The following is a 41,766-nucleotide window of genomic DNA, read 5'->3' on the forward strand; positions in this document are numbered from 1 at the left end:
TTTTGTTCGTGGTCTGTTATGGGGGTGGGTGCTCTTGCTTCCCCTCCCCCCCCCCCCCCCCCCCCCCCCCCCCCCCCCCCCCCCCGGGCCCGGACGCGCCCTAGGCGCCTTCCTTGCGCAGCCGGAACCAGTAGAAGCCGTGCCCCGCGAGGGTCAGCAGGTACGGCAGCTCACCGACCGCCGGAAAGCGCACCCCGCCGAACAGCTCCACCGGGTGCCGTCCGTTGAAGGCACTCAGATCCAGTTCCGTCGGCTGCGCGAACCGGGAGAAGTTGTGCACGCACAGGACCAGGTCGTCCTCGTACTCCCTCAGGAACGCGAGCACCGCCGGATTGGAGGACGGCAGCTCGGTGAAGGACCCGAGCCCGAAGGCCGGGTTCTGCTTGCGGATCTCGATCATCCGGCGGGTCCAGTGCAGCAACGACGAGGGCGACGCCATCGACGCCTCGACGTTGGTGACCTGGTAACCGTAGACCGGGTCCATGATGGTCGGCAGGGACAGCCGCCCGGGGTCACAGGACGAAAAACCCGCGTTACGGTCAGGTGTCCACTGCATCGGGGTGCGTACGGCGTCGCGGTCGCCGAGCCAGATGTTGTCGCCCATGCCGATCTCGTCGCCGTAGTAGAGGATCGGCGAGCCCGGCAGGGAGAGCAGGAGCGCGGTGAAGAGCTCGATCTGGTTGCGGTCGTTGTCCAGGAGCGGGGCGAGCCGCCGCCTGATGCCGATGTTGGCGCGCATACGCGGGTCCTTGGCGTATTCGGCCCACATGTAGTCGCGTTCCTCGTCGGTGACCATTTCGAGGGTGAGCTCGTCGTGGTTGCGCAGGAAGATGCCCCACTGGCAGTTGGAGGGGATCGCCGGTGTCTTGGCGAGGATCTCCGAGACGGGGTAGCGCGATTCGCGGCGCACGGCCATGAAGATGCGGGGCATGACCGGGAAGTGGAAGGCCATGTGGCATTCGTCGCCGCCGGACTCGTAGTCGCCGAAGTAGTCGACGACGTCCTCCGGCCACTGGTTCGCCTCCGCCAGGACCACCGTGTCCGGATAGGAGGCGTCGATCTCCTTGCGGACCCGCTTGAGGAACTCGTGGGTTGCCGGAAGGTTTTCGCAGTTGGTGCCTTCCTCCTGGTACAGGTACGGCACCGCGTCCAGGCGGAAACCGTCGATACCCAGGTCCAGCCAGAAGCGCAGGGCCGAGATCATCTCCTCCTGCACGGCCGGGTTCTCGTAGTTGAGGTCCGGCTGGTGGGAGAAGAAGCGGTGCCAGTAGTACTGCTTGCGGACCGGGTCGAAGGTCCAGTTGGAGGCCTCGGTGTCGACGAAGATGATCCGCGCGTCCGGGAACTGCTTGTCGTCGTCGGCCCACGTGTAGTAGTCGCCGTAGGGGCCGTCGGGGTTGGCGCGGGACTCCTGGAACCACGGGTGCTGGTCGCTGGTGTGGTTCATGACGAAGTCGATGATCACGCGCATGCCGCGCTGGTGGGCGGCGTCGACGAACTCCACGAAGTCGGCGAGGTCACCGAATTCCGGCAGCACGGCGGTGTAGTCCGAGACGTCGTAGCCGCCGTCGCGCAGCGGTGACTTGAAGAACGGCGGCAGCCACAGGCAGTCGATGCCCAGCCACTGCAGGTAGTCGAGCTTGGCGGTGATGCCCTTGAGGTCGCCGATGCCGTCGCCGTTGCTGTCCTGGAAGGAACGGACCAGGACCTCGTAGAAGACGGCTCGTTTGAACCAGTCGGGGTCGCGGTCCTTGGCGGGGGTGTCCTCGAAGGTGTCGTGGACGGGCTCGTTGACGATCATGGAGTGGGTGACCCTCCGATCTGCGGGGTGGACGGTCGCAGGACGGTGAGGATGTGCGCGGGACGAGTGCCCGGTTCGAGACGCACGTAATTCGCCCTGCCCCAGTGATAGTTCTCACCAGTGAGCTCGTCGCGCACCGGTACCGACTCGTGCCAGTCCAGGCCGAGTTGCGGCATGTCCAACGAGACCGTCGCCTCCTGGGTGTGGTGCGGGTCGAGGTTCACGACCACCAGAACCGTGTTCGAGCCGCTCCGCTTCGAGTACGCGATCACCTCGTCCTTGTCCGTGTGGTGGAAGTGGAGATCACGCAGCTGCCGCAGTGCCGGACTGTCCCGCCTGATGGTGTTGAGCCGGGTGATGAGGGGCGCGAGGGAGTCCTCGCTGTCCCAGTTGCGGGCCTTGAGCTGGTACTTCTCCGAGTCGAGGTATTCCTCGCCGCCCGCGCGCAGCGGGGTGTTCTCGGCGAGTTCGTAGCCGGAGTAGATGCCCCAGGTCGGCGAGAGGGTCGCGGCCAGGACCGCGCGCAGGGCGAACGCGGGACGGCCGCCGTGCTGGAGGTGTTCGGGCAGGATGTCGGGGGTGTTGGCGAAGAAATTCGGCCGCATGTAGGAGGCCGCCTCACCCGACAGCTCACTCAGGTACTCGGTGAGTTCTTCCTTGGTGGTGCGCCAGGTGAAGTAGGTGTAGGACTGCTGGAAGCCGATCTGCGCCAGCGTGTGCATCATCGCCGGCCGCGTGAACGCCTCCGCCAGGAAGATCACATCCGGGTCGCCGGCGTTGATCTCGCCGATCACGCGTTCCCAGAAGACGACCGGCTTGGTGTGCGGGTTGTCCACCCGGAAGATCCGCACCCCGTAGTCCATCCAGTACCGCAGCACCCGCACCGTCTCGGCGATCAGCCCGTCCAGATCGGCGTCGAAGGCGATCGGATAGATGTCCTGGTACTTCTTCGGCGGGTTCTCCGCGTACGCGATGGTGCCGTCGGCGCGGTGATGGAACCACTCCGGATGCTTGTGCACCCAGGGATGGTCGGGAGAGCACTGCAGGGCGAAGTCCAGCGCGATCTCCAGACCCTGCTCCCGCGCCTGCCGGACGAACCAGTCGAAGTCCTCGATCGTGCCCAGATCCGGGTGGACCGCGTCATGCCCGCCCTCCGGCGAACCGATCGCCCACGGCACCCCCACATCCTCCGGACCGGCGGACAGGGTGTTGTTGCGGCCCTTGCGGAAGGTGCTGCCGATCGGGTGGATCGGCGGCAGATAGACCACGTCGAAACCCATCGCGGCGATCGCCGGCAGCCTCCTGGCCGCCGTACGGAACGTGCCGTGCGGCCGCTCCGGGGTGCCCTCGGAGCGGGGAAAGAACTCGTACCACGAGCCGAACAACGCCCGCTCCCGCTCCACCAAAAGCGGCAACGTCTCCGACGCCGTGATCAACTCCCGCAGCGGATACCGGGCCAGGATCTCGTCCACTTCGGGCGTCAACGCGGCGGCGAGGCGGGCGGCGGCGGGCCGGGTGTCGTCCCGCAGGGCGCTGATGGCCGCGAGGATCACGGTGTTCCGGCCGTCGTCGGGGACGCCGGCCGCGGCTCGTTCGTAGAGCCGGGCGCCGTCCTCCAGGACCAGGTCGGTGTCCATGCCCGCAGGGATCTTGATCTGGGCGTGATGCCGCCAGGTGGTGACCGGGTCACCCCAGGCCTCGACCGCGAAGGTCCACAGGCCGGGTGCGCCGGCGCTGACGGTGGCACCCCAGCGGTCGGTGCCCGGGGCGAGCTCCCGCATCGGGGTCCACGGCCCGGGGCGGCCTTCGGGGTCCTTCAGTACGACATTGGCGGCTACCGCGTCATGGCCCTCACGGAACACGGTGGCCGAGATCTCGAACGTCTCGCCGGTGACCGCCTTGGCCGGCCGGCGTCCGCGCTGGACGACCGGGCGGACGTCGAGGACGGGTATGCGCCCGACGGCCGGAGTCCGGTCCGCTTCCGTGGAGGATCGCTCCCGGGGTGGTGGACGGGTGTCGACGAGGCGCGTGGGGGGTGCTTCGGTGCTGGACGTCGGGGGTGCCGACGGGTGGTGCTTGGCGGGCATGACCGCTCCTGTCCGCGTCATCTTCGGGTGGGCGGATGGCTGTGGGGAGGGGGTCCCTGCGGGGCGTACCGGTGAAACTACCCGAGCCGTGTACCGCAGGAGCCTTCCCACCCTATTCGGGTGGGCAATCCGGCACTTTGTTAACTACTCACGCGTATGTTTTACGCAAAGGACCGGCCCCGTTCGGACGAACGGGGCCGGAATACGGAAACTCTCACCGCGAGCCCGGAACCTGGAGAAGTTTGTCCGGTGATCCGGGGCCGCGGCCGGACACCTTCCCGGATGCGGCCAGATTCACCAGGGCCTTGCCCACCTGTGCGGGAGTGGCCCTCGGGTGGTCGGCCAGATAGAGCGCGGCCGCCCCCGCGGCATGCGGGGCCGCCATCGACGTACCGGAGTAGGTCGCGTCGGCGGTGTCGCTCGTGATCCCCGCCGAGGTGATCGAGACGCCGGGCGCGAACAGGTCGACGGCCGGGCCGTGGTTGGAGAAGCCGGCCCGTGCGTCCTTCGTGTCGGTCGCGCCTACCGTGACCGCCTGCTTCACGTCGGCGGGCGAGTAGAGCCCGGCCGGCTGTCCGCCGTTGCCCGCCGCGACCGTGTAGGTCACCCCGGACGCGATCGAGTTGCGTACGGCGGCGTCCAGCTGGTCGTTGTGGCGGCCGCCCAGGCTGAGGTTGGCGACCGCCGGTTTCCGCGCGTTCCTCGTCACCCAGTCGATTCCGGCGATGACCTGCGCGGTCGTGCCCGACCCTGCGTCGTCGAGGACGCGTACGGCGACCACCTCGGCCTGCTTGGCGACGCCGTACCGGGTACCGACGGCGGTGGCCGCCACATGGGTGCCGTGGCCGTTGCCGTCGCCCGCGGATCTGTCGTTCCCGACGAAGTCCCAGCCGTAACTCGCCCGGCCCCCGAAGTCACGGTGCGAGATCCGGATGCCGGTGTCGATGACGTACACCGTCGATCCGGCGCCCGCGGACCGCGGGCCGGTGTACGACCTGTCCAGGGGCAGCTTCGGCTGGTCGAGACGGTCCAGACCCCAGGACGGCGGGTTCCTCTGGGTGCGCTCCAGCGTCACCCGGGTGTCCTGGACTACCGAGGCGACCCGTGGGTCCGCCGCGAGCCGCCGGGCCTGTCTCTCGTCGGCCCTGACCGCGTAGCCGTTGAGTACCGTGCCGTAGGTATGGCTGATTTTCGCCCCGTACTTCTCGGCGAGGCCCTTTCCGGTCGCCGAGGGAGCCCTTGTTCCCCCCTTGAGTGTCACCAGGTAACTTCCGCTGACGGAACCGGGCTCTCCGGCGCCGGATATCCGCCCCTCCGGTGCGGCGTGCGCGGGCAGGGTGGTGGCCGAAAGCACGGCGGCACAGCTCACCGCGGTCAACCCCCCCAGCCAGCGCAGACGCCGATCTCGCGTCCGTGCCATGGCTTGACTTCCCCTCCTCGGATCGGCGTACGGCAGCCGTGGACCGCCGGATGCACCCGACGTCGGCCGCAACGCCATGGGGCAGCCTCTCGTGAGGTGTGAAGTACCACAAGGACGCCTACGGGGATGGAATCGGCCATATCGGCCATGGGGGATGTGTCGGGGTTGTGGCGCATTCCGGTCTGTGCGATACGGAGCGGCGCCGTGGTGGCGAGACCCTTCCCCCGGATACCGTCGGGGGTGACGACGGGACCCACACCGCCGTGTGTCCCCCTCCGCACGCCTGACGAGGTGGCAAGTGAAGGCTATCCGTCGATTCACCGTCCGACCTGTACTCCCCGAGGTCCTGCGGCCGTTGAGCGATCTGGCGCGCAACCTGCGCTGGTCCTGGCACGCGGAGACCCGCGACCTCTTCCAGTCCGTCGATCCCGAACACTGGGCCGCCTCCGGCGGTGATCCCGTACGGCTGCTCGGCAGTGTCGGCCCCGCACGGCTCGCCGAACTCGCCGGGGACGAACGCTTCCTGCGTCGGCTCACCGCGGTCGCCGACGACCTCGACGACTACGTCACCGGCGAGCGCTGGTACCAGACCCACCCCGGTGAACTACCGGCCGCCGTCGCCTACTTCTCACCGGAGTTCGGCGTCACGGCCGCCCTGCCGCAGTACTCGGGCGGCCTGGGAATTCTGGCGGGTGACCACCTGAAAGCGGCCAGTGACCTGGGCGTACCGCTGATCGGGGTCGGCCTGCTGTACCGCCACGGGTACTTCCGCCAGTCGCTGTCCCGGGACGGCTGGCAGCAGGAGCACTACCCCGTCCTGGACCCCAACGAGCTGCCGGTGGCCCTGCTGAACGAGGCCGACGGCACCCCGGCACAGGTGTCGCTGGCCCTCCCCGGCGGCAGGCAGCTGCACGCCCGGATCTGGCTCGCCCAGGTCGGCCGGGTGCCCCTGCTGATGCTGGACTCCGACGTCGAGGAGAACGACCTCGGTGAACGCGGGGTGACCGACCGGCTCTACGGCGGCGGCAGCGAACACCGGCTGCTCCAGGAGATGCTGCTCGGGATAGGGGGCGTCCGCGCCGTACGGACGTACTGCCGGCTGACCGGCCACGCCGAGCCCGAGGTCTTCCACACCAACGAGGGGCACGCCGGCTTCCTCGGCCTGGAGCGGATCGCCGAACTCTGCGACCAGGGGCTCGACTTCGACGCGGGCCTGGAGGCCGTCCGGGCCGGGACCGTCTTCACCACGCACACCCCCGTCCCGGCCGGCATCGACCGCTTCGACCGGGAGCTGGTCGCCCGGCACTTCGGCCCCGACGCCGAACTCCCGCGCATGGACGTGGGCCGGATTCTGGCGCTGGGCATGGAGACCTACCCGGGCGGTGAACCCAACCTCTTCAACATGGCCGTCATGGGCCTGCGGCTCGCCCAGCGCGCCAACGGGGTCTCCCTGTTGCACGGGCAGGTCAGCCGGGAGATGTTCTCGGGGCTCTGGCCGGGGTTCGACCCCGAGGAGGTGCCGATCACCTCCGTCACCAACGGGGTGCACGCCCCGACCTGGGTCGCTCCCGAGGTGTTCCGGCTCGGTGCCCGGCAGATCGGCGCCCAGCGCACCGAGGACGCGCTGACCGTCGGCGGCTCGGACCGCTGGGACGCCGTCGCCGACATCCCGGACCAGGACATCTGGGAACTGCGCCGGGTGCTGCGCGAGCAGCTGGTGACGGAGGTGCGGGAGCGGCTGCGGGCGTCGTGGCGGCAACGCGGTGCCGGTACGGCGGAGCTGGGCTGGATCGACGGCGTGCTGGACCCCGACGTCCTCACGATCGGATTCGCGCGCCGCGTCCCGTCGTACAAGCGTCTGACCCTGATGCTGCGGGACCGCGACCGTCTGATGGACCTGCTCCTGCACCCCGAACGCCCGATCCAGATCGTGGTGGCGGGCAAGGCGCACCCGGCGGACGACGGCGGAAAACGCCTGGTCCAGGAACTGGTCCGGTTCGCCGACGACCCGCGGGTCCGGCACCGGATCGTGTTCCTGCCCGACTACGGCATGGCGATGGCGCAGAAGCTGTACCCGGGCTGCGACATCTGGCTCAACAACCCGCTGCGGCCGTTGGAGGCGTGCGGGACGAGCGGCATGAAGGCGGCTCTGAACGGCTGCCTGAACCTCTCCGTCCTGGACGGCTGGTGGGACGAATGGTTCCAGCCGGACTTCGGCTGGTCGATCCCCACGGCGGACGGCGCGGGGACCGACCCCGACCGACGTGACGACATCGAGGCCGACGCCCTCTACGACCTGCTCGAACAGCGGGTGACGCCGCGCTTCTACGAGCACGGCCGGGCGGGCCTGCCCGACCGCTGGATCGAGATGGTCCGGCAGACGCTGACCCTGCTGGGCCCGAAGGTCCTGGCGGGCCGCATGGTCCGTGAGTACGTCGAACGCCTCTACGCCCCCGCCGCCCACGCCCACCGCACGATGGCCCCGGACACGGCGCGCGCGTTGGCGCAGTGGAAGGACAGGGTGCGCACGCAGTGGCACGGCGTCACCGTCGACCACGTCGAGACGACCGTCACGACGGCCACGGCCGAACTCGGCACCACGCTCGGACTCCGGGTCCGCGTGGGTCTGGGCGCCCTCAGCCCGGACGACGTGGAGATCCAGGCGGTGTCCGGCCGGGTGGACGAGCAGGACCGCATCGCGGACGCGGCGACGGTCCCGCTGAAGTCGGTGGGCGGCCCGGACCAGGAGGGCCGCTGGGTCTACGAGGGCCCGCTGTCCCTCGACCGCACGGGCCCCTTCGGCTACACGGTCCGCATCCTGCCCGCACACCGCCTGCTGGCGTCGGGCGCGGAACTGGGACTGGTGGCGGTGCCTTCGGAGGACGTGGTGGAGGGGGCCGGGGTGCTCATGCGGTGAGCGCCGGGGACGCGGGCCGGGCCTCCGCGCTCAGCCCGCGTCCTCCCCGCCGCACAGCCTCCGCAGCACCGTCCCGCACTTTCGCGCGTACGCGTGCTGCAGGCCTCGGGTCGCCGGGCCGCCCGCCCTGGAGTACCACTTGGCGCCCTTGCTGAACGCGGACACCGTCAGCCAGACGGTGCCGTCGCCCGTGCGGTCGACGACGAAGGACTCCTCACCGCATTCGGGGTGGCCGGAAAGGGTGCCATAGGCCCAGCCCGCCCGGCGGGGTTCCTCCACCGTCCAGACCACTCGGCAGGGGGCCTTGATGAGGCCGGCCAGGGTGACCGTCACGTCCACGTCGGGGGCCGCGCGGTCCGCCGTCGCGTCGATGCCGACGCCCATCTCGCGGTGCATCTCCCAGGTCAGGACCGCCTCGGAGGCCTTGCGGAAGACATCGTGGCCCTCACCTATGCGGGCGCGCACATGCAGGGGGTGGAAGCCGGGCGGGCAGAAACCGTTGTGCCGGGTCGCGCCGACGTCGTCGTACGTGAAGGACATGGGACCCAAGAGTAAGGCGGTACCCGGAAATGCCTTCGTTCCGGGTACCGCCCGTCAGTCCCTCGAGACCACTAGCCCACTAGCTCACTAGCTCACGTTGACCGCGGACCAGGCCGCCGCCACCGCCTTGTACTCGGTGCTGGTGGAGCCGTACAGGGCGGACGCCGCGGAGAGCGTGCCCGTGCGCGCCGACTTGTAGTTGGTCGTCGACGTGAAGTACGTCGTCAGCGCCTTGTACCAGATCTGCAGCGCCTTGGCGCGGCCGATGCCGGTGACCGTGGTGCCGTTGGACGTCGGCGAGTTGTAGGAGACGCCGTTGATGGTCTTCGCGCCGCTGCCCTCGGACAGCAGGTAGAAGAAGTGGTTCGCGACGCCCGACGAGTAGTGGACGTCCAGGTTGCCGACGGAGGAGGACCAGGAGTCCGCCGAGCCGCCGTCCTTGCTGGGCTTGTCCATGTAGCGCAGCGGGGTGCCGTCGCCGTTGATGTCGATCTCCTCGCCGATGAGGTAGTCACCGACGTCGTTGGAGTTGGCCGCGTAGAACTCCACACCCGTGCCGAAGATGTCCGAGGTCGCCTCGTTGAGGCCGCCGGACTCGCCCGAGTAGTTCAGGCCCGCCGTGTTCGAGGTGACGCCGTGGCTCATCTCGTGGCCGGCCACGTCCAGCGAGGTCAGCGGGCTGACGTTGCCCTCGCCGTCGCCGTACGTCATGCAGAAGCAGCTGTCGTCCCAGAACGCGTTCACGTACTGGTTGCCGTAGTGGACGCGCGAGTAGGCGCCGACGCCGTTGTTCTTGATGCCGCTGCGGCCGAAGGTGGACTTGTAGAAGTCCCACGTCTCCTGCGCGCCGTAGGTGGCGTCCACGGCCGCGGTCTGGTCGGTGGTGGAGCTGGAGGCCGCGCCGGTGCCCCACGTGTTGTCGGCGTCCGTGAACAGGGTGCCCGCGGAGGAGCTGGTGCCGTGGGACTTGTTGTACGTCTTGTGGCTGCCGCGCGTGGCGTCGGTGAGGTTGTACGTCGAGCCCGACAGGGTGGTCTCCAGGCTGACCGTGCCCGAGTACAGGCTCTTGCCGGTGCCGGTGGCGTTCTCGATGCCCTGGTACTCGAAGAGCTTCTTGCCGGTCGCGGCGTCGGTGATGACGTGCAGCTGGTTCGGGGTGCCGTCGTCCTGGAAGCCGCCGACGATCGTCTCGTAGGCGAGGACGGGGGTGCCCGAGCCGGCCCAGACGACCTTGCGGGCGCCGTCGGCGGCGGTCTTCTCCGAGCCCGCGGCCTTGGCGGCGGTCAGCGCCTGGGCCTCGGCCTTGGCGACGGTGAGCTTCGGGGTCAGGGAGGCGACCTTGATGGTCTTGTTCGTCGCCTTCACGACGCCCTCGGTCGCACCGGACTTCGACTCGTGGACGACGAGGTCGCCACCGAGGACGGGCAGGCCGTCGTAGGTGCGCTCGTAGCGGGTGTGGACCGTGCCGTCGGCGTCCTTCACGACGTCCTTGACGACCAGCTTCTCCTTGGAGCCGAGGCCTATCTCCTGCGCCGTGGCGCCGGCGCCGGCCTGCTGCTCCTTGATGAGGGAGGTGCGCGCGGCTGCGGAGAGCTGGACCGGGGCGCCCGCGAGGGTGGCCTTGCCCGTGCCTTCCGCCGGGGTCACGGCGGCGGCGCTGCCGGTGCTCAGACCGGCGGTGAGAAGAGCTCCGGCCGCGACAGCGGTGGCGATGGCCAGAGTGGTGTGCTTGTGACGCGCGTAGAGGGGGGTCACACAAGCTCCTTCGTGGGGAACCCGGACGGCGTGGGGTGCCTGCCGGGGCGGTTGTGAAGTTGTGCGGCGGTTGTGAGGAAGCGTGGCATCAAGGCGCGTACATGTCATGACCCCGAAGTGATGTTGGCCGAAAGTCGACGGCTGAATGAACATTGCAGGCATGTAAAACGAGTTGACCTGGGCAAAGCCCCAACAAGCCATCGGTCATGGAGAGGCAAAAAGAGGGCGCCGCCCCGGGGATTCGAACCTCCGGGACGGCGCCCTGACTTGGTGGCGGCGGGCCTACGGGAAGGTCAGCTTCCAGCCGTTGATGTAGCCGGTGTCCTGGGCCGCGTTGTCCTGGACCCGCAACTGCCAGGTCCCGTTGGCGACCTCGGAGGACGCGTCCACCGTGTACGTGGTGTTGAGGTTGTCGGTGCTGCCGCCGGTGCCGTACGCCTTCAGCGTGTACGCCGTGCCGTCGGGGGCGATCAACTGCACCCGGAGGTCGCCGATGTAGGTGTGCACGATGTCGACCGAGACCGCGAGGTTCGAGGGCGCGTTGCCCGTACGCCCTGAGACGGTGATAGGCGAATTGACCGCCGCCCCGTTGTCCGGAATCGATACGTCGGTGGTCGACTCGAACGAGGTGCCGCCACCGCCCCCGCCACCGGGACGCGAGCCGACCGCCACGCCCGCCCAGGCGTTCGCCACGGCGGTGTACTCGGCGCTCGTGGTGCCGTACAGCTCGCCCGCCGCCGCGAGGGTGCCGGTGCGCGCCGCCGCGTAGTTGGTCGTCGAGGTGAACTTCGTGGCCAGTGCGCGGAACCAGATCTTCTCCGCCTTGTCCCGGCCGATGCCGGTCACCGGAAGACCGTCCGAGGTGGCGGAGTTGTAGGTGACACCGTTGATGGTCTTGGTGCCGCTGCCCTCCGACAGGAGGTAGAAGAAGTGGTTCGCGGGACCGGACGAGTAGTGGACGTCCACCGACCCGATGCCCGAGTACCAACTGTCCTTGGACGCGCCGTCCTTGCTCGGCTTGTCCATGTACCGCAGCGGCGTGCCGTCGCCGTTGATGTTGATCTTCTCGCCGATGAGGTAGTCACCGACGTCGGAGGAGTTGTTGGCGTAGAACTCCACGGCCGTGCCGAAGATGTCGGAGGTCGCCTCGTTCAGACCGCCGGACTCGCCCGAGTAGTTGAGCCCCGCGGTGTTCGACGTGACGCCGTGGGTCATCTCGTGACCGGCCACGTCGATCGACGTCAGCGGGTGGGTGTTGCCCGAGCCGTCGCCGTACGTCATGCAGAAGCAGCTGTCGTCCCAGAACGCGTTGACGTACGCGTTGCCGTAGTGGACCCGGGAGTACGCCCCGACCCCGTCACCGCGGATACCCGAACGCCCCTGCACGTTCTTGTAGTAGTCCCAGGTGAGCGCGGCACCGTAGTGCGCGTCGGCGCCCGCGGTCTCCGCATTGGACGCGGCTCCGTTGCCCCAGATGTCGTCCGGGCCGGAGAAGAGGGTGCCGGTGCCGGAGGTGCCGCGGTTCAGGTTGTACGTCTTGTGGTTGCCGCGCGCCCCGTCGGTCAGGTTGTACGTCGACCCGGACTGGGTGGTGCCGAGGGTGACCGTGCCGCTGTACATGGTGTTGCCGGTGCCGGTCTCGATGCCCTGGTACTCGTAGAGCTTCTTGCCGGTCGCGGCGTCGGTGACGACGTGCAGCTGGTTCGGGGTGCCGTCCTCCTGGAGGCCGCCGACGACCGTCTCGTAGGCGAGGACGGGTGTGCCGTTGCCGGCCCAGATCACCTTGCGGGCGCCGTCCGCGGTGGTCTTGTCCGAGCCCGCGGCCTTCGCCAGCGACAGCGCCTGCTGCTCGGCCTTGGCCGCGGCCACCTTCGGGGTCACGGACGCGACCTTGATGGTGGCCTTAGTGGCCTTGGTGACACCCTCGGTCGCGCCCGCCTTCGTGGTGTCGACGACGAGGTCGCCGCCGAGGACGGGCAGGCCGTCGTAGGTGCGCTCGTAGCGGGTGTGGAGCGTGCCGTCGCCGTCCTTGACGACGTCACGGACGACCAGCTTCTCCTTGGCCCCGAGGCCGAGGTCCTTGGCGGTGTCCGCCTTGCCGGCGTTCGCCTGGCGTATCAGCTCGGCCCGCTGCGCGGGGGTGAGCTTGAGGGACTCGGAGCCCGGGATCACCTTGCCCGCGGCCGACGGTGCCTTCTCCGGGGCTGCGGTGGCGGCGCCGGACTGGACGGCGGCGGCGATCAGGGCCGAGACACCGACGAGGGCCACGGCGGCGGCCTTGCGGTGCAGGGTGTGGGGGGTGCGTCTGTGGGAGGAACTGTCTCTCAACACTGACTCCTTCTGCGCGGCCACGGATCACGCGGCCAGGGGAGACCGGACGGTGGGTCGACCGTCCGGGCGGTACGCGGAACGAGGTGCAGGCGGCCGCGGAACGAGAACACGGCAAGATATCTGTGAGGTTGCTGTGAAGCGGCCGTGGGAAGCCTGGCACCGGAAAGCCCGTACTGTCAGGACCGCGTCAGGAAGTTGGCCGGAAATCGTTCGTTGTCCGGGAGTTCATGTTCGTTATGCGGACTTTCCACCCTGGTCGGACACCGGCCGGCCCCCGTGCCACGACCCCCACAGCGCCGCGTACGCCCCCTGCGCCGTCACCAGCTCCTCATGTGTGCCGAGCTCGGTCAGCAGGCCGTCCTCCATCACCGCCACCCGGTCGGCGTCGTGCGCGGTGTGCAGCCGGTGCGCGATCGCGATGACCGTGCGTCCTTCGAGCACGGCGGCCAGGGCCCGCTCGGTGTGCCGCGCGGTCGTGGGATCCAGCAGCGCGGTCGCCTCGTCGAGGATCAGCGTGTGCGGGTCCGCCAACACCACCCGGGCCAGGGCGAGTTGCTGCGCCTGCGAACCGTCCGTACGGCACCCTCCCTCACCCAGTGCGGTGTCCAGCCCCTCGGGCAGCTCCCGCACCCACCCCTCCGCTCCCACGGCGGTCAGCGCGTCCCACAACTCCTCGTCCCCGGCGCCGGGTTCGGCGATCAGCAGGTTGTCGCGGACCGAGCCCAGGAAGACATGGTGCTCCTGGGTGACCAGGACGACCTGGCGGCGCAGCTGCTCGGGGCCGAGGCCGACCACCGGGACCCCGCCGACGGTCACCGTCCCCGACGTGGGCGCGTCGACGCCCGCGAGCAGCCTGCTCAGCGTGGTCTTCCCGGCACCGGACGGGCCCACCACCGCGAGCCGCTCACCGGGACGCACGGTCAGGTCGACACCGCGCAGGACCTCGACGCCACGGCCGTAGGAGTAGCGCACGCCGGTCACGTCGATACGGTCGTCGACGGGAGCGGGGGAGCCCCCTTCGGTGGAGCGCGGAGCCTGCGCGAGGCCCTCCACGCGGGCGAACGAGGCGCCACCGGACTGGAGTTGCTCGACCCGCACCAGGATCTGGTCGAGTGGATTGACCAGTTGCTGCAGATACAGGGCGGCCGCCACGACCGAGCCCAGACTCATCACGCCCCGCGCGTGCAGCATCCCCCCGACCAGCAGCACGCCCGCCACGGGCAGGATGTACGCCACCTCCACCACGGGGAAGAACACACTGCGCAGGTAGAGGGTGTACAGGCGGGTGCGCCGGGCCGTGTCGAGGGCGTCCCGGCTCGCCCCGACGCGCCGCTCCTGCAGCCGCAGCGCCTCCACCGTGCGGGCACCGGACGCGGTGGCCGCGAGGATCTCGGCGACGTCGGAGGTGGCCGCGCCCTCGGCCAGGTAGCCGTCCCTCGCCCGCCGCAGATACCAGCGCAGGACGAACCAGATCGGCAGCAGACCGAACACGCCCACCGCGCCCAGCAGCGGGTCCAGGACGAAGACCGCGGCCAGCAGGAACAGGAACTGCACGCTGTTGATGAGCAGTTCGGGTCCCGCGTCGCGGAGTGTGGTGCCGACGGTGGCCACGTCGGCGGTGCCCCGGGCGGTGAGGTCGCCGGTACCGGCGCGCTCCACGACGGAGGCGGGCAGGGCGAGGGCGCGGTCCACGAACTCCTCGCGGACCCGGGCGAGGGTGCGTTCGCCGAAGCGGTGGCCGACGTAGCGGGCCCAGCGGGCGAGGAGGAGCTGTGCGCTCGCGCATATCACGAGGACCACCGAGAGCCGGTCCACCGCGGCCACGCCCTCACCGGCGCGCACCTCGTCGATGATCCGGCCGAGCAGCCACGGGCCGGCCAGGCCGGTGAGGGCGGCGAGCGAGTTCAGGGCCAGTACGGCGGTGAAGGCACGGGTGTCCTTGCGTACCAGCCGGCCGGCGGCCCGCCGTACGGTGGTCTGATCGGCGACCGGCAGGTGGCCCTTGCTCACTTCACGACCTCCACGTCTCGTGCGACCAGGTCGCGGTATCCCGGTTCCTCGGCGAGGAGTTGCTGGTGGGTTCCGGTCGCCGCGACTTTGCCGTCGACCAGGTAGTGGATGGTGTCGGCGTGGTCCAGTACGAGGGGGGAGGCGGTGGTGACGACTGTGGTGCGGCCGTGGCGGGCCTGTCGCAGGCGTTCGGCCGCGAGGGCTTCCGTGTGCGCGTCCAGAGCGGAAGTGGGTTCCACGGCGAGCAGGACTTCCGGGTCGGCGAGGAGGGCCCTCACGAGCCGGATGCGCTGGCGCTGGCCGCCGGAGAGGTTGCGGGCCTGGGCGTCCATGGCGGAGTCGAGGCCGTCGGGGAGCCCCTGCACGATGTCGTCCGCCACGGCTGCGTGCAGGGCGGCCGCCAGTTCGTCGTGGCTGGTCGCGCCCCGCGGCGGAGCCGCATGTCGATACAGCCCCGCGCCCCTGTGGGGCGTTATCACGTCACGCAGGTTGCCTGCGAACAGGTCGGCCTCGTGGTCCGCCAGCAGGATGTGCTCTCGGATCTGCGGCAACTGGATCTCGTCCAGGGGGACTCCGGCCCAGGTCGCTTGCGAGGGGGTGTACCGCGCAAGACGGTCCAGGACTGCTGCGGTGTCCGCAGGCCGGGCTGATGCCAGCGCCGTCAGACGGCCCGGGAGGACGCGTACGCCCGACTCCGGGTCGTGCAGTGCCGACGGCTGCGCCGGGGCGTCCCGCGTGCCCAGGTCCTCCATCGGCTCCAGGCGCAGGAACCGTACGACCCTGCGCGCCGCCACCACACCGCGGCTCAGCTGGTATCCGCACTCCACCCAGAACGCCACCGGGCCCACCAGGACCGCGACATAGCCGTACACCGCCACCAACTCGCCCACGGTGATGTCCCCCTGGGCGGCCAGGCGGGCCGCGAGCCAGGTCACCACGGCGAGGAACAGGGTGGGCAGGCCGACGCCGAGGGCCTGGACCCAGCTGGTGACCGCGCCGACCCGGTAGCCCTGGGCCCGCAGATGCCGGCTGTCCCGGTGGAAGGCGTCGGCGACCAGGCTCTTGCCGCCGAGGCCGTTGAGCACGCGCAGGCCGCCCGCGAGGTCGGCGATCCGCGAGGTGAGGACGCCCTGACGGTCCCGGTACTCCGTCTCGGCGCCCTGGAGGCGGGACAGGAACGGGCCCACCAGGACGACGATCGCCGGGATGCCGAGCAGCACCACGACCGCGAGGACCGGGGACACCGAGATCAGCACGGCGGCGACCGTCAGATAGGCGACGCACGCCCCGACCCCGGGGCCGACGACGGTCAGGGCGCCGGCGATCGTCTGCACGTCGCCGACGCCGATCGTGACGACCTCCCCGGCGCCGGTCCGGCGCGAGAGCGCGGCGCCGAGACGGACCGCCTGTCCGACGACCACCTTGACCGTGCGGAAGTTGGCGTCCATCCGCACCCGGGTCATGGTGCGGTGCCGCATGATGCTCAGCCACGCGTTGAACGAGCCGACCGCGAACAGCGCGAAGCTCCAGCCGGCGAGCGCCGTCCAGTCACCCGGCTCCAGGCCCTCGTCGATCGCCTTCGCCATCAGATACGGCGTCGCCGCCAGCAGCACCATCCAGGTACTGCCCAGCAGCGCCCCGGCGACGGACCGCCCCGGCTGGCAGCGGACCAGCCACCACAGATACCGCCAGCCGCCGCGGACGTCGGGCGTGCCGGGGTCCTCATGGGCGTCGATCATCGGTCCCCCTGGTTGGGTGCGTCGGTCACGCGAGGCTGTCCCGCCACGCCCGGTGCAGATCCGCGAACCGGCCCGTGCCCGCGACGAGTTCGGCCGGCGTGCCGTCCTCGACGATCCTGCCGTGCTCCATGACCAGGACCCGGTCCGCGATCTCGACGGTCGACAGCCGGTGCGCGATCACCACGGCCGTACGGCCCTTCAGGACCGTCGCCATCGCGCGCTGCACGGCCCGCTCGCCCGGGATGTCGAGCGAACTGGTCGCCTCGTCCAGGATCAGCACCGCCGGGTCGGCGAGCAACGCCCGCGCGAACGCGACGAGTTGGCGCTGACCCGCGGAGATGCGGCCGCCCCGCTTGCGGACGTCCGTGTCGTAGCCGTCGGGCAGGGCGCTGATGAAGTCGTGCGCGCCGATCGCCTTCGCGGCCTGCTCGACCTCAGCCCGGCTCGCGTCCGGGCGGCCGATCGCGATGTTGTCGGCGACCGTGCCGGAGAACAGGAACGCCTCCTGCGTCACCATGACGACCCCGCGCCGCAGTTCGGGCACGGAGAGGTCGCGCAGGTCCGTGCCGTCCAGGAGGACCCGGCCGTCCGAGGGGTCGTAGAAGCGGGCGAGGAGCTTGGCGAGCGTCGACTTCCCGGCGCCGGTCGAGCCGACCACCGCGACCGTCTGCCCGGCGGGCAGCGTCAGATCGAAGCGGGGGAGCACCTCGCCGCCGGTGCGGTAGGCGAACCGCACGCCGTCGAAGACGACCTCGCGGCCCGGGTGCTGCGACTCGAGTGCCGGGAGCTGCCGGGGTGTCACGGGCTCCGGGACGGTCGGGGTCTGGGCCAGCAGGCCCGCGATCTTCTCCAGGGAGGCCGCCGCCGACTGGTAGGAGTTCAGGAACATCCCGAGCCGGTCGATCGGGTCGTACAGCCGCCGCAGGTACAGCACCGCCGCCGCCAGCACGCCCAGCTCCAGCGAGCCCTGCGCCACCCGGTAGGCGCCCCACAGCACGATCCCCGCGACGGCCGTGTTGGCGACCAGCCGGGACCCGACGACATAGCGGGCCATCTCCAGGAGCGCGTCGCCGTTGACCCGCTCGTGCCGCTTGTTCAGTACGGCGAAGTCGGCGTCGTTGGCGGCCTCCCGGCGGAACGCCCGCACCGGCCGGATGCCGTTCATCGTCTCCACGAACTTCACGATCACGGCGGCGATCGCGGTCGACCGCTTCCGGTACACCCGGCCCGCACGGCGCCGGTAGCCCCGCACGAGCAGGTACAGCGGCACGAAGGACGCCACCGCGACCGAACCGAGGGCGAGATCCAGCCAGAGCAGCAGGGCGGAGATGTAGAGGAAGGAGAGGACGACGGTGACGAGCTCCTGGAGGCCCTCGCTGAGCAGTTCGCGCAGCGACTCCACGTCCGTCGTCGAACGGGAGATGAGCCGGCCCGAGGTGTAGCGCTCGTGGAAGTCGATGCTCAGCGCCTGGGCGTGCCGGAAGATCCGGCCGCGCAGGTCGAGCAGCACGTCCTGGTTGACGCGGGCGGAGACCAGGATGAACGCGTACTGGAGCCCGCCGGAGACCAGCGCGCACAGCAGATAGCCGACGCCCACCGCGATCAGCGGACCGTTGTCGTGGTCCCGGAACGCGGGGACGGCGTGGTCGATCGCGTACGCCACCAGCAGCGGGCCCGCCTGGACGGCCGCCTGCTGGAACAGCAGCAGAAGCGTCGTGACGGCGACGCGCGCCCTCATCGGGGTGAGCAGCGAACGCAGCAGGAGGGACGTGGCGCGCGGGGGAGTGGGCAGGACGTCGCGGTCGAAGGCGTCGTCGGTGCCCTTCGGCCCGGACAGGCCGGGTTCCTCGTCCGCGGTGGGCGCGGACGTCGTGGGGGCCGTCATCGGGCGCTCTCCTCTTCCCTGGAGTCCTCGCCGGACATCAGGTGGGCGTACTCGGCGTTGGTGCGCAGGAGTTCGTGGTGGGTGCCCACGGCCGTGATGCGGCCGTCCGACAGCAGGGCGACCCGGTCGGCGAGCTGCACGGTGGAGGGGCGGTGCGCGACGATCAGGGCGGTGGTGTCCGCCAGGACGTCCCGCAGGGCCGCCTCCACCGCGGCCTCCGTGTGGACGTCCAGGGCGGACAGGGGGTCGTCCAGGACGAGGAAACGGGGGGTGCCGACCACGGCTCGTGCGAGGGCGAGGCGCTGGCGCTGGCCGCCGGAGAGGCTGAGGCCCTGTTCGCCGACCTGGGTGTCGGTGCCCTGGGGAAGGGCGTGGGCGAAGTCGGCCTGGGCGACGGAGAGGGCCCGGTCCAGTTCCTGTTCGTCCGCACCCATCAGGACGTTGTCGCCGACGCTGGTGGAGAAGAGGGTGGGTTCCTCGAAGGCCACGGCGACGAGTGCGCGCAGCGTCTCCCTGGGCATGGCGGTGATGTCCTCGCCGTCCAGAGTGATGTGGCCGGAGGTGATCTCGTGGAGGCGGGGGACGAGGGCGGTGAGGGTCGTTTTGCCGCTGCCCGTTGCGCCTACGAGGGCCATGGACTCGCCTGGCCGGATGTGGAGGTCGATCAGGTCGAGGATGGGCGGGGAGTCCTCGGGGGCGTCGGGGTAGCGGAAGCGGACGTTGTGGAACCGGAGGCCATCGCTGTCGGCTGCGGGCCGGTGGGGGCTGGTCGCGCCCCGCGGCGGAGCCGCATATCGATACAGCCCCGCGCCCCTTACGTAGGTCTCCTGATCCGGTACTTCGTCCATTGCCTCGAAATAGCGCTCCGTCGCCGTCGCCGCCTCCTGGCTCATCGCCAGCAGGAAGCCGATCGAGTCCACCGGCCACCTCAGTGCCAGGGCCGTGGACAGGAACGCCACCAGCGTTCCCGCCGACAGGTCCCCGTCCGCCACCTGCACGCACCCCAGCACCAGCGCCGCTCCGATCGCCACCTCCGGGAGGGTCACGATGACGCCCCAGATCGTGGCCAGCAGGCTCGCCTTGCGCAGCTCGGTGCCCCGCAGCTTTCCCGACAGCTCCCGGAACGCCCGCGCCTGTGACCGGTGGCGGCCGAAACCCTTGATGATCCGGATGCCGAGGACGCTCTCCTCGACGACCGTCGTGAGGTCGCCGACCTGGTCCTGGGCGAGGCGTGCCACACCGGCGTAGCGCCTCTCGAAGATCACGCAGGTGATCACCACCGGGATGGCCGGACCGAGGATCACCAGGCCCAGGGCCCAGTCCTGGAGCAGCATGATGATCACGCCGACGGTGATGGTCACGGCGTTGACCAGCAGGAACGTCAGCGGGAAGGCGAGGAACATGCGCAGGAGCATGAGGTCCGTCGTGCCCCGGGACAGGAGCTGACCGGACGCCCAGCGGTCGTGGAAGGCCACCGGGAGGCGCTGGAGGTGCCGGTACAGGCCCGCCCGCATCTCCGCCTCCACGTGGGAGAGCGGTCTCGCCACCAGCCATCGCCGCAGTCCGAACAGCAGTGCCTCCGCGAAGCCGAGCAGCAGCAGGTACAGGGCCCCGCGCCACACGCCCGCCGTGTCGTGGTCGGCGATCGGGCCGTCCACCATCCACTTCAGGACGAGCGGGATCACCAGCCCCGTACAGGAAGCCAGGATCGCGACGGACGCGGCCGTGAACAGCCGCGCGCGGACGGGCCGGACATACGGCCACAGGCGCAGCAGGGTCCTTACGGCCGACCGGTCCTTGGTGGTTGCACGTGTCGTGGACATCAGCAGCGAGCCTACGGACCGGCACTGACAACGCCCACCGAGTTTTGGCCGGACCGCAATTGGCCGCCGGACCTACGACCTGCACGTTCGAGGGGCCGGACAGGAAGATCCGCGGGGAGTCGTAGGGGCCCGTCCGCCGATCGGTTGATGCCGGGTCGAGCGCGACGGGCGATGTGGCGGCGGGCCCCGCACCGGGACGCTGGGGCCATGTCCGTCATCGAAGTCAGCGAACTGACCAAGTCCTACGGCGGCCGGACCGTCGTCGACGGGATCTCCTTCACCGTCGAGGAGGGCGAGATCTTCGGGATCCTCGGCCCGAACGGCGCCGGCAAGACCACCACCGTCGAATGCGTGGAGGGCCTGCGGCTCCCCGACGCGGGCCGGGTCCGGGTCACCGGCCTCGACCCCGTCGCCGACCACGCGCGTGTGGCCCGCGTCCTGGGTGCCCAGCTCCAGGAGAGCGAACTCCAGGCCAAGCTCACCGTCCGCGAGGCCCTGGAGCTGTACACCGCGTTCCACGACAAGCCCCTCGACTGGCGGCCGCTCGCCGAGCGGCTCGGGCTGACCCCGAAGCTCACCACCCGGTTCGGCAAGCTCTCCGGTGGCCAGAAACAGCGCCTGTTCATCGCGCTGGCCCTGGTCGGCAACCCCCGGGTCGTCGTCCTGGACGAGCTGACGACCGGTCTCGACCCGCGCGCCCGCCGCGACACCTGGGAGCTCATCGAGGACGTCCGCGCGAACGGCGTCACCGTCCTGCTCGTCACCCACTTCATGGAGGAGGCACAACGGCTCTGCGACCGGATCGCCGTCATCGACAAGGGCCGCATCGCCGCCCTGGACACCCCGGCCGGCCTCATCCACCGCTCGGCGGGCGCCACCGTCATCAGCTTCACGCCCTCCGCGCCGCTCGACGCGCACGACCTGAACGCGCTGCCCGCGCTCGCCTCGATCGAGGACAGGGACGGCCGCCTCACCCTGTCCGGCACCGACGAGACCGTGAACGCCGTGATCACCCTGCTCGCCCGCCGGCACGTCACCGCCCACCAGCTCCGCGTCGTCGACGCCACCCTCGACGACGCCTTCCTCGACCTGACCCAGGAGGCCACGGCATGAACACCGCCGTACTGAGGACCGAAGTCCGTCTCTTCCGCCGCGAACCCGGCGCCCTCTTCTGGATCCTGCTGTTCCCGACCCTGCTGCTGGTGATCCTCGGCTCGATCCCGTCCTTCCGGCACCACGACGCCGACCTCGGCGGCCTCAGGACCATCGACGTCTACGTCCCCGTGGCGGTGCTCCTCGGCATGATCGTGGGCGGCCTCCAGTCCATGCCGCAGACCCTCACCGGCTACCGCGAGCGCGGCATCCTGCGCCGTATGGCCACGACCCCGGTCCGGCCCTCCGCCCTGCTCTCCGCTCAGATGACCGTCTACGGCGGTGCCGCCCTGGCGTCCGCGCTGCTCGCCCTCGCCGTCGGCCGGTTCGCCTTCGACGTACGACTGCCCGAGCAGTTCTCCGGATACCTGCTCGCCCTGGTCCTCGCCGTCCTGGCCGCCCTCGCGCTCGGCGCGGTGATCTCCGCCCTGTCCCGGACGACGAAGATCGCCGGTGCCATCGGATCCGCCGTGTTCTTCCCGTCGATGTTCTGCGCGGGCGTGTGGGCGCCGGTGCAGACCATGCCGGACCTCCTCGCCCGGATCGTCGGTTACACGCCCTTCGGCGCGGCCGCCGAGGCCCTGAACCGGGCCGCGGCCGGCCACTGGCCCGGCTGGACCCACCTGGGCGTCCTCGTCGCCTGGACGGTGCTGCTGACAGCCGCGGCTTCGCGCTGGTTCCGCTGGGAGTAGGGGAGGGGCCGTGCAGACTGGGGAGATGAACGCGTCGGACGCCAGGATCGACCGCTACTGGGAGCGGCTGCACGTCTGGGGGCCGTACGGGCTCCTGGGCACCGGTGTCGTCCTCGCGGTGGTCTCCGCGGGACTCATGGACGGCCCCGTCGACTGGTACCTCGTCGGGGCCCTGGTCGCCGCCGCGATCGGCCTCCAGATGTGGTGGCACGGCACCCGGTACCGCCGCGTCAGGCGCGGACGCAGCCCCTCCCGGGCCGGGACCGCCTACTACGCGGTCCGCTGGGCGATCGCCTTCGTCCTCACCTGGCTCAACCCGTTCTTCGCGTTCTACGCCGCCGCCGGCTACATGGACGCCGACGAGCTGATCCCCGGCATGTGGCGGCGCCTCGGACTGTTCGCGAGCGCGGTCACCGTGGCGGGCGCGCAGGCCGGCGGACTGATGCCCGGGAGCACGGCCCAGTGGCTCGGGTTCGCCGCGCTGCTGGCCGCCAACTTCGGCCTCCAGACGGTGGTCGCCCACATCACCGAACAGGAGGAGCAGCGCTCCCGGGAACGCACCGAGACCATCGAGGCGCTGCAGCAGGCGCTCGACGAGAACGCCGCCCTCCACGCCCAACTCCTCCTCCAGGCAAGGGAAGCCGGGGTCGCCGACGAGCGCCGCCGGCTCGCCGCCGAGATCCACGACACCCTCGCCCAGGGCCTGACCGGCATCATCGCCCAGCTCCAGGTCGTCGCGAACACGCCCGACGAGGTCCTGGCCCGCGAGCACGCCCACCGGGCCATGGACCTGGCCCGGCACAGCCTGGGCGAGGCCCGCCGCTCGGTCCACAACCTCGCCCCGGTCGCCCTGGACGACGCCGGACTCCCCGAAGCCCTGAAGCAGACGGTCGCCGACTGGGGCGAACGCACCGGCGTACGCGCCGAGTTCACGGTCACCGGCGTCGCGCAGCAACTCCACGACGAGGTCTCCGCGACGCTCCTGCGGATCGCCCAGGAAGCCCTCTCGAACGCCGCCCGGCACGCCCGGGCCGGCCGCGTCGGCGTCACCCTGACCTTCCTGGGCGACGAGGTCATCCTCGACATCCGCGACGACGGCGTCGGCTTCGACCCCCTCGCCCTCGCGCCCCGCACCCGCAGCGGCGGCTTCGGCCTCGACGGCATGCGCGCCCGCGCCGAACGCATCGCGGGCTCCCTCACAGTGGAGACCGAACCGGGACACGGCACCGCCCTGTCGGCTCGCGTACCGTTGGTCCGACATGACCAGTGACGTGCCGATCTCCCTGCTGATCGTCGACGACCATCCCGTCGTACGGGACGGTCTGCGCGGCATGTTCGAATCCGCGCCCGGCTTCACCGTGCTCGGTGAGGCGTCCGACGGCGTCGAGGCGGTCGAACGGGCCGGCGCGCTCGACCCCGACGTGATCCTCATGGACCTGCGCATGCCGGGCGGCGGCGGGGTCGACGCCATCCGGGAACTGACCCGCCGCTCCGCCCGCGCGCAGGTGCTCGTCCTGACCACGTACGACACCGACTCCGACACACTGCCCGCGATCGAGGCGGGCGCCACCGGCTACCTGCTCAAGGACGCCCCGCGCGACGAACTGTTCACCGCGGTACGGGCGGCGGCGGAGGGCCGTACCGTCCTGTCCCCGGCGGTCGCCTCACGACTGGTCTCCGCGGTCCGCGCCCCCAAGTCCCCTCCGGGCGAGCCCCTGTCCGCCCGGGAGCGCGAGGTGCTGGCCCTGGTCGCCAAGGGCACCTCCAACCGCGAGATCGCCCGCGAGCTGTTCATCAGCGAGGCGACCGTGAAGACCCATCTCACCCACCTGTACGCCAAGTTGGGCGTCAAGGACCGCGCGGCGGCCGTCGCGACCGGATACCAGCGGGGGATCCTCGGCTAGGCGGCGACGCAGCGAGTGTTCAGGGACCGGTGACCCCCTCAGCCGACCACCCTCAGCAACAGCACCGCCCGCGCCGGAACCGTGATCGACGCTCCCGCCCGGTGGACCACCCCCGGCGCCTGCGCCTGTTCCTCGCTCGACGTGTCGACGACCACCTCGTACCGTTCCGCCCACGGCGGCCCCGGCAGCAGGAAGGGCGCCGGGCGGTCGCCTGCGTGCAGGACGGCCAGGAAGCTGTCGTCGACGATCGGCTCCCCGCGCTCGTCCCGGCCGGGGATGTCCCGGCCCGACAGATACATGCCGAGGGTGGCGGCGGGCGCGTACCAGTCCCGTTCCGTCATCTCCGTGCCGCGGGCCGTGAACCAGGCGAGGTCGCGGATGCCGTCCACCGAGTCCGCCCGCCCCGAGAAGAAGGCGCGGCGGCGCAGCACCGGGTGCCGGTGGCGCAGTGAGATCAGCCGGGAGGTCAGGTCGAACAGGGCCTTCCAGCCGGGCTGTTCGAGCAGCCCCCAGTCGAGCCAGCTGATCTCGTTGTCCTGGCAGTAGGCGTTGTTGCTGCCGCCCTGGGTGCGGCCGAGTTCGTCACCGGCGACCAGCATCGGCACGCCCGTGGACAGCAGCAGCGTGGTCAGCAGGTTCCGCAACTGCCGCCGCCTGAGCGCCCGTACGCGCTCGTCGTCCGTCTCCCCCTCCGTCCCGCAGTTCCACGCCCGGTTGTCGTCCGTGCCGTCCCGGTTGCCCTCGCCGTTCGCCTCGTTGTGCTTGCGCTCGTAGGACACCAGGTCGCGCAGGGTGAAACCGTCGTGCGCGGTGATGAAGTTGACCGACGCGTACGGCCGCCGCCCGCCCCACGCGTACAGGTCGCTGGAGCCGGAGAGGCGGTAACCGAGGTCTCGTACGTCCGGGAGCGCGCCCCGCCAGAAGTCGCGTACGGCATTGCGGTAGCGGTCGTTCCACTCCGTCCACAGGGGCGGGAAGGCGCCCACCTGGTAGCCCCCGGAGCCCACGTCCCACGGCTCGGCGATCAGCTTCACGCGCCGGAGCACCGGGTCCTGCGCGATGACCGCCAGAAACGGGGACAGCATGTCGACGTCGTGCATCGACCGGGCCAGCGCGGCGGCCAGGTCGAAGCGGAAGCCGTCGACGCCCATCTCCGTCACCCAGTAGCGCAGGGAGTCGGTGATCAGCCGCAGGACGTGGGGCTGGACCACGTGCAGGGTGTTGCCGCAGCCGGTGTAGTCCGCGTATCGGCGGGCGTCCGACTGGAGGCGGTAGTAACCCCGGTTGTCGATGCCCTTCAGCGACAGCGTGGGGCCCAGCTCGCCCGCCTCCGCGGTGTGGTTGTAGACCACGTCGAGGATGACCTCGATCCCGGCGGCGTGCAGCGCGCGGACCATGCGCTTGAACTCGCCGACCTGCTGGCCCGTCGTCCCGGAGGCGGCGTAGGCGGCGTGCGGCGCGAAGTAGCCGATGGAGTTGTAGCCCCAGTAGTTCTTGAGGCCGCGCCGCAGCAGATGGTCCTCGTGCGCGAACTGGTGGACGGGAAGCAGCTCCACGGCCGTGACGCCGAGCTTCACCAGGTGCTCGATCGCGGCCGGGTGCGCCAGCCCGGCGTACGTGCCCCGGAGTTCCTCGGGGATGTCCGGGTGCAGCCGGGTGAAGCCGCGGACGTGCAGCTCGTAGATGACGGAGTCCGCCCACGGCGTCTTCGGGCGGCGGTCGTCGGCCCAGTCGTCGTCATCGTGGACGACCACGCCCTTCGGGACGTACGGCGCCGAGTCGCGGTCGTCGCGCACGGTGTCCGCGACCTGCTGCTGGGGCCAGTCGCGGACATGGCCGTACACCTCGGGCGGCAGGCCGAAGTCGCCGTCCACCGCGCGGGCGTACGGGTCCAGGAGCAGCTTCGCCGGGTTCCAGCGGCCGCCGGTCCACGGGTCCCAGCGGCCGTGCACCCGGTAGCCGTACCGCTGGCCGGGCATCACCCCCGGCACGAAGCCGTGCCAGATCTCGTGCGTGAGCTCACTGAGCCGGGCCCGGGTCTCCTTGCCGTCCGCGTCGAACAGGCACAGCTCGACCGCCTCGGCCCCGCCCGCCCACAGCGCGAAGTTGGTCCCCGCCACGCCGTCCGGGCCGACCCGGAACCGGGCGCCCAGCGGCGTCGGAGCACCGGGCCACACGGGCACGGGGGGCGCGCCCCGCCGCGCGCCGTTCACCAGCGCGGCGGGGCGCTCCTCAGCGGCTTCCGTCACCGCCTCCTGCTCGGCTGCGCTGGACACCCGGCCTCCCACGGCTCGTGGAACGAGGTGGGAAAGGGCACCGCGGTGTCCCGGCCGCGGCACCCTCTCACGTCGTTCTCCCCACTGTTCTGCCCAACCCTTGGCTCGCACTCACGTTTCCCCGTGTGATGCGCGGTACGGGGAGGGTGGGGCTGTTGTCGGGCGGCTGCGGGTGCGTGGGGGCTGGTCGCGCCCCGCGGCGGAGCCGCATATGGACACAGCCCCGCGCCCCCAAAGGGGCGCGTCCCCGTGGTCGTAGGGCCCAAAGGTCACGTTTCTCCCGGGTGGGCGCCGTCGTTGAACGGGCGTGAAGCATCGACATGGGCGCGCTCGGCGCGCGGGGGTTGCTCTGGTGGCCGCAATGGCATGGGCAGGACTACTGGCCGGCTGCTCTTCGGACGGGGGTGGTGGGATCGGCGGGGTCGGGGGCTTCGGGAAACCCCCCGCGCCCGAGGACGTCATCCGGGTGGCCCCCGACGACGGCACCAAGGGCGTGCCGCCCGAGGAGAGACTGCGGGTCCGGGTGCCCAGCGGGCGCCTGGAGTCGGTCAGCGTCGTCAAGTCCCAGGACGCGCAGGACTCCCCGGTGCCGGGGCGCATCTCCGACGACGGCCTGCGCTGGGAACCCGACGAGGCACAGCTCGCGCTGGCCGCCAAGTACACGGTCGACGTCGTCGCCCTCGACGGCCACGGGCGCCGCTCGGCCCGGCACACGACCTTCACCACCTACGTCCCCGACAAGCGCTTCATCGGCTACGTCACCCCGGAGAACCGCTCCACCGTCGGCACCGGAATGATCGTCTCCCTGGAGTTCAACCGGGAGATCGAGGACCGCGCCGCCGTCGAACGCGCCGTACACGTCACCTCGAAGCCGGCCGTCGAGATCCGTCCCCACTGGTTCGGCGACGGCCGCCTCGACTTCCGCCCCGAGCACTACTGGCAGCCCGGCACGCGCGTGACGGTCGCGCTCAGGCTCCGTGACGTCGAAGGGGCGTCCGGGGTCTACGGCCTCCAGTACAGGACCTTCTCCTTCACCGTCGGCCGCAGCCAGGTCTCCCTCGTGGACGCCGCGGAACACACCATGCAGGTCCGGCGGGACGGCGAGCTGCTCGCCACCGTGCCGATCACCGCCGGCGGCCCGAAGACGACCACGTACAACGGCAAGATGGTCGTCAGCGAGATGCTCGAAGTGACCCGCATGAACAGCCGCACGGTCGGATTCGGCGGCGAGTACGACATCCCGGACGTCCCGCACGCCCTGCGCCTGACCGACTCGGGCACCTTCCTGCACGGCAACTACTGGGCGCCGGACGCCCCCGGCAGGGTCAATGTCAGCCACGGCTGTGTGGGTCTCAGGGATGTGAAGGGCGGCAGTTCGGACACGCCCGCGGGCTGGTTCTTCGACCGCAGTCTCATCGGTGACGTCGTCGAGGTCGTCCACAGCAATGACAAACAGGTCGCTCCCGACAATGGCCTCGGGGGCTGGAATATGAGCTGGAAGCAATGGAAGGCGGGCGGTGCGGGAAAGTAACCCGGCAGGGGGGTGGGTGGGTCCAACGTTCCGTTGAAGTTGGGACTGAACGGTGACCTTGGGCTCACACGATGCTCAAATCTCTCCGGTTAATATTCGCCAACGCGTGCGTAGAACGCGCGGGGGAGCGGGCCTGACCAGGCCCTTCGAGGGGAGAACGACTTGAACGTGCGACCGATATCGGGGGCGTCGGTTGACGCGCAAAGGCGCGGTGCCAAGGGGCTGTTGGCGCTGATACTCGGCGTTCTGCTGCTGGCCGTCACCGCATGTGGAGGCGGAAATTCCGGGTCCGGTTCTGGTTCCGGTGACGCCAAGGCGGAGCAGGGTGATTCTTCCGCCGCCGAGACCAAGCAGTCGGAGGCGGTCGTCTCCATCGCCCCGAAGGACGGCGCGAAGTCCGTCGACACCAGCGGCGTGCTGAAGGTCGGTGCCACGAAGGGCAAGCTGACCGAGGTCGAGGTCAAGGACAGCAAGGGTGCCGCGGTCTCGGGGGAGATAGCCGCCGACGGCGCCTCCTGGGCGCCGTCCGTCCACCTCGCCTCCGGCACCAGGTACCTGGTGCACGCGGTCGCGAAGGACTCCAAGGGCCGTACGGCGGCCGAGGACTCCAGCTTCACCACGCTGACCCCGAAGAACACCTTCACCGGCACGTTCACGCCGGAGGACGGCTCGACGGTCGGGGTCGGGATGCCGTTCTCCATCCGCTTCACCCGGGGGATCACCAGCCCCGCGGACGTCGAGAAGGCCATCACGGTCAAGACCTCACCCGCCGTCGACGTCGAGGGCCACTGGTTCGGCAACGACCGCCTGGACTTCCGTCCCGAGCAGTACTGGAAGGAAGGCACCAAGGTCACCGTCGACCTCAACCTCGACGGCGTCGAGGGCCGCTCCGGCGTCTACGGCAAGCAGGACAAGACGGTCTCCTTCACCGTCGGCCGCAACCAGGTCTCCGTCGTGGACGCCAAGAAGCACACGATGAAGGTCACCCAGGACGGCAAGACCATCAAGACCATCAAGGTCACCACCGGCAAGCCCGGCTACGACACCTGGAACGGCCAGATGGTCATCAGCGAGAAGCTCGCCGTGACCCGCATGAACGGTGAGACCGTCGGCTACGGCGGCGAGTACGACATCAAGGACGTCCCGCACGCCGAGCGCCTCACCGACTCCGGCACCTTCATCCACGGCAACTACTGGGGCGGCGACGCCTTCGGCAACTACAACGCCAGCCACGGCTGCGTGGGCCTGCGCGACGTCAAGGGCGGTTACGACGGCGACGCGCCGGCCGCCTGGTTCTTCAACCACTCGATGATCGGCGACGTGGTCGTCGTCAGGAACTCCGACGACGCGACGGTCGCCGCGGACAACGGCCTCAACGGCTGGAACATGTCGTGGGAGAAGTGGAAGGCGTAGTTCTTACGATTACGACGATCGGCGGCCCCGGTGCGAGGTACTGCACCGGGGCCGCCGCCGTTGGTCCCCGTGCTGTGTCTGTCTGGGGGCGGCCCCCGGAGCCCCGGCCGGATGTGAGCGACCGCACCGACCTGTCGCCGTTGGTCCCCGTGCTGTGTCTGTCTGGGGGCAACCCCCAGACCCCCGGCCGGATGTGAGCGACCGCACCGATCCGTCGCCGTTAGTCCCCGTTAACCTGCTGGCATGACCGTGAATCTCGAAGTCGTCGAAGGTGTCGGCACCATCCGTCTCGACCGCCCGCCCATGAACGCGCTGGACGTGGCCACCCAGGACCGGCTGAAGGAGCTCGCCGAGGAGGCGACCCGGCGCGAGGACGTGCGGGCCGTGATCGTGTACGGCGGGGAGAAGGTGTTCGCGGCCGGGGCGGACATCAAGGAGATGCAGAACATGGACCACAGCGCCATGGTCCTGCGCTCCCGTGCGCTTCAGGAGTCGTTCACGGCTGTGGCCCGCATCCCCAAGCCGGTCGTCGCGGCGATCACCGGCTACGCGCTCGGCGGCGGCTGCGAACTCGCGCTGTGCGCCGACTTCCGGATCGCCGCGGACAACGCCAAGCTGGGGCAGCCCGAGATCCTGCTCGGTCTGATCCCCGGCGCGGGAGGCACCCAGCGGCTGGCCCGGCTGGTCGGGCCGTCCAAGGCGAAGGACCTGATCTTCACGGGGCGCATGGTCAAGGCCGACGAGGCGCTGACGCTCGGCCTGGTGGACCGGGTCGTCCCCGCCGACGAGGTGTACACCGAGGCGCACGCCTGGGCGGCGAAGCTCGCGCAGGGACCGGCGATCGCGCTGCGCGCGGCGAAGGAGTCGATCGACACGGGCCTGGAGACCGACATCGAGACGGGTCTCGCGGTGGAACGGAACTGGTTCGCCGGTCTGTTCGCCACGGAGGACCGCGAGCGGGGTATGAAGAGCTTCGTCGACGAGGGCCCCGGTAAGGCGAAATTCCTCTGAACCGCTTGCAATTGACGCGATGTCTGATCCGGGTCCCTCGATGGGGCGGTTTATGGGAGCCTTAAGGAACCCTTAAGTCTGCCTTGTCGAGGGAGTCCGTCGATTGCCTCCGAGTGAGCATCCGCCGCAGGTCAGAGAGGCTGTTGACGGCATCGAAGTGCCGCTGGCATATGCCGATCGGCCTTCTCGGAGCGACGCATTCCGGGGGGCGTATTCGTCAGGAACGGCCCCGGAGGACGCCGCCTGCGGCCATGATGGGGGCATGGCGGGGCTGGAGGACTTCGAACAGCCGCGGGGAGACGGTCGTGCGACGACGGCGCGCTGGTCTCCGGCGGTCGAGGACGAGCACGCACTGAAGGCGCTCGAACTGTTCGGAAACCCCACGGAAGCGGAGGTTCCGCTGCCGTCCAGACCGGAGTCGGCAGCAGCCGCACGGCGGTTGACGCAGGTGATCGTTCTCCGTCAGTGGGGACTGACTCCCAAGATGACCGAGGATGCCGTCTTACTCGTGTCCGAACTCGTCGGGAACGCGGTCCGGCACACCGGGGCACGGGTTTTCGGGCTGCGGATGCGGCGGCGCCGGGGGTGGATCCGGATAGAGGTCCGTGACCCGTCGCGCGGACTGCCCTGTCTGATGCCGGTGCAGGAGATGGACATCAGCGGACGAGGGCTGTTCCTCGTGGACAAGCTCTCCGATCGCTGGGGTGTGGATCTGCTGCCGCGCGGAAAGACCACCTGGTTCGAGATGCGGGTGGCCGACAGGTAGTCGGTCGCCCCCACGCGGTCAACCGGTCAACTAGTCGGTCGCCCCCACGCGGTCAACCGGTCCACCGGTCAACGGGGAGGGGTTCGCGTCCGCGCGGCAGACGGGTACGCGTGCGCGTCCACGCGGCGGAGCCGCACAGGGATACAGACCCGCGCCCCTGAGTGGGTCAATCGGCCGATATCCGGGACGAGAGCCCTTAAATGGGGCGGGTGACCACGACCGACCGCCGCACAGCGCTGCGTGCCGGTGCGGGGCTTGTCGCCGGAGGTGCGTTCGCCGCCGGATGTTCCGCCACCGGCGCCGTCGCGCATCCCGCGCCCTCCAGCCGCCCGTCCGCCGCCCCTGGCCCTCGCCGCTATCCCGGCAGCCCCTCCCAGCTCACCCACGGACCCCGCACCCACCCCCGCGTCGCCCTCACCTTCCACGGCCAGGGCGACCCCGCCATCGCCCGCGCCCTGCTCGCCGAGGCCGAACGGCATCACGCCCGCGTCACCGTCCTCGCCGTCGGGACCTGGCTGGACGAGCACCCCGGCCTCGCCCGCCGCATCCTCGACGGCGGACACGACCTCGGCAACCACACCCTCCACCACGTCGACATCAACTCCCTGCCCGAAGCCGGGGCCCGGCAGGAGATCACCGGCTGCGCCGAACGGCTGCGGCGGCTCACCGGGTCGATCGGGACCTGGTTCCGGCCCTCCCGCACACCCACCGCCTCCCCCCTCGTCACGCGGGTGGCCCGGGAGGCCGGCTATCCGCACGTCCTCTCCTACGACGTCGACTCCCTCGACTTCACCTCGCCCGGCGCCGACGCCGTCGCCCGCAAGGTCCTCGCCGAGATCCGCGGAGGATCCGTGGTGAGCCTGCACTTCGGCTACGACGACACGGTCGCCGCCCTCCCCGTCGTACTGGAAGAACTCGACCGGCGCGGCCTGGCCGCGGTGACCACCACGGAGCTGTTCAGCTGATGCCCCCCACTCCGATGAAGCGCGACCTCGTGCAGCGCGACCTCGTGCAGCGCCACCTCGTGCAGCGCCACCTCATGCGGCGCAACCTCGTGAAGAGCGCCCTGATCGCGGGCGCCGCGTTCGTCGCCCTCGCCGCCTGCGGTACCGAGACCAGGCACGGGGCGAACGAGGACCACGGCACCAAGGCGGCCGCCCCCGCCCCGGTGAAACAGGTGAAACCCGTGAGACCGGTGAGGAAGCCGGTCCAGGGGCTGCCGGGGATGCCACCCGTGCTCGACCCGCACGACGTGTACGCGGCCGACCGCCCGAACAGGCTGTCACCGGTGGTCAAGGACTTCCCGTCCCGGGTGTACGTGCCCAACACCGAGTCCGACACGGTCTCCGTGATCGACCCGAAGACGTACGAGGTCATCGAGACGATCCGGGTTGGCCGCCAGCCCCAACACGTCGTGCCCTCCTGGGACATGAAGACGCTGTGGGTCAACAACGACCGCGGCCACACCCTCACCCCCATCGACCCGAGCACCGGGAGGGCGGGCAGACCGGTCGAGGTGCACGACCCGTACAACCTCTACTTCACGCCCAACGGCAAGTACGCCGTCGTGATGGCCTCCCTCGACCGTGAACTCGTCTTCCGCGACCCGCACACCATGAAGGCGATCAAGACCGAACCGGTCAGCTGCTACGGCGTCAACCACGCCGACTTCTCCCTGGACGGGAGGTACTTCATCGTGTCCTGCGAGTTCAGCGGCGAGCTGCTGAAGGTCGACACCGAGAAGATGAAGGTCATCGGGCAGCTGAAACTGCCCTTCCGCGGGGCCATGCCGCAGGACGTCAAGATCTCGCCGGACGGGAAGCGGTTCTACATCGCGGACATGATGGCCGACGGCATGTGGGTCCTGGACGGCGACAGGTTCACCGAGCCGACCCTGCTGCCCACAGGGAAGGGCACGCACGGCCTCTACATCAGCCGTGACTCCCGCGAGATGTACGTCTCCAACCGGGGTGAAGGGACCGTCTCCGTCTTCGACTTCACCCGGAACAGGCTCACCAAGAAGTGGCACCTGCCCGACGGCGGCAGCCCCGACATGGGCGGCGTCTCGGCCGACGGCAAGGTCCTGTGGCTGTCGGGCCGTTACAACTCCGAGGTGTACGCCATCGACACCCGCACCGGCGCCCAGCTGGCCCGCGTCAAGGTCGGCCGCGGTCCGCACGGACTCGCGGTGTACCCGCAGCCGGGACGCTACTCGCTGGGACACACCGGCATCTTCCGCTGACGTCAGGTCGGTTGACACGCCGCCACCGGGCAGTACGCCATCGAGGTCCGCCCGGTCGACGAGCGGACCAGGGCCGAGATCATGAGTGACTGCGAGAGCAGCCCGTCCTACGAGCTTGCCCGGGCGCTGAGCAGCACCGCCTCGGCGCCCACGGGCCGGTAGCCCGCCGCCTGGAACGCCCGCATGCTGCGGGCGTTCCCCGGGGTGACCTGTGCCCACAGCGGTTCCGCGACGAGGTGGCGTGCCGCGGTCACCAGGGTCCGGCCCAGGCCCCGGTGCCGGGTGTCCTCGTCGACCTCGACGGAGACCTCCAGACGGCCGGCGATCCCGCGGCCCGTCACCAGCACCCCGCCCTCCGTCGTCCAGGCGCGCACGTCGTCGCGGCGCCGCCGGGCGTACACGATCCGCGGATGCCCGGCGTTCTCGATCTCCTTCAGCGCGAGCGGCGGCTCACCCGGCAGCGGGTCGCCCACCAGCATCGCGTCGACCGTCTCGGACCTGCGGCCCGTCCGCGCGATGAAGGCGGCCAGGAACACCGGGTTCATCGTCGCGGCCAGCGGGTCGCAGTCCAGGCCCCGCAGCGTGGCGTGGACCCAGTCGGGGTCCTCGTCCGTGAAGACGACCGAGTGCGCCGTGAAGGCCAGGACTCCCGCGTCCCGGTCGCACATCTGCGGCACCACCGTCGTGCCGCCGTCCGCGGGCGGGAAGACACCCCGGGCCGCAGCGTCGAGAATGTCCCGCAAGGTCTCCGTCACGGCTCTCCTCGTGTCTGCGTCCTCCGGAAGGTCAACCCTCGCAGACCTGCGGGACTCCGCCAGGGGCGGCCCCCGGGTCCCGCCCGGCGGTCGATGCGCAGCACGCCGGGACGGGCGGTTAATCTGACCTCCGTCAGCAAGACGGCAAGGCACGAAGAAGAGGGGCGGATCGGTGGCGGACATCGAGGAAGCACGCAAGCAGTTCGACCGGATCGACGGGGACGGCGACGGCCTCATCACGCCCGCCGAGTTCAAGACCGCTCTCGCCCAGGGCGGCGACTGGAACGTCACCGAGTCGGTCGCCGAGGCGATCATCAAGAGCCGTGACCTGAACGGCGACAAGCTCCTGTCGTTCGACGAGTTCTGGGCGTTCCTGAACAAGTGAGGCCCGCGAAAGGGGCGCCCGTCCGACAGCGGAGGGGCGCCCCTTCGTCACGCCCGGCCACACAGCCGTACGGCCCAGCGGCCCTCGCGCCGCTCCAGGACCGGACCGTCGCAGGTGCCGGAGGCGAGCGCCGAGCCGGCTGAGCAAGGGGGATGTGCCCGCTCCGGCGCTGACCCCGAGGGCTTCACCCGAGTGCCGCGGTGTCGGAATAGGGCGCTCAGGGGCGAGGTTGTTGCGATACAAGCGTATGCGTGTGCAACAACCGAGGAAGGGTCTGTCATGAAGATCGGCATCATCGGCGCGGGCAACATCGGCGGCAACCTCACCCGGCGTCTCACCGCCCTCGGTCACGAGGTAGCCGTGGCCAACTCCCGTGGCCCGCAGACGCTCTCGGAACTGGCCGAGGAGACGGGCGCGACGCCGGTCACCGTCGAGGAGGCGGCGCGCGGTGCGGAGGTCGTGGTCGTCACGATCCCGCTCAAGGCGATCCCGGACCTCCCGTCGGATCTCCTCGCCGGGGCGTCCGAGGGGGTTGCCGTCATCGACACCGGCAACTACTACCCGCAGCGGGACGGCAGGATCGCGGCGATCCTGGACGAGGGCCTCACCGAGAGCCGCTGGACGGCACAGCACATCGGGCATCCGGTGATCAAGGCCTTCAACGGCACGTTCGCCCAGGACATCCTGGACCGCCCGCGCCCGGCCGGCGACCCCGAGCGCATCGCCCTTCCGGTCGCGGGCGACGACGGGCCGGCCAAGGACAAGGTGCGGTCCCTCATCGACGACCTCGGTTTCGACACCGCCGACGCGGGCGGCCTCGACGAGTCCTGGCGCCAGCAGCCGGACACGCCGGTGTACGGGCTGCGTGCCGGGGTCGAGGGGGTCACCAAGGCGCTGGCGGAGGCGAGCCGGGAGCGTACGGCGCAGTTCGGGGGATAGGGCACACGAGCGCGCGGCGGCGTCGACCGGACCCGGAGCGGGGGGAACGAGGAGCACCGCCTGCGCCCGACGCCCCCCCGGGGGCACGGCGCAGGCAGTCCGGCGTGCCCTCAGACGATGTCCAGTGGGTGATGCGGCCCGGCAGGCAGCTCGACGAGGACGGGGTCCCCGGGCCGCACCACGCCCCCGACCGCGACGACGCTCATGATCCCGGACCTGAACCGCGCCCGGCCGTCCTCGTCCCGCCCGACGACCTGCTTGAGCAGCCCTTTGCGGAACCCGTCGATCTGCGCACACGGGTTCCGCAGCCCGGTGACCTCGACGACGGCCGTCTCCCCGAGCCGCAACCGCGTACCCCGGGGCAGGGAGAGCAGATCGAGGCCCCGGGTGGTGACGTTCTCCCCGAGCTGTCCGGCCGTCACCTCGAAGCCGGCCCGCCGCACCTCCTCGAACAGCTCCTCGTGTATGAGGTGCACCTGGCGGAGATTGGGCTGCGAAGGATCCTTCGCCATCCGGAAACGGTGCTTCACCGTCGCCCCGCCGTGGACGTCCCCCTCCACCCCGAAACCGGCGAGCAGCGTGACGCTCTCCCGGTTCGGCTTGGTGAAGGAGTACGTCTCGTTCCTGCTGACCGCGGCAACCGTCCCACGCATGAAAGAAGCTCCCCACTCCTCCGCGACGAGCACTTCGCCGCAGGTCAGAGCCTATATGAGCGGTGGCCGTCGGGAAGGGGTCAGTCGATGGCCGCCCAGGTGCGCAGCGCCGCCTTGCTCGCGAAGTCGGCGACGTTCTTGTCCAGGGGGTCGTCGGTGTACTGGTGGAAGCGCCACTTGGCCTTGATGCGGGGCTTGCCCGCGGTGACGTAGTCGGCGATCCACAGACCGTCGCCGGCGTACGACGTCGTGTCGACCGTCAGCCAGTAGTTCCTGTTCGTGTAGAGGACGACCCGGTTGTTCGGGCGGAGCTGCTTCAGCTTGCGGATGAAGGCGTCCTTCTCCGCGTTGGACGCGTGGGTGCCCTCCCCGGTCGTCTCCCAGTCCACGGCGAGGATGTCACCCGCCTTCTCGGGGGCGTGCTTCACGAAGTACTCGGCCTGCGCGGTGAGGTTGCCGGGCCACAGGAAGTGGTAGAAGCCGACGACCAGGCCGGCGTCGCGGCCGTGCTTGGTCTGGGCCGAGAGTTTCGGGTTGACGTAGGAGCGCCCCTCCGTCGCCTTGACGAAGACGAAGGAGAGACCGTCCGTGTCGAACGACGAGGACTGGTAGGCGCTGACATCGATGCCGCGGAGCATGTGGGGGCTCCCTGAAGTCTGAGTGGGGGAAGGGAAGTCGATGATGCCCCACCCGCCCCGCCCGGGAACCTCAGTCGCGTGTGGTCACCAGTTCGACCCCCGCCTCCGGGCTCGCCGGCCGGCCGGACATGACGGGCCTCGCACGGTCCGCCGCCAGCGGGGACAGCGGTACGGCGGGCTCCCCACAGGGGGACCGGTGGAGTGGATTGCGGGGGACACGCCGTAAGCGTCCGTCATGATGAGGATGCAGTGGTTCGTCGGGTGGTCGGCCAGGCCCGTGCCCAGTTCGCCGGCGTGCTCGCCGGTGAAGGGGTTGTGCGCGGAGGTGCCCGGTCCGTCCCCGCCGGCGAAGAGGAGTGTGCGGTTCTCGACGGTCGCCTGGCACAGAGCCCTGCTGCGGTGGCGATCAGCATCTGTCCTCCCCGTGGTCCCCGGAAGCGTCCCGATGCGGCAACAGCCTTGTGCTGCCCGGCACTTGGCTGTTCCGCGTGCATCGGGTCCCGCCGACCGTGCTGTTGTGCAGGGCGGTTGCGTACTTTCTTCCGCTGAGATCGTGATCACGGACACTTCGCAGGCTGTCGGTGGCGTACGACAGGATGCACAGGGGGAATCACCTGGCGTGGAGGGATATGGGGGCATGCCGATGGAACGGACCCGGTTGATCGGCAGGGAGGCGGAACTCGGGCGGCTCGACCAGCTGTTGGCCGACCTGACGGGGGACGCGGCCGGCCGTCCGGCGGTGCTCGACGTGAGCGGTGAGGCCGGCATCGGCAAGAGCCGGCTGGTGCGTGAGCTGTGTCTGCGGGCGACGCGGCGCGGGATGACCGTGCTGCACGGCCGGGCGACGGAGTACGAACACCACATCCCGTTCCAGCCGTTCACCGACGCCTTCACCGACCTCGCCCCCGGCGTCGTGGAGTCCTTCCCGGCGGCCGCCGACGTCGCGCCGGTGCTCAGCGGCACTCCGCGCCGCGCGGACCGCTTCGGCCTGCACCGGGCCACCGCCGCCCTGCTGACTCACGCCGCGGCCGCCCCGCTGGTCGTCGTGCTGGACGACATGCACTGGGCGGACGACGCCTCCCTGGAACTCCTCGACCACCTCGTACGGCACCCCGTGCGCGCCCGCGTCCTGCTTGCCCTCGCCCGCCGCGACCGGCAGAGCCCGGCCCCGCTCGCCGCGACCCTCACCCGCGGCGCGGACACCGGCGCGGTACGGCGGACGGTTCTCGGGCCGCTCGGCGAACGGGAGTGCGTCGAGCTGGTCACCGCCGACCTGGCCCGCGACGAGGCCGTACGGCTCTACGCTGCGAGCGAGGGCAACCCGCTGTACCTGCTGACCCTGCTCCAGGCCCGCCGCGAGGGCGCATCGATCAGCCGGCTGTCCACCACCGGGCTCGACGCGCTGCTGCTCGACGAGCTGACCCCGCTGACGCCCGCACAGCTCAGGCTCGTCGAAGCGGTGGCCGTGCTGGGCGACCACGCCACCACCGCCCTGCTCGGCGCTGTCACCGGCCGTGGAGGGACCGAACTGGCCGCGGACCTGGGGGTGTTGACCCGTCGTGACCTGGTGCGTACCGGCGAGCACGGACGCCTCGCGCTGCGCCATCCCGTACTGCGCGGCCTCGTCCACGACCGAGCCGAACCCTGGCTGCGCACCGAGATCCACCGGCTGGCCGCCGCCGAACTCGCCAGGGCAGGCGCCCCGCCGGCCGAGCGGGCGCATCACGCCGAGCGGTCACTGTCCGGCTGGGACCCGCAGGCGGCGGCCGTACTGACCGAGGCCGCCGAACAGGCCCTCCACACCGCGCCCGCGAGCTGCGCGCACTGGCTGTCGGTGGTGCTCCGGCACCTTCCGCACACGCCGGAACACTCCTGCACGAGAGCCGAGTTGATGCTGCTGCGCGCCCGGGCGCTGAGCTCCTGCGGGCAACTCCGGGAGAGCCGCGACCTGTTGCACCAGGTGATCGCGCTGCCCGACCCGGGCGACGGGACCGGGTCCAGGGTGTCCGCCGTCGTGCTGTGCGCCGTCGTCGAACGCCATCTGGGGCGCTACACGGAGGCCGTGGCCCTGCTCCGCCGCGAGCTGGACCGCACCGACCCGGCGCCGTCGCCCGCCGACCGGGTGGCGCTGGGACTGGAACTGGGCTCCTCGGCGCCGCACGCCACCGCGTACCCGACGGTGCGCTCCACCGTGACACGCACCCTGGAGGTGGCCCGCTCCCTCGGGGACGAGGCGGGCGTCGCGGGTGCGCTGGCCGTCGGCGCGCTGGGAGAGGCGTACGAGGGGGACACGGCCGCGGCGGCCGACCTGGCCCGCCGGGCCGCCGACCTCGTGGACGCACTGCCGGACGGCGACCTCACCGGCCTGTGCGAACCGCTGGCCCGGCTCGGCTGGGCCGAGGCGTTCCTGGAGCGCTTCGCCGACGCCGAGCGGCACGCCGACCGGGGCCTGGCCGTGGCCCGCCGCACCGGACAGCTCCACCTCCTTCCTCATCTGCTGCTCTGCAAGGCACACGTGCGCATCCAGACCTGCCGGCTCACGTCGGCGTGCGAACTGGCCGACGAGGCCGAGGACATCGCCCGCGGTATCGGCAGCGACGAACTGCTCGCCTTCGTCCTCGGTACCAAGGCCCACGTCCTGGTGGACGCCTGCCCGCCCGGCGATCCACGGCCACTGTCCACCGCGGAGGAGGCGGTGACCGCGGCAGGACTGAGCACCGGCTGGTGGGCGTCCATCGCCTGGTGCACGCTCGGCTACGCGGCGCTCACCACCGGCGACCCGGCCCGTGCGAGAGACGCCATGATGCGCGCCGGCGGTCCCGGACTGCGGCGGCTGCAGCCGTCGATGCGTCCGCTGTTCCTGGAGATCCTCGTGACCGCCGCCGTCGCCACGGGCGACCTGGCCACGGCGAAGGAGTGGGCCGCGCGGGCCGGGGAGGAGGCCGACGGGCTCGACCTGCCCGTACAGCGCGCCTCGGCCATACGCAGTGCGGCGCACATCCACCTCGCCCTGGGAGATGGCCCGGCGGCGGCGGACCTGTTCATGGCGGCGGCCGACGAGAGCGCCCGCAGCGGAGCATCGTTCTGGGAGGCCTTCTCCCTGCTCCTCGGCGCGTCCCTGCCGGCGGCGGACCCGGACACCGCGCAGCGCGGAACGGCCGCCTGGCACCGTGGGCAGCGGATCGCCGTCGCCGGGGGCTGCGGGATGCTGACCGGGCTGGCCGAGGCGATCCGCCCCGCGGTGGCCGACGCCGCCGACGGCCCCGAACGGCGCCTCGCCGAACTCACCGCCCGTGAACGGGAGATCGCCGACCTCGTCACCGAGGGCCTCACCAGTCCGGCGATCGCCGACCGGCTGTGCCTGAGCCGCCGCACGGTCGAGACCCACGTCTCCCGGATCTACCGCAAGACCGGCGTCTCGTCGCGGGCCGCCCTCGCGGGACTGATGACCGGGCGGACCCCTGGGCCGCTGTTCGGCGCTTGAGCCTCGGGCGCGCGGCCGGACCGGGACACCGGAGGTCTCCTCACCGGTATCCGGGACGCACTCGGCGTACTGCCCCGGACGTGCCGCGACCCCGGCGGACCGGACTCGGGCCTGGGGCCGCCGGCACGGTGAACCGGCCGTGCGCATCGGGCCGTTGACGAAGCCTCGGGGACAAGCGCACCGACCGCGTCGGCGACAGCTGTCCTTCCCCGGACCGCCGCCTCCTGGGCCACCCGTGCGACGCGCCCGGCGGGACCGCCAGCGGGGTCACGACCCGTACGGTCGCCACCGGCGTCGACGGGTGCTGCTGGAGTCAGTCGGTGTCCGTGGCGGTGAGGACCGTGATCTCCTGCCCGCCCGGCAGCAAGGCGGCCACGGCGAGGTCCCAGGCCACGTGGTGGAACCAGTCCGACGAGGGTTCGGCGATGAACCAGTGGGCCTGTTCGACCAGCATGGCCGTGTGATCGACCGGCGCGTCCGGGGCGGCGCCGACCAGACCGCCGAGGGAGCGCCAGGCGGCGAGCCGCCCGTACGCGCCGAACATGCCGTTGCCGTAGGCGGGGCTGCGCACCGCCGCGGTGAGCAGCACCTGCAGCACCCTGTCGGAGCCGGCCGGGTACAGCGGGGCCCTGGTCTGTCCCGTCGGCCATGCGGTGAGGGGCAGCCGCTCGAAGACGGCTGCGAAGTCGTCCGGTGGGACGGGGGACCCACACCAGAACTCCTGCGCGGCGACCATGCCGTTGGATTCCTCGAGCCAGTGCCGCACCGCGGCGCTCATGGCCTCGGCCACCTCCGGCACGGTGATCTCCACCGGATCGACCGCGGCACTGTGCCGGCGCATCTCCGGCGAGACACGGAGTTCGGGTCGGTCGCTGTGCCTCTCCACCGCCGCCGGGGGCAGGGTCCACGTCCAGTCGTGCGGGGCGTGCGTCGGCCTGCGCAGCGCACGCTCCGCCGGCAGCAGGTGGAGCGGCAGGGACGCGAGCGGATGCTCCTGCGTCACGAGCGCTCCGCCGAAGGACCGCAGAGGGGAGTACTCCGTGACTGCGACGCCTTTGAGGACCAGTTCTTGCAGCAGACAGGCCTTGAACTCGTCCGACGATGCGGTGCCGAGCTGCTCGCCGTAGACGACCAGGACGATGTCCGAAGGCCGATGCCCCAGCGCCACCATCTGGGCAAGGCGCCGCTCAGCCCTGGTCTGGGCCGACTCCGCGGCCTGCAGACTGCTCGGCAGGCGCATCAGAGCGCGCAGGCTCTGTGGGCCCGCCGTGGTGGCAAGAGCCGTCTGCAACCGGTCGAGCAGAAAGACGTGTTCAGGTGACTCCTCGCCCTCCTGGGCCGCCCGCCGGGCGAGCTCCGCGCCCAGCAGCGCCGCCCACTCGAAGTCCTCGGACGACACCCGATGCCGGATCTCCTCGCCGAGCGCGGACGCAGCTGAGAAGCCGCTGTCCAGCTGTTCTCTGATCCGTCGGGTCATGTCGCTGTGCATGGTGGAATCTCTTTGCCTCATGCTCGTTGAGCCGGGGGGGGGGGGGGGGGGGGGGGGGGGGGGGGGGGGGGGGGGGGGGGGGGGGGGGGGGGGGGGGGGGGGGGGGGGGGGGGGGGGGGGGAGGGGGG

Annotated in this window: 29 protein-coding genes; 14 read left to right on the forward strand and 15 right to left on the reverse strand. The window is 70.8% G+C overall.

Annotation, left to right across the window (positions count from 1 at the left end):
* Positions 1-100 precede the first annotated feature (100 nt).
* The 3 genes from treS to ACZ48Z_RS29865 form a co-directional block, all read right to left on the reverse strand.
* Positions 101-1,801: a maltose alpha-D-glucosyltransferase gene (treS, locus tag ACZ48Z_RS29855; RefSeq protein WP_468738978.1), complete on the reverse strand. Its 1,701-nt coding sequence runs from the start codon at positions 1,799-1,801 to the stop codon at positions 101-103.
* Complete coding sequence (locus tag ACZ48Z_RS29860; protein ID WP_468738979.1) at positions 1,798-3,888, reverse strand: alpha-1,4-glucan--maltose-1-phosphate maltosyltransferase; 2,091 nt, start codon at positions 3,886-3,888, stop codon at positions 1,798-1,800. The genes treS and ACZ48Z_RS29860 overlap by 4 nt, the downstream gene beginning before the upstream one ends.
* A 214-nt stretch (positions 3,889-4,102) precedes the next feature.
* Positions 4,103-5,308: a S8 family peptidase gene (locus tag ACZ48Z_RS29865; RefSeq protein WP_468738980.1), complete on the reverse strand. Its 1,206-nt coding sequence runs from the start codon at positions 5,306-5,308 to the stop codon at positions 4,103-4,105.
* Positions 5,309-5,606: 298 nt separating this feature from the next.
* Between ACZ48Z_RS29865 and ACZ48Z_RS29870 the strand changes: the two genes are divergently transcribed.
* Positions 5,607-8,225, forward strand: coding sequence for a glycosyltransferase family 1 protein (locus tag ACZ48Z_RS29870; protein WP_468738981.1), 2,619 nt, complete (start codon positions 5,607-5,609; stop codon positions 8,223-8,225).
* Between the two features lie 30 nt (positions 8,226-8,255).
* On the opposite strand, the gene ACZ48Z_RS29875 is transcribed toward ACZ48Z_RS29870, so the two are convergent.
* The 7 genes from ACZ48Z_RS29875 to ACZ48Z_RS29905 form a co-directional block, all read right to left on the reverse strand.
* Positions 8,256-8,765, reverse strand: coding sequence for a DUF1990 domain-containing protein (locus ACZ48Z_RS29875; RefSeq protein WP_468738982.1), 510 nt, complete (start codon positions 8,763-8,765; stop codon positions 8,256-8,258).
* An 87-nt stretch (positions 8,766-8,852) separates the two neighbouring features.
* Positions 8,853-10,520 (reverse strand): M4 family metallopeptidase, encoded by a 1,668-nt coding sequence (locus ACZ48Z_RS29880; RefSeq protein WP_468738983.1) that lies wholly within the window; start codon positions 10,518-10,520, stop codon positions 8,853-8,855.
* A 282-nt stretch (positions 10,521-10,802) separates the two neighbouring features.
* Positions 10,803-12,848 carry a M4 family metallopeptidase gene (locus tag ACZ48Z_RS29885; protein ID WP_468738984.1) on the reverse strand — a complete coding sequence of 682 codons (2,046 nt, stop codon included), beginning with the start codon at positions 12,846-12,848 and terminating at the stop codon, positions 10,803-10,805.
* Positions 12,849-13,085: 237 nt separating this feature from the next.
* Positions 13,086-14,861 carry an ABC transporter ATP-binding protein gene (locus ACZ48Z_RS29890; protein ID WP_468738985.1) on the reverse strand — a complete coding sequence of 592 codons (1,776 nt, stop codon included), beginning with the start codon at positions 14,859-14,861 and terminating at the stop codon, positions 13,086-13,088.
* Positions 14,858-16,600 (reverse strand): ABC transporter transmembrane domain-containing protein, encoded by a 1,743-nt coding sequence (locus ACZ48Z_RS29895; protein WP_468738986.1) that lies wholly within the window; start codon positions 16,598-16,600, stop codon positions 14,858-14,860. The genes ACZ48Z_RS29890 and ACZ48Z_RS29895 overlap by 4 nt, the downstream gene beginning before the upstream one ends.
* Before the next feature lie 25 nt (positions 16,601-16,625).
* Positions 16,626-18,485 carry an ABC transporter ATP-binding protein gene (locus ACZ48Z_RS29900; RefSeq protein WP_468738987.1) on the reverse strand — a complete coding sequence of 620 codons (1,860 nt, stop codon included), beginning with the start codon at positions 18,483-18,485 and terminating at the stop codon, positions 16,626-16,628.
* Positions 18,482-20,308, reverse strand: a complete 1,827-nt coding sequence (locus tag ACZ48Z_RS29905; RefSeq protein ID WP_468738988.1) for an ABC transporter ATP-binding protein — start codon at positions 20,306-20,308, stop codon at positions 18,482-18,484. Before ACZ48Z_RS29905 ends, ACZ48Z_RS29900 begins: the two co-directional genes overlap by 4 nt.
* A gap of 207 nt (positions 20,309-20,515) precedes the next feature.
* Here ACZ48Z_RS29905 and ACZ48Z_RS29910 point away from each other — a divergent pair, with 207 nt between their 5' ends.
* Genes ACZ48Z_RS29910 through ACZ48Z_RS29925 form a run of 4 tightly spaced genes read left to right on the forward strand, consistent with a single transcriptional unit; the run spans position 20,516 to position 24,056 of the window.
* Complete coding sequence (locus ACZ48Z_RS29910; protein ID WP_468738989.1) at positions 20,516-21,421, forward strand: ABC transporter ATP-binding protein; 906 nt, start codon at positions 20,516-20,518, stop codon at positions 21,419-21,421.
* Positions 21,418-22,152 carry an ABC transporter permease gene (locus ACZ48Z_RS29915; RefSeq protein WP_468738990.1) on the forward strand — a complete coding sequence of 245 codons (735 nt, stop codon included), beginning with the start codon at positions 21,418-21,420 and terminating at the stop codon, positions 22,150-22,152. Before ACZ48Z_RS29910 ends, ACZ48Z_RS29915 begins: the two co-directional genes overlap by 4 nt.
* Positions 22,153-22,177: 25 nt before the next feature.
* A complete protein-coding gene (locus ACZ48Z_RS29920) occupies positions 22,178-23,422 on the forward strand; it encodes a sensor histidine kinase (RefSeq protein WP_468738991.1) in 1,245 nt (414 codons plus the stop codon).
* Positions 23,412-24,056 carry a response regulator gene (locus ACZ48Z_RS29925; RefSeq protein WP_468738992.1) on the forward strand — a complete coding sequence of 215 codons (645 nt, stop codon included), beginning with the start codon at positions 23,412-23,414 and terminating at the stop codon, positions 24,054-24,056. Before ACZ48Z_RS29920 ends, ACZ48Z_RS29925 begins: the two co-directional genes overlap by 11 nt.
* A 38-nt stretch (positions 24,057-24,094) precedes the next feature.
* Here the strand turns inward: ACZ48Z_RS29925 and glgX are convergent, their stop codons facing one another.
* Positions 24,095-26,332, reverse strand: a complete 2,238-nt coding sequence (gene glgX / locus ACZ48Z_RS29930; protein WP_468738993.1) for a glycogen debranching protein GlgX — start codon at positions 26,330-26,332, stop codon at positions 24,095-24,097.
* A gap of 307 nt (positions 26,333-26,639) precedes the next feature.
* Here glgX and ACZ48Z_RS29935 point away from each other — a divergent pair, with 307 nt between their 5' ends.
* From ACZ48Z_RS29935 to ACZ48Z_RS29960, 6 genes are all read left to right on the forward strand, one after another.
* The gene (locus ACZ48Z_RS29935) at positions 26,640-27,863 is read left to right on the forward strand and encodes a L,D-transpeptidase (RefSeq protein WP_468738994.1); all 1,224 of its coding nucleotides are present in this window, start codon (positions 26,640-26,642) and stop codon (positions 27,861-27,863) included.
* A 162-nt stretch (positions 27,864-28,025) separates the two neighbouring features.
* The gene (locus ACZ48Z_RS29940; protein WP_468738995.1) at positions 28,026-29,276 is read left to right on the forward strand and encodes a L,D-transpeptidase; all 1,251 of its coding nucleotides are present in this window, start codon (positions 28,026-28,028) and stop codon (positions 29,274-29,276) included.
* A gap of 243 nt (positions 29,277-29,519) precedes the next feature.
* On the forward strand, positions 29,520-30,287 hold the full coding sequence (locus ACZ48Z_RS29945) for an enoyl-CoA hydratase/isomerase family protein (RefSeq protein ID WP_468738996.1): 768 nt from the start codon (positions 29,520-29,522) through the stop codon (positions 30,285-30,287).
* 262 nt (positions 30,288-30,549) lie between these two features.
* Positions 30,550-31,053 (forward strand): ATP-binding protein, encoded by a 504-nt coding sequence (locus ACZ48Z_RS29950; RefSeq protein ID WP_468738997.1) that lies wholly within the window; start codon positions 30,550-30,552, stop codon positions 31,051-31,053.
* A gap of 200 nt (positions 31,054-31,253) precedes the next feature.
* Entirely contained in the window at positions 31,254-32,018 is a 765-nt protein-coding gene (locus tag ACZ48Z_RS29955) for a polysaccharide deacetylase family protein (RefSeq protein ID WP_468738998.1), read from the forward strand.
* 74 nt (positions 32,019-32,092) lie between these two features.
* Entirely contained in the window at positions 32,093-33,295 is a 1,203-nt protein-coding gene (locus ACZ48Z_RS29960) for a YVTN family beta-propeller repeat protein (protein ID WP_468739013.1), read from the forward strand.
* A 107-nt stretch (positions 33,296-33,402) separates the two neighbouring features.
* Here ACZ48Z_RS29960 and ACZ48Z_RS29965 read toward each other — a convergent pair whose 3' ends face one another.
* Positions 33,403-34,050, reverse strand: a complete 648-nt coding sequence (locus ACZ48Z_RS29965; protein WP_468738999.1) for a GNAT family N-acetyltransferase — start codon at positions 34,048-34,050, stop codon at positions 33,403-33,405.
* A gap of 172 nt (positions 34,051-34,222) precedes the next feature.
* On the opposite strand from ACZ48Z_RS29965, the gene ACZ48Z_RS29970 reads away from it, so the two are divergent.
* Positions 34,223-34,435 carry an EF-hand domain-containing protein gene (locus ACZ48Z_RS29970; protein WP_468739000.1) on the forward strand — a complete coding sequence of 71 codons (213 nt, stop codon included), beginning with the start codon at positions 34,223-34,225 and terminating at the stop codon, positions 34,433-34,435.
* 237 nt (positions 34,436-34,672) lie between these two features.
* Positions 34,673-35,374, forward strand: coding sequence for an NADPH-dependent F420 reductase (locus ACZ48Z_RS29975; RefSeq protein WP_468739014.1), 702 nt, complete (start codon positions 34,673-34,675; stop codon positions 35,372-35,374).
* Between the two features lie 110 nt (positions 35,375-35,484).
* Here the strand turns inward: ACZ48Z_RS29975 and ACZ48Z_RS29980 are convergent, their stop codons facing one another.
* Together ACZ48Z_RS29980 and ACZ48Z_RS29985 are read right to left on the reverse strand one after the other, a co-directional pair.
* Entirely contained in the window at positions 35,485-36,027 is a 543-nt protein-coding gene (locus ACZ48Z_RS29980) for an MOSC domain-containing protein (protein ID WP_468739001.1), read from the reverse strand.
* 80 nt (positions 36,028-36,107) lie between these two features.
* Positions 36,108-36,665, reverse strand: coding sequence for a glycoside hydrolase family 25 protein (locus ACZ48Z_RS29985; protein ID WP_468739002.1), 558 nt, complete (start codon positions 36,663-36,665; stop codon positions 36,108-36,110).
* 637 nt (positions 36,666-37,302) lie between these two features.
* Between ACZ48Z_RS29985 and ACZ48Z_RS29990 the strand changes: the two genes are divergently transcribed.
* Complete coding sequence (locus ACZ48Z_RS29990) at positions 37,303-40,149, forward strand: ATP-binding protein (RefSeq protein ID WP_468739003.1); 2,847 nt, start codon at positions 37,303-37,305, stop codon at positions 40,147-40,149.
* Positions 40,150-40,462: 313 nt separating this feature from the next.
* Here ACZ48Z_RS29990 and ACZ48Z_RS29995 read toward each other — a convergent pair whose 3' ends face one another.
* Positions 40,463-41,638, reverse strand: a complete 1,176-nt coding sequence (locus tag ACZ48Z_RS29995) for a DUF6183 family protein (RefSeq protein WP_468739004.1) — start codon at positions 41,636-41,638, stop codon at positions 40,463-40,465.
* Positions 41,639-41,766 lie beyond the last annotated feature (128 nt).

The sequence above is a fragment of the Streptomyces sp. NPDC031225 genome, from assembly GCF_055570355.1.

Excerpts from the sequence above, each read along its gene's own strand:
- treS (WP_468738978.1), bottom strand. The coding sequence starts at position 1,801 with ATGATCGTCAACGAGCCCGTCCACGACACCTTCGAGGACACCCCCGCC.
- ACZ48Z_RS29860 (WP_468738979.1), bottom strand. The coding sequence starts at position 3,888 with ATGCCCGCCAAGCACCACCCGTCGGCACCCCCGACGTCCAGCACCGAA.
- ACZ48Z_RS29865 (WP_468738980.1), bottom strand. The coding sequence starts at position 5,308 with ATGGCACGGACGCGAGATCGGCGTCTGCGCTGGCTGGGGGGGTTGACC.
- ACZ48Z_RS29875 (WP_468738982.1), bottom strand. The coding sequence starts at position 8,765 with ATGTCCTTCACGTACGACGACGTCGGCGCGACCCGGCACAACGGTTTC.
- ACZ48Z_RS29895 (WP_468738986.1), bottom strand. The coding sequence starts at position 16,600 with ATGATCGACGCCCATGAGGACCCCGGCACGCCCGACGTCCGCGGCGGC.
- ACZ48Z_RS29900 (WP_468738987.1), bottom strand. The coding sequence starts at position 18,485 with ATGACGGCCCCCACGACGTCCGCGCCCACCGCGGACGAGGAACCCGGC.
- ACZ48Z_RS29905 (WP_468738988.1), bottom strand. The coding sequence starts at position 20,308 with ATGTCCACGACACGTGCAACCACCAAGGACCGGTCGGCCGTAAGGACC.
- ACZ48Z_RS29910 (WP_468738989.1), top strand. The coding sequence starts at position 20,516 with ATGTCCGTCATCGAAGTCAGCGAACTGACCAAGTCCTACGGCGGCCGG.
- ACZ48Z_RS29915 (WP_468738990.1), top strand. The coding sequence starts at position 21,418 with ATGAACACCGCCGTACTGAGGACCGAAGTCCGTCTCTTCCGCCGCGAA.
- ACZ48Z_RS29920 (WP_468738991.1), top strand. The coding sequence starts at position 22,178 with ATGAACGCGTCGGACGCCAGGATCGACCGCTACTGGGAGCGGCTGCAC.
- ACZ48Z_RS29925 (WP_468738992.1), top strand. The coding sequence starts at position 23,412 with ATGACCAGTGACGTGCCGATCTCCCTGCTGATCGTCGACGACCATCCC.
- ACZ48Z_RS29945 (WP_468738996.1), top strand. The coding sequence starts at position 29,520 with ATGACCGTGAATCTCGAAGTCGTCGAAGGTGTCGGCACCATCCGTCTC.
- ACZ48Z_RS29950 (WP_468738997.1), top strand. The coding sequence starts at position 30,550 with ATGGCGGGGCTGGAGGACTTCGAACAGCCGCGGGGAGACGGTCGTGCG.
- ACZ48Z_RS29955 (WP_468738998.1), top strand. The coding sequence starts at position 31,254 with ATGGGGCGGGTGACCACGACCGACCGCCGCACAGCGCTGCGTGCCGGT.
- ACZ48Z_RS29960 (WP_468739013.1), top strand. The coding sequence starts at position 32,093 with ATGCGGCGCAACCTCGTGAAGAGCGCCCTGATCGCGGGCGCCGCGTTC.
- ACZ48Z_RS29980 (WP_468739001.1), bottom strand. The coding sequence starts at position 36,027 with ATGCGTGGGACGGTTGCCGCGGTCAGCAGGAACGAGACGTACTCCTTC.
- ACZ48Z_RS29985 (WP_468739002.1), bottom strand. The coding sequence starts at position 36,665 with ATGCTCCGCGGCATCGATGTCAGCGCCTACCAGTCCTCGTCGTTCGAC.
- ACZ48Z_RS29990 (WP_468739003.1), top strand. The coding sequence starts at position 37,303 with ATGCCGATGGAACGGACCCGGTTGATCGGCAGGGAGGCGGAACTCGGG.
- ACZ48Z_RS29995 (WP_468739004.1), bottom strand. The coding sequence starts at position 41,638 with ATGCACAGCGACATGACCCGACGGATCAGAGAACAGCTGGACAGCGGC.